51 protein-coding genes and 1 tRNA gene (1 of these 52 running past the window's edge) are annotated in these 57,542 nt (G+C 71.0%); 29 read left to right on the forward strand and 23 right to left on the reverse strand.

Going from position 1 to position 57,542, the window contains the following annotated elements; genetic code table 11:
- The 9 genes from RYN42_RS04390 to RYN42_RS04430 all read left to right on the forward strand — a co-directional run.
- The coding region (locus RYN42_RS04390; RefSeq protein WP_399552389.1) for a pseudouridine synthase at positions 1-924 on the forward strand (924 nt) is incomplete at its 5' end.
- Complete coding sequence (locus RYN42_RS04395; RefSeq protein WP_315094063.1) at positions 921-2,030, forward strand: prephenate dehydrogenase; 1,110 nt, start codon at positions 921-923, stop codon at positions 2,028-2,030. The genes RYN42_RS04390 and RYN42_RS04395, both read left to right, overlap by 4 nt.
- Positions 2,012-2,737, forward strand: coding sequence for a (d)CMP kinase (cmk, locus tag RYN42_RS04400; RefSeq protein WP_315094064.1), 726 nt, complete (start codon positions 2,012-2,014; stop codon positions 2,735-2,737). The genes RYN42_RS04395 and cmk overlap by 19 nt, the downstream gene beginning before the upstream one ends.
- A complete protein-coding gene (locus tag RYN42_RS04405; RefSeq protein WP_315094066.1) occupies positions 2,734-3,417 on the forward strand; it encodes a lysophospholipid acyltransferase family protein in 684 nt (227 codons plus the stop codon). The genes cmk and RYN42_RS04405 overlap by 4 nt, the downstream gene beginning before the upstream one ends.
- Position 3,418: 1 nt before the next feature.
- Positions 3,419-4,225 (forward strand): class I SAM-dependent methyltransferase, encoded by an 807-nt coding sequence (locus RYN42_RS04410; RefSeq protein WP_315094067.1) that lies wholly within the window; start codon positions 3,419-3,421, stop codon positions 4,223-4,225.
- A gap of 56 nt (positions 4,226-4,281) precedes the next feature.
- Entirely contained in the window at positions 4,282-5,757 is a 1,476-nt protein-coding gene (gene der, locus RYN42_RS04415; RefSeq protein WP_315094070.1) for a ribosome biogenesis GTPase Der, read from the forward strand.
- Positions 5,754-6,797 (forward strand): hypothetical protein, encoded by a 1,044-nt coding sequence (locus RYN42_RS04420; protein ID WP_315094072.1) that lies wholly within the window; start codon positions 5,754-5,756, stop codon positions 6,795-6,797. Before der ends, RYN42_RS04420 begins: the two co-directional genes overlap by 4 nt.
- A 27-nt stretch (positions 6,798-6,824) precedes the next feature.
- Positions 6,825-6,898 (forward strand) — tRNA-Pro (locus RYN42_RS04425).
- Between the two features lie 276 nt (positions 6,899-7,174).
- A complete protein-coding gene (locus RYN42_RS04430) occupies positions 7,175-7,534 on the forward strand; it encodes a hypothetical protein (RefSeq protein WP_315094074.1) in 360 nt (119 codons plus the stop codon).
- 223 nt (positions 7,535-7,757) lie between these two features.
- On the opposite strand, the gene RYN42_RS04435 is transcribed toward RYN42_RS04430, so the two are convergent.
- Positions 7,758-9,503, reverse strand: a complete 1,746-nt coding sequence (locus RYN42_RS04435; protein WP_315094076.1) for a hypothetical protein — start codon at positions 9,501-9,503, stop codon at positions 7,758-7,760.
- Positions 9,504-9,793: 290 nt separating this feature from the next.
- Here RYN42_RS04435 and RYN42_RS04440 point away from each other — a divergent pair, with 290 nt between their 5' ends.
- Complete coding sequence (locus RYN42_RS04440) at positions 9,794-10,363, forward strand: hypothetical protein (RefSeq protein ID WP_315094077.1); 570 nt, start codon at positions 9,794-9,796, stop codon at positions 10,361-10,363.
- Between the two features lie 43 nt (positions 10,364-10,406).
- Here RYN42_RS04440 and RYN42_RS04445 read toward each other — a convergent pair whose 3' ends face one another.
- On the reverse strand, positions 10,407-11,276 hold the full coding sequence (locus RYN42_RS04445; protein WP_315094079.1) for a hypothetical protein: 870 nt from the start codon (positions 11,274-11,276) through the stop codon (positions 10,407-10,409).
- A gap of 197 nt (positions 11,277-11,473) precedes the next feature.
- On the opposite strand from RYN42_RS04445, the gene RYN42_RS04450 reads away from it, so the two are divergent.
- Positions 11,474-11,821, forward strand: coding sequence for a hypothetical protein (locus tag RYN42_RS04450; protein WP_315094081.1), 348 nt, complete (start codon positions 11,474-11,476; stop codon positions 11,819-11,821).
- Positions 11,818-13,263: a hypothetical protein gene (locus RYN42_RS04455; RefSeq protein WP_315094082.1), complete on the forward strand. Its 1,446-nt coding sequence runs from the start codon at positions 11,818-11,820 to the stop codon at positions 13,261-13,263. Before RYN42_RS04450 ends, RYN42_RS04455 begins: the two co-directional genes overlap by 4 nt.
- A 637-nt stretch (positions 13,264-13,900) precedes the next feature.
- On the opposite strand, the gene RYN42_RS04460 is transcribed toward RYN42_RS04455, so the two are convergent.
- Together RYN42_RS04460 and RYN42_RS04465 are read right to left on the reverse strand one after the other, a co-directional pair.
- Entirely contained in the window at positions 13,901-16,093 is a 2,193-nt protein-coding gene (locus RYN42_RS04460) for a hypothetical protein (protein ID WP_315094084.1), read from the reverse strand.
- A gap of 13 nt (positions 16,094-16,106) precedes the next feature.
- A complete protein-coding gene (locus RYN42_RS04465) occupies positions 16,107-16,448 on the reverse strand; it encodes a hypothetical protein (RefSeq protein WP_315094085.1) in 342 nt (113 codons plus the stop codon).
- A 222-nt stretch (positions 16,449-16,670) separates the two neighbouring features.
- On the opposite strand from RYN42_RS04465, the gene RYN42_RS04470 reads away from it, so the two are divergent.
- Complete coding sequence (locus RYN42_RS04470) at positions 16,671-16,922, forward strand: hypothetical protein (protein ID WP_315094087.1); 252 nt, start codon at positions 16,671-16,673, stop codon at positions 16,920-16,922.
- Positions 16,923-17,769: 847 nt separating this feature from the next.
- Here RYN42_RS04470 and RYN42_RS04480 read toward each other — a convergent pair.
- Positions 17,770-18,441, reverse strand: a complete 672-nt coding sequence (locus RYN42_RS04480) for a hypothetical protein (RefSeq protein ID WP_315094089.1) — start codon at positions 18,439-18,441, stop codon at positions 17,770-17,772.
- 77 nt (positions 18,442-18,518) lie between these two features.
- Here RYN42_RS04480 and RYN42_RS04485 point away from each other — a divergent pair, with 77 nt between their 5' ends.
- Together RYN42_RS04485 and RYN42_RS04490 are read left to right on the forward strand one after the other, a co-directional pair.
- Positions 18,519-19,181 carry an MBL fold metallo-hydrolase gene (locus RYN42_RS04485; protein ID WP_315094090.1) on the forward strand — a complete coding sequence of 221 codons (663 nt, stop codon included), beginning with the start codon at positions 18,519-18,521 and terminating at the stop codon, positions 19,179-19,181.
- Positions 19,178-19,471 carry a hypothetical protein gene (locus RYN42_RS04490; RefSeq protein WP_315094092.1) on the forward strand — a complete coding sequence of 98 codons (294 nt, stop codon included), beginning with the start codon at positions 19,178-19,180 and terminating at the stop codon, positions 19,469-19,471. Before RYN42_RS04485 ends, RYN42_RS04490 begins: the two co-directional genes overlap by 4 nt.
- Here RYN42_RS04490 and RYN42_RS04495 read toward each other — a convergent pair.
- Positions 19,407-19,823: a GNAT family N-acetyltransferase gene (locus RYN42_RS04495; protein WP_315094161.1), complete on the reverse strand. Its 417-nt coding sequence runs from the start codon at positions 19,821-19,823 to the stop codon at positions 19,407-19,409. The two genes, RYN42_RS04490 and RYN42_RS04495, sit on opposite strands and share 65 nt — an antisense overlap.
- Before the next feature lie 87 nt (positions 19,824-19,910).
- On the opposite strand from RYN42_RS04495, the gene RYN42_RS04500 reads away from it, so the two are divergent.
- Entirely contained in the window at positions 19,911-21,824 is a 1,914-nt protein-coding gene (locus tag RYN42_RS04500) for an ATP-dependent helicase (protein WP_315094094.1), read from the forward strand.
- Between the two features lie 85 nt (positions 21,825-21,909).
- Here the strand turns inward: RYN42_RS04500 and RYN42_RS04505 are convergent, their stop codons facing one another.
- Entirely contained in the window at positions 21,910-23,091 is a 1,182-nt protein-coding gene (locus RYN42_RS04505; RefSeq protein WP_315094095.1) for a competence protein CoiA family protein, read from the reverse strand.
- Positions 23,092-23,316: 225 nt separating this feature from the next.
- Between RYN42_RS04505 and RYN42_RS04510 the strand changes: the two genes are divergently transcribed.
- The 3 genes from RYN42_RS04510 (at position 23,317) to RYN42_RS04520 (ending at position 27,909) form a co-directional block, all read left to right on the forward strand.
- Positions 23,317-24,285, forward strand: coding sequence for an ATP-binding protein (locus RYN42_RS04510; RefSeq protein ID WP_315094096.1), 969 nt, complete (start codon positions 23,317-23,319; stop codon positions 24,283-24,285).
- Positions 24,286-24,298: 13 nt separating this feature from the next.
- Positions 24,299-26,842 (forward strand): S8 family peptidase, encoded by a 2,544-nt coding sequence (locus RYN42_RS04515; RefSeq protein WP_315094097.1) that lies wholly within the window; start codon positions 24,299-24,301, stop codon positions 26,840-26,842.
- 752 nt (positions 26,843-27,594) lie between these two features.
- The gene (locus RYN42_RS04520) at positions 27,595-27,909 is read left to right on the forward strand and encodes a helix-turn-helix domain-containing protein (RefSeq protein WP_315094100.1); all 315 of its coding nucleotides are present in this window, start codon (positions 27,595-27,597) and stop codon (positions 27,907-27,909) included.
- 24 nt (positions 27,910-27,933) lie between these two features.
- Here the strand turns inward: RYN42_RS04520 and RYN42_RS04525 are convergent, their stop codons facing one another.
- From RYN42_RS04525 to RYN42_RS04545, 5 genes are all read right to left on the reverse strand, one after another.
- A complete protein-coding gene (locus tag RYN42_RS04525) occupies positions 27,934-29,112 on the reverse strand; it encodes a tyrosine-type recombinase/integrase (protein WP_315094102.1) in 1,179 nt (392 codons plus the stop codon).
- A 418-nt stretch (positions 29,113-29,530) separates the two neighbouring features.
- Positions 29,531-30,208, reverse strand: coding sequence for a hypothetical protein (locus tag RYN42_RS04530; protein ID WP_315094104.1), 678 nt, complete (start codon positions 30,206-30,208; stop codon positions 29,531-29,533).
- A 635-nt stretch (positions 30,209-30,843) separates the two neighbouring features.
- On the reverse strand, positions 30,844-31,827 hold the full coding sequence (locus RYN42_RS04535) for a zinc-binding dehydrogenase (protein ID WP_315094105.1): 984 nt from the start codon (positions 31,825-31,827) through the stop codon (positions 30,844-30,846).
- Positions 31,824-32,243 carry a MarR family transcriptional regulator gene (locus RYN42_RS04540; protein ID WP_315094107.1) on the reverse strand — a complete coding sequence of 140 codons (420 nt, stop codon included), beginning with the start codon at positions 32,241-32,243 and terminating at the stop codon, positions 31,824-31,826. The genes RYN42_RS04535 and RYN42_RS04540 overlap by 4 nt, the downstream gene beginning before the upstream one ends.
- Positions 32,244-32,302: 59 nt before the next feature.
- The gene (locus RYN42_RS04545; protein ID WP_315094109.1) at positions 32,303-34,753 is read right to left on the reverse strand and encodes a hypothetical protein; all 2,451 of its coding nucleotides are present in this window, start codon (positions 34,751-34,753) and stop codon (positions 32,303-32,305) included.
- Between the two features lie 234 nt (positions 34,754-34,987).
- On the opposite strand from RYN42_RS04545, the gene RYN42_RS04550 reads away from it, so the two are divergent.
- On the forward strand, positions 34,988-37,705 hold the full coding sequence (locus RYN42_RS04550; protein WP_315094111.1) for a glycoside hydrolase family 3 C-terminal domain-containing protein: 2,718 nt from the start codon (positions 34,988-34,990) through the stop codon (positions 37,703-37,705).
- A gap of 46 nt (positions 37,706-37,751) precedes the next feature.
- Here the strand turns inward: RYN42_RS04550 and RYN42_RS04555 are convergent, their stop codons facing one another.
- The 6 genes from RYN42_RS04555 to RYN42_RS04580 form a co-directional block, all read right to left on the reverse strand.
- Positions 37,752-38,951: a zinc-dependent alcohol dehydrogenase gene (locus RYN42_RS04555; protein WP_315094112.1), complete on the reverse strand. Its 1,200-nt coding sequence runs from the start codon at positions 38,949-38,951 to the stop codon at positions 37,752-37,754.
- 99 nt (positions 38,952-39,050) lie between these two features.
- Complete coding sequence (locus tag RYN42_RS04560) at positions 39,051-40,649, reverse strand: NAD(P)/FAD-dependent oxidoreductase (RefSeq protein ID WP_315094113.1); 1,599 nt, start codon at positions 40,647-40,649, stop codon at positions 39,051-39,053.
- A gap of 12 nt (positions 40,650-40,661) precedes the next feature.
- Positions 40,662-41,630 carry an SDR family NAD(P)-dependent oxidoreductase gene (locus RYN42_RS04565; protein WP_315094114.1) on the reverse strand — a complete coding sequence of 323 codons (969 nt, stop codon included), beginning with the start codon at positions 41,628-41,630 and terminating at the stop codon, positions 40,662-40,664.
- Positions 41,631-41,829: 199 nt separating this feature from the next.
- Positions 41,830-41,994 (reverse strand): hypothetical protein, encoded by a 165-nt coding sequence (locus RYN42_RS04570; protein WP_315094116.1) that lies wholly within the window; start codon positions 41,992-41,994, stop codon positions 41,830-41,832.
- Between the two features lie 110 nt (positions 41,995-42,104).
- Positions 42,105-42,761 carry a class F sortase gene (locus RYN42_RS04575; protein ID WP_315094118.1) on the reverse strand — a complete coding sequence of 219 codons (657 nt, stop codon included), beginning with the start codon at positions 42,759-42,761 and terminating at the stop codon, positions 42,105-42,107.
- Complete coding sequence (locus RYN42_RS04580; protein ID WP_315094119.1) at positions 42,754-43,404, reverse strand: DUF4142 domain-containing protein; 651 nt, start codon at positions 43,402-43,404, stop codon at positions 42,754-42,756. Before RYN42_RS04580 ends, RYN42_RS04575 begins: the two co-directional genes overlap by 8 nt.
- Positions 43,405-43,618: 214 nt before the next feature.
- Here RYN42_RS04580 and RYN42_RS04585 point away from each other — a divergent pair, with 214 nt between their 5' ends.
- The 3 genes from RYN42_RS04585 to RYN42_RS04595 all read left to right on the forward strand — a co-directional run bounded on the left by RYN42_RS04585 (position 43,619) and on the right by RYN42_RS04595 (position 46,907).
- Positions 43,619-44,293 carry a GAF domain-containing protein gene (locus RYN42_RS04585; protein ID WP_315094121.1) on the forward strand — a complete coding sequence of 225 codons (675 nt, stop codon included), beginning with the start codon at positions 43,619-43,621 and terminating at the stop codon, positions 44,291-44,293.
- Between the two features lie 263 nt (positions 44,294-44,556).
- On the forward strand, positions 44,557-45,843 hold the full coding sequence (locus tag RYN42_RS04590) for a PP2C family protein-serine/threonine phosphatase (protein WP_315094123.1): 1,287 nt from the start codon (positions 44,557-44,559) through the stop codon (positions 45,841-45,843).
- Between the two features lie 92 nt (positions 45,844-45,935).
- On the forward strand, positions 45,936-46,907 hold the full coding sequence (locus tag RYN42_RS04595) for an aldo/keto reductase (protein WP_315094124.1): 972 nt from the start codon (positions 45,936-45,938) through the stop codon (positions 46,905-46,907).
- On the opposite strand, the gene RYN42_RS04600 is transcribed toward RYN42_RS04595, so the two are convergent.
- Complete coding sequence (locus RYN42_RS04600) at positions 46,855-49,626, reverse strand: HAD-IC family P-type ATPase (RefSeq protein WP_315094125.1); 2,772 nt, start codon at positions 49,624-49,626, stop codon at positions 46,855-46,857. The two genes, RYN42_RS04595 and RYN42_RS04600, sit on opposite strands and share 53 nt — an antisense overlap.
- A gap of 121 nt (positions 49,627-49,747) precedes the next feature.
- Between RYN42_RS04600 and RYN42_RS04605 the strand changes: the two genes are divergently transcribed.
- From RYN42_RS04605 to RYN42_RS04630, 6 genes are all read left to right on the forward strand, one after another.
- Positions 49,748-50,245 carry a flavodoxin domain-containing protein gene (locus tag RYN42_RS04605; RefSeq protein ID WP_315094127.1) on the forward strand — a complete coding sequence of 166 codons (498 nt, stop codon included), beginning with the start codon at positions 49,748-49,750 and terminating at the stop codon, positions 50,243-50,245.
- A gap of 105 nt (positions 50,246-50,350) precedes the next feature.
- Positions 50,351-50,767, forward strand: a complete 417-nt coding sequence (locus tag RYN42_RS04610; protein ID WP_315094128.1) for a CBS domain-containing protein — start codon at positions 50,351-50,353, stop codon at positions 50,765-50,767.
- Positions 50,768-50,860: 93 nt separating this feature from the next.
- Positions 50,861-51,043, forward strand: a complete 183-nt coding sequence (locus tag RYN42_RS04615; protein WP_315094129.1) for an Rv0909 family putative TA system antitoxin — start codon at positions 50,861-50,863, stop codon at positions 51,041-51,043.
- A 111-nt stretch (positions 51,044-51,154) separates the two neighbouring features.
- Positions 51,155-51,361, forward strand: a complete 207-nt coding sequence (locus RYN42_RS04620; RefSeq protein WP_315094131.1) for a hypothetical protein — start codon at positions 51,155-51,157, stop codon at positions 51,359-51,361.
- 130 nt (positions 51,362-51,491) lie between these two features.
- The gene (locus RYN42_RS04625) at positions 51,492-51,770 is read left to right on the forward strand and encodes an STAS domain-containing protein (RefSeq protein WP_315094132.1); all 279 of its coding nucleotides are present in this window, start codon (positions 51,492-51,494) and stop codon (positions 51,768-51,770) included.
- 87 nt (positions 51,771-51,857) lie between these two features.
- Positions 51,858-53,699, forward strand: coding sequence for an MBL fold metallo-hydrolase (locus RYN42_RS04630; protein ID WP_315094133.1), 1,842 nt, complete (start codon positions 51,858-51,860; stop codon positions 53,697-53,699).
- A gap of 31 nt (positions 53,700-53,730) precedes the next feature.
- Here RYN42_RS04630 and RYN42_RS04635 read toward each other — a convergent pair whose 3' ends face one another.
- The 4 genes from RYN42_RS04635 to RYN42_RS04650 form a co-directional block, all read right to left on the reverse strand.
- Positions 53,731-54,663, reverse strand: a complete 933-nt coding sequence (locus RYN42_RS04635) for a carbohydrate ABC transporter permease (RefSeq protein WP_315094134.1) — start codon at positions 54,661-54,663, stop codon at positions 53,731-53,733.
- Positions 54,663-55,625 (reverse strand): sugar ABC transporter permease, encoded by a 963-nt coding sequence (locus RYN42_RS04640; protein ID WP_315094135.1) that lies wholly within the window; start codon positions 55,623-55,625, stop codon positions 54,663-54,665. The genes RYN42_RS04635 and RYN42_RS04640 overlap by 1 nt, the downstream gene beginning before the upstream one ends.
- A 148-nt stretch (positions 55,626-55,773) precedes the next feature.
- Positions 55,774-56,997: a PP2C family protein-serine/threonine phosphatase gene (locus tag RYN42_RS04645; protein WP_315094137.1), complete on the reverse strand. Its 1,224-nt coding sequence runs from the start codon at positions 56,995-56,997 to the stop codon at positions 55,774-55,776.
- A 52-nt stretch (positions 56,998-57,049) separates the two neighbouring features.
- Positions 57,050-57,542, reverse strand: partial view of a DUF2231 domain-containing protein gene (locus tag RYN42_RS04650; RefSeq protein ID WP_315094138.1) — the 3' portion only. 89 nt of this gene lie beyond the right edge of the window; the window shows 493 of its 582 coding nt (coding positions 90-582); the start codon falls outside the window, past its right edge; the stop codon is at positions 57,050-57,052.

The raw sequence follows: 57,542 nt of genomic DNA on the forward strand, positions 1-57,542 counted from the left end.
GCGCCGAGCAGCGGCGGGTCGGCGGGCGGCGGCACACGCGGCCGATCGAGCGCCCCGGCGCGCAGCGGTGCACCGCGACCCAAGAGCGGCAGCGGCTACCCCCGCAGCGGCGGCACGGGTCGCCCGCGCGCGGACGGGGTGTCGAGCCGGCCGCGGAAGCCGACCCGCACGCCCGAGGTGACGATCGACGTCCACGACCCCGACGGTGTGCGCCTGCAGAAGGTGCTCGCGGCGGCCGGCCTCGGCTCCCGGCGCTCGTGCGAGGACCTCATCGCGGCCGGTCGTGTGACGGTGGACGGCAACAAGGTGCTCGAGCTCGGCGTGCGCGTGGATCCCCTCACGGCGGTCATCCACGTGGACGGCATGCGCGTGCAGCTGGACTCGTCGATCATCACGATCGCTCTGAACAAGCCGAAGGGCGTCGTCTCGACGATGCACGACCCCGAGGGACGGCCGTCGATCGGGCAGTTCGTGTCCGACCGCGAGGAGCGGCTGTTCCACGTCGGCCGCCTCGACGCGGAGACCGAGGGCCTGATCCTGCTCACCAACGACGGAGACCTGGCCAACCGGCTGTCCCACCCGTCGCACGGGGTCACCAAGGTCTACCTCGTCCAGCTGGAGGGTCGGGTCACGCCCTCGCTCGGTGCGCGGCTGCTCAAGGGCGTCGAGCTCGAGGACGGGCTGGCCAAGGTCGACAAGTTCCAGGTCGTGCAGACCACCCCGCAGGCGAGCCTGGTGGAGATCGAGCTGCACGAGGGCCGCAACCGCATCGTCCGACGGATCTTCGACGAGGTCGGCTACCCGGTCACCCAGCTGGTCCGCACGCAGATCGGCCCGATCCGCCTGGGCGACCTCAAGCCCGGCCGCACGCGGGTGCTGTCCAAGACCGAGGTGGGCTCCCTGATGACTCGGGTGGGCATGTGACGCTGGCGACGAGAGGGCCGGTGCGCATCGTCGGCACCGGCCTGCTGGGCACGTCGGTGGGGCTGGCGCTCGCCACCCACGGCGTCGACGTCGTCCTGCACGCCCCCTCCCGCACCGCCCTGGCGCTCGCGCGCGACGTCGGGGCGGGTCGCCCGGCCCGCCCGGACGACGCGCCCCCGGTGCTGGTCGTCGTCGCCGCGCCGCCGGACGTGACCGCGGACGTCGTGCGTGCCGAGCTGGAGGCGTACCCCGACGCCGTGGTCACCGACGTCGCCAGCGTCAAGGGGTACGTGCTCGCGGAGCTGCGGGCCGGCGGCGCCGACCTGACCCGCTACGTCGGATCCCACCCGATGGCCGGTCGGGAGCGTTCCGGCCCGTCCGCGGCCGTGCCGGACCTGTTCCTCGGCCGCCCCTGGGTGATCGCCGACTCGGGGTCCTCGCGGCCGGACGCGATCCTGGCCGTCCGAGCCCTCGCCGTCGACCTCGGTGCCCTGCCGGTGACGATGGACGCCGACGCGCACGACGCCGCCGTCGCGGCCGTCTCGCACGTGCCGCAGGTCGCCGCGAGCCTCGTGGCCGCCCGCCTGCGCGGTGCCGACGAGGCTGCGCTCGGGCTGGCGGGCCAGGGGCTGCGGGACGTCACCCGGCTCGCGGCGTCGGACCCGGCCCTGTGGACCTCGATCCTGGCCGCCAACGCCTCCGCGGTCCGCGCCGTCCTGGTGGACCTGCGCACCGATCTCGACGCCGTCATCGGCGCGCTCGGTCAGGCTGCCGCGGCGGACGGCCCCGAGACGGTCGAGCAGGGCGCGCTGGCCACCCTGGCGCAGGCGATCTCGGACGGCAACGCCGGTGTCGCGCGCATCCCGGGCAAGCACGGCGGCGCCCAGCGCCTCTACGGCGTGGTCACGGTGCTGGTCCCGGACGCACCGGGCGAGCTGGCGCGCCTGCTCACCGAGGTGGGGGAGGCGGGGGTCAACCTCGAGGACCTGCACCTCGAGCACGCCGCCGGGCGCCCGGTCGGCATGGCAGCGATCTCGGTGCTGCCCGGCAGCGTGGAGCACCTCGAGGCGGAGCTGACGGCCCGCGGATGGAGACTGGTGAGTTGAGCACGTCGATGGTGGTCGCGATCGACGGCCCGTCGGGATCGGGCAAGTCGAGCGTCTCCCGGGGGGTTGCACGCGCGCTGGGGCTGGCGTACCTCGACACCGGCGCGATGTACCGCGCCGCGACCTGGTGGTGCCTGCACCGGGGGGTGCCGCTCACGGACGTCGCCGCGGTGGCGGAGCAGGTCAGGGGGCTGCCCCTGGAGATGGGGGTCGACCCGGAGCGCCCGACCGTGCACGTCGACGGCGTCGACATCGGCGACGCGATCCGGGAGACGGCGATCTCCGCGGCGGTCAGCGCCGTCGCGACGAACCTCGAGGTGCGTGCGGAGCTGGGCAGGCTGCAGCGGGCGGCCATCGAGGGGTCGCGCGAGCCCGGCTCGTTCTCCGGCGGTCGTGGGATCGTCGCCGAGGGCCGGGACATCACCACTGTCGTCGCACCCGACGCCGACGTCCGGGTGCTGCTCACCGCGAGCGAGGACGCCCGGTTGGCTCGGCGCGCGCTGGACGTGCACGGGAGCGACGACGCGGCGGCGGTGGAGGCCACGCGCGACCAGGTGCTGCGCCGCGACGCCGACGACTCGACCGTCGTGCAGTTCCACGTCGCGGCGGACGGCGTGGCCACCGTCGACTCGTCGCACCTCGACCTCGACCAGACCGTGCAGGCCGTGCTCGACGTCGTCGCGCAGGTCACCGGCTCGCGCGCGTGAGCTCCGACGGTCCGTCGCCGCGCGGTCCGCGCTGGTCGCGCTGGATCGGGCGGTTCCTGGCGCGGGTGGTCTGGCGCACCGACGTCGTCGGCGCCGGCAACGTGCCGGCCGAGGGGCCGGTGCTGTTCGCCGCCAACCACACGGGCGTCATCGACGGCCCGCTCCTGCTGGGGGTCGCGCCCCGGCCGTCGCACATCCTGGTCAAGGAAGAGATGTTCTGGGGTCCGGTCGGGACGGTGCTGCGCGCCGCCGGCCAGATCCCCGTGGACCGCGCGGGAGGGCGGACGGCGCTGACCAGCGCGCTGGCGGTGCTGAAGCGCGGAGGTGTCGTCGGGGTGTTCCCGGAGGGCAACCGGGGACGCGGGGACGCGGCGAACGCCCGTGCAGGGATCGCGTGGCTCGCCCTGAACGGCCACGCGCCCGTGGTGCCCGTCGCGGTGCTGGGCACGCGCCGGACGGGGGAGTCGGTCAACCGGCTGCCCGGGCTGCGGCGTCGGCTCGCGATCGAGTTCGGGCGTCCCCTCGTGCTTGAGCGGTCCGCCGGCACGTCGGGTCGGGTCGCTCTCGAGCAGGCCAACGAGGCGATCCGGGCGGCGCTGGTCGAGCTGGTGGACGAGGCCGTGGCCCGCACCGGCCTGGCGCTGCCCACCGACGACCCCAACCGGGAACGCGCGCTCTGACATGGACTGGCAGTGGGACCCCACGCTGTTCGCCGGCACCGCCGCGCACTACGTGGTGGGCCGCCTGCCCTATCCGCCGGCCCTGGCCGACGCGCTGCGGGACGCGCTGGGTCTGGACGGCACCGGCCGGCTGCTCGACGTGGGCTGCGGTCCGGGGTCGCTGACACTGCTGCTGGCGCCGCTGTTCGCCGAGGCGGTCGGCGTGGACCCGGATCCCGGGATGCTCGACGAGGCGGCCCGCGCGGCGGGCACGGCACCGGTGCGCTGGCGCCGCATGCGCGCCGAGGAGCTGCCGGCCGATCTCGGCTCCTTCCGGACCGTGGTGTTCGCGCAGTCCTTCCACTGGATGGACCAGCCGCTGGTCGCCCACCGCGTGCGCGGCATTCTCGACCCCGGCGGCGCCTGGGTGCACGTCTCGGCGATCACCCACCGCGGCGTGGCCGAGGAACTGCCGCTGCCGCACCCCCGTCCGCCGTGGGACCGTATCGACGCCCTGGTGGCCGACCACCTCGGCCCGGTGCCTCGGGCGGGGCGGGGGACGCGGCCGCAGGGCAGCCGAGGCGGCGAGGAGGACGTGATGCGAGCTGCCGGGTACGCCGGACCGGAGCGCCTCGTCATCCCGCGCGCCGAGCCGGTCGAGCGGTCCACCGACGGCGTGGTCGCGGCCGTCCTGTCGCTCTCGAGCTCCGCGCCGCACCTGTTCGCCGACCGGCTCGACGACTTCGAGCGCGACCTGCGCGAGGTCCTCGGCCCGGGCCCCTTCTCCGAGCTGCTGCCCGACGTCGAGGTCGCCGTCTGGCGCCCGTGACGGGGCTCTCGCACCGGTAGTCGTCGTGCGGTCGGCGCACCTGGGACAATGGGCGCATGACTGAGCCCGATCCGACCCCCGCGCTGCCCGACGAGGCCACCGAAGCCGACCGTGAGCGGGCGCTGCGCGCAGGGCTCACCGAGTACGAGCTCGAGGACGAGGACCTTGCCCTCCTGCACGCCGGTGACGTCGGGGAGATCGGCGAGGAGCCGGTCGTCGTCTACCCGGTGCTCGCCGTCGTCGGCCGCCCGAACGTCGGCAAGTCCACCCTGGTCAACCGCATCCTCGGACGCCGCGAGGCCGTCGTCGAGGACAAGCCGGGCGTCACGCGCGACCGGGTGAGCTACCCCGCGGACTGGTCCGGCAAGCGGTTCACGCTGGTCGACACCGGTGGCTGGGAGGTGGACGTCGCCGGCATCGAGGCGCGCGTCGCCCAGCAGGCCGAGGTCGCGATCTCGCTGGCCGACGCGGTGATCTTCGTCGTCGACGCCACCGTCGGCGTCACCGAGACCGACACCCAGGTGGTCAAGCTGCTCCGCAAGGCCGGCAAGCCGGTCGTGCTCTGCGCCAACAAGGTCGACGGCCCCGCGGGCGAGGCCGACGCCGCGAACCTCTGGTCCCTCGGGCTGGGGGAGCCGTTCCCGGTCTCCGCCCTGCACGGCCGCGGGACCGGCGACCTGCTCGACGCCGCCATCGAGGCGCTCCCCGAGGTCTCCGCGCACGGCACCCCGATCCCCGACGGACCCCGCCGCGTCGCGCTGGTCGGACGCCCGAACGTCGGCAAGTCCTCGCTGCTCAACAAGGTGCTGGGCACCGAGCGCGTCGTCGTCGACTCCGTCGCCGGCACCACGCGGGACCCGGTCGACGAGCTGGTCGCGCTCAAGGGCAAGCCGTGGGTGTTCGTCGACACCGCCGGCATCCGCCGCCGCGTGCACCAGACGTCCGGCGCCGACTTCTACGCCTCGCTGCGCACACAGGCCGCGATCGAGAAGGCCGAGGTCGCCGTCGTGCTCGTCGACGCGTCGGTGAAGCTGACCGAGCAGGACACGCGAGTGATCACGCAGGTCATCGAGGCGGGCCGCGCGCTGGTCATCGCGTACAACAAGTGGGACCTCATGGACGAGGACCGCCGCCCGTTCCTCGAGCGCGAGATCGAGCAGGACCTGGTGCAGGTGCAGTGGGCGCCGCGGGTGAACATCTCCGCGAAGACCGGCTGGCACACCGACCGCATGGTCCCCGCGCTCGAGCGGGCGCTGGAGTCCTGGGACACCCGCATCTCCACCGGCCGCCTCAACGCGTTCCTCGGCGAGCTCGTCGCCGCCCACCCGCACCCGCTGCGCGGCGGCAAGCAGCCCCGCATCCTGTTCGCGACGCAGGCCTCCACCCGGCCGCCCCGCTTCGTCATCTTCGCGACCGGCTTCCTCGACCCGGGCTACCGCCGCTACATCGAGCGCCGCCTGCGGGAGACGTTCGGGTTCGAGGGCACGCCCATCTCGATCTCCGTCCGGGTGCGGGAGAAGCGCAAGCGGTGACGCCCGACGGGCCGGTGCAGCCTCGGCGAGCCCTGCTGAGGCTCGGCCTGCCGCGCGACCCCGCGTCGAGCAGCCACATCACCGGCTTCCTGGTGATCACGCTGGCCACGGTGATCCTCACGCGCCTGCTGCTGAGTCTCACGGGATACCCGCAGCTGGGCGGCGGGGGAGTGCACGTCTCCCACGTCCTGTGGGGCGGTCTGCTCATGGCCCTGGCGTTCATCGTGCTGATGACGTTCCTCGGGCCGGTCGTGCGCCGGTTCGGGGTGCTGCTCGCGGGCATCGGGTTCGGGCTGTTCATCGACGAGGTCGGCAAGTTCGTGACGTCCGACTACGACTACTTCTGGGAGCCGACGGCGGCCCTGATCTACCTCGTCGTCATCGCGCTGGGCCTGTTCGCCGACGTCCTGCAGCGCCGGCACCCGCGCGACCCGGCCGAGTTCCTGGCCGCCGCCACCGACCAGGCCGTCGCAGGCCTCGCCGGTGGCTTCAGCACCCGCGAGCGGACCCGGGCGCGCTGGTACCTGTCCCAGGCCGGTGACGTCCACGGCGCCGACGAGGTCCGTGCGCTGCTCGACGTCGTCGAGCACGACGCGGCCGAGGTCCCCGACCCGATCGGTGTCATGTCGCAGTGGATCGTGCGAGCGTCCCGCTGGCTCGTGCGCGCCCGCTGGGTGCCCTGGGTGACTGTGGCGATCCTCGTCGCCACCTCCGTCGTCACGCTCGGCCGTGGTGTCTACGGCTGGACCGCCTCCGCCGACCAGCCGGCGTGGCTCGTGGTCGGCGTGCTGCTCAGCGGGTTCGCGTCGACGGCTTTCGCGATCGTCGGCCTCGTGCGAGTCCGCCGCGACCGCGAGGCCGGGTACCGCTGGTTCCGACGGGCCGCCCTCGTCGCGCTCCTGATCACGCAGATCTTCCTGTTCCGGCTCTCGCCCTGGGACGCCACGATCGGCCTGGTGATCGACCTGGTGATCCTCGGGGTCGTCGCCGCCGAGCTCGACGTGATCGCCGGTGACCGGAGCACCTCACCCGTGGGGTAGAGTTTCGGAGGCTTCTGCGGGAGCCATCGGGCTGTGGCGCAGCTTGGTAGCGCACTTGACTGGGGGTCAAGGGGTCGCAGGTTCAAATCCTGTCAGCCCGACAGTGAAAGCGCAGGTCAGAGGCTTCTAGGGGTCATCCTAGCAAGCCTCTGACCTTCTCTTTTTGGCCCGGCGGGAAACATCTCGGGAAACATCTCGCCGCGTACGCGGGTGCACAGAGGTGTGTGGGGCAGTGCCTGGGTGGATTTGCGGGGGTCGAGGTGGCGTCGTCGGCGGGTGGGGGGACGACGTCGTCGGTGCGGGTTGCGGTGCGGTGAGCGCGTGCGGGGTCGGGTCGGCCTTCTGAGGTGAGGACGCGACGGGACGGGGGAGTGACGATGGCGGGTCAGACGGCGAGGCAAATGGCGCGTCGGGCGGCGTTGGATGCTCAGGCGCGGATGCGGGCACGTCGACTGGAGCAAGAGCGGCGGCGCGACGCGCTGGGGGTGGTGGTCGTGTCGGCGCTGGCGGAGCGGGACGCGGTGGTCGCGGCGTGTGAAGCGCGGGCCGGGGCGGCGCTGGGGAAGCTGACCGGCGAGGAAGGGCTGAGCCTGGCGCAGGCGGTGCAGTGGTGTGGCGGGACGGATCTGCTGACCGCGCGTGAGGCGGCGCGGTTGCGGCAGGCGTCACGGCCGGCGGCGAGCAGTTCGCACTCGGCAGCCGGGGACGGTGGTCCGGGTGCCCGCGCGGTTGGGTGAGGCGGGGCGTCGGCGCTCGCGGCCGGGTGCGTGGCGACGGAGCTCGTAGAGCGATACCGGGCGAAGGTGGTTGTGGTGACGGCTTGGACCGCCGGTGGCGGACCGGCGCGGTGAGATGGCGTGGACACGGGCGGTTCTGGCTGGCGCCGCGCCGGGTCGTCGTCGCGCACCGGTTTGTGGGGTGGTCTCGCGTCCGTCCTCGCCGAGCTGCGGCCGACGCGGTCTACTCGGCGCTCTCGTCCTCGGAGCTGGCCGGCATCGAGGACGTCGTACCGACGCTTGCGGGTCCTTCAGCGGCCGCGAGCTGAGCGTTAGGCTTTATGAGCGCATCCCGCTCGGACTCGGGAAGCCTCATGGACTCGGCGAGGACGGCAGCGAACGCCAGGATCTGCACGTCGTCGGTGTCAGGGTGAAAGGCCCACCTGAGGTCGACGTCGCGCGCGACGAGGTCGACCTCCGAACGCCCGCCCTCACCTTTGGCGGTCCTCGCCCGGACGTAACGCACGTCGTCGAGCAGGATGCGTCGCCCGATCTTGGCTTCCTGTCGCAGTGTGTTCGCCCTTGCGGTGAGGATGCGGTGGTCAGTGACCGCGACCACGGTCGCCCAGCCCTCGGGGTCGATCCGGCTCAGGACGCTTTGGCCGACAGCTCTGACGACATCGCCCTCGTCGCGTTGGTAGCAGAAGGCGATGCACCGCAGAGTCTCGTCCTGACCGACGAACCACCGCAGGACCCGAAGGTAGGGGGCGAGGTCCAGGCCTTTGAGCGCGCAGACGATCCCCGGAGCTTCGACGGATGGGGCCGGCGGGCGAAGGGCGTCGGCAAGGGGCTCGATCACCTTGAGCAGCTGGGTACTGGTGAGGCGGGCGGAGTTGGAGTCCCTTCTCCTTCGGCCCACGGGAATCGTCCGTCGTCCAGGAACCTCGGCGATGATCTGCAGCTCTCGTGTCAGGTCATCGACGAGGTGGGTTGCCTCGGAGAGCGCCGGCTCGAGCTCGTTGCGGGTGTCGCGGACGATGATGTCGACGAGCCGAGCCTCGTCAGGATCCTCGGCGCCTGCGGTCCGAGCTTTGCCAGCATGAAGGGCCTGGTACCCGGTCCACGCCTGTAGTGAGGACATGAGCGCGTGGGAGTCGAAGAGGATCGCCTCGGCGTTGGTGTCGAGGTACTGACGGCGCGCGCCCGTGTCGAGTCGCTCGATCTTCGTGACGTGGTTGCCGACATTGCGGCGGTACCGGTCGAGTTGCGTGCGCAGCGGCGCCCCGTTCCCGGAGACGGTGTCCCATAGCGAGGGTGGGACCGACTCGAGCTCGCGCGCTTGGTTGAGCGCACGATCGATGGCTGCGACGTGTCCGGTGAGTTCGTCCCACCGTCCTTGGCGTATCTCCGTGAGGACCTGGTTCGTCAGGGCGATGTTCGTTCTGACCAGTCCGGTGATCTGGTTCAGCTGCATCTGCAGAGCGACCATCGCCACCGCCGGCCCGATCGCGACCGCTACCGTGGCTGCACTTGCTGCGGTCAAGGGGATGAAGCGGGCCTGCGCGACCAGCTCGCCGTTCATCCACACGGAGCCGAGGTTCGCGCCATCCTTGACCGCGAGGACGGCGCCGTTGTTGAGCAGCGCTTGTGTGGCGGAGTTGACCCGGTACAGACCCTGTGCGCTGGACATGGCGTTCGCGATGCTGCCGCCGACGGTTGCCGAGTTCCCGACGAGGGAGGCGAGAGTCGTGGTGAGGAGCATGCGGTCCGTGGCGGGCACGAGGCCGAAGTCAACGAGGTCGAGCTGGAGCGCCTCGGGGACCTTACCGAAGACGACGGCGACACCGGGCAGCACCTCGATGAGCGCGGTCGTCGGCTCCTGGTCGGTATTCGCGTCGGGCGCAAGGCCGTCGGTGAGACCCGAGTCGGCCGCGTTCTGAACCCCGCCGTCTGGCTCGTCGCTACTCGTCGAGTCCAGTGCGTCCTGCATGCCTTCTCCTTCGGCGAGAGCGCGCGACGGCCGCCGTCGGCATCGTCGCCGAAGTCTATGGCGCGCCTCGGTGCTGCAGCCCCGGCTATTGGTCTGAGCGAGGGCCTGACCAGGCACGGCGCGACGCTGACCGCCGCGGTGCGGGGGCCCGAGCGCGTCGCCGCCCGAGGTCGACACGCTCGCCATTGTTGGTGCCGAGCACCCGCCGCTTGTCCTCGACCACCATCACGAACCTCGCGGCCTTCGGGAAGAGAGACCGCGAAGGGTCTCCGACAAGGTCGGGAGGAGTCATGGTTGGGCACGAGGAACTGGTCGTCGCGGACGCCCACCTTCACCGCGCCAGGAGGAAGCTCGAGGGATCGATTTCGGAGTGCGGAAAGGGCGGGGCATGGGTCGAGGCGCTCGATCGCGTTCCCTCGTCGCGTCAGCTGCAGCAGGCGTCGGCGGGTCTGAAGCGCGCGCTCGTCTACCTACACGCTGCACATGAGGTGATTGGTGACGTTGCCGACGACGTCGCTCAGGGCGCGACCGCTCAAGTGCTCGGGGACCTGCGCCTGCTCGAAAGGCAGTGCGCGATGGTGGACGAATTGAGCGGCCACGTCGCTCGGCAGTTGGCAATGACGACGCTGGGTGACAGCACTCTGGACGAGCGTGGTCGTGGTCTCGCGATCGTGCAGAACAGGATCGACGAGGCGCGGTCCAGCGCTCAGTCTGCCGGGCGTTTGGCCAGCGCGCTCGCGGCCAGAGCCCACCTGTCCGCCTCGGACCGGGCGGATGCCGTTGTCCAGCGTCTGACGGCGGAACAGCAGAGTTGTCGGCTGGCGCGGCTGTCCGAGGGTGTGCTCGGCGTGCCGCGCTGACCGCACGAGCGGCGCTCGTCCTACTCTGCCCGCGGCCGAAACATCAGAGCGTCACCAGACCGAGCGGCGGCCGCTGCGTTCCAGATGGGGCCAGGGCACGCAGGCGTGTCCTCACGGCATCGCTATCCGGACACGTGCGCAGGAACGCGGCCAGGTGGTCACCGAGCCCAGCATGGGCGACACCCTCGTCGCCGGCGCGAACGAGCAGTTCCCACCACCGGTGCTCCCAGACCGGCAGTGCGTAGTTGAGCGCGCCGATGAAGGCGACGCTCAGGGCGAGCCCGAGGTGCCCACCGGTGATCGTCTGGACGACGGCCACAGCCACGATGATCGCCCGCAGCTTCCAGGCAGCTCGGGCGAACGGCACTCGGACACCCCACCGGCAGAGGGCGCGGACCGTCGCGCGCATCGCTCGCCACGGCGTCGAGACGCTTCGAATCACGAGGTCGCTGCGCGTCAAGCCCGCGCTCACCAGGACCGCCGCGTGCGCAATGACTGCGGCTGCTCTCCGAGTGGGGAGTTCGTCGAGGGCAACAGCCTCGATCAATCCCGTCGAGATGACGACAGTGCGCCGGCCGACGCCGAGGGCGCCGATCACTGGGGATCGCTGCACGCGAAGGTCGACGAGTGGCGGTCCCAGCCCAGCCCGGCACAGTTCGGTCAGCACGGCTGCCAAGTCTTCGCGCTCGGAGGGTCGAAGCCGACGGGCGCTCACAGCCATCGCAGCGGTGCCTCCTTCGCAGGTGCGGTGCCACGCTGCCGCGAGTAGGACGACCAGGGCAAGTGCAGTGGGAGCCGCAGCTTTCGGCGGGATGGCGGCGAGGGCGAGCCCGACCATCACGACGCTGACCACCACCCCGGGGCCGATCGCCAGGGCCTTCACGATCCACGCCGGCATCGTCGTCACCTCCATTCGCACCAGTGCGAGACGACGCCTGGTCGAGTCCGCATGACCGCCGGGGCGTCGTCGGCCGGCCTTCGGCCGCTGAGGGAACTGTCCACCGATCCACCCACACGACACCGCCGTCCACAGCTCGCGCTGCGCACAGCGGGTTCGTAGCCGGGTGTGAACCGATGGGGGTGGTCCGACCCGACGAAGGGAGCAGGTCGGTGAGCGAGCCAGGCATCGTCGATCCGACGACCTCATGGATTGAGGTTGTCGCGCTGTTGTCAGCGGCAGCCGGCACGGCCCTGACCGGGAGCCCAATGGGCCCCGCGCCGCACTCGTTGGCCCTGGGCGCGCACATCGTCGCGGCCGACGCCCTCGAGCTGCTACCGCTCGAGGTCGACAGCGCCCTCGACGACGTCATCGCGCCGATTGGAGCGACGCTGGTCGAGCTCATCCGCGCGGCCCATCTGGCCGCTGGTCGCCACCCGGTCGAGTCGCTGCCCGAGGGCGCCGGCGCGGTGATCGATTCGCTGGACGCCCTCGTCACTGAAGCGAGGGCGGTCTCGTGACCGCGACGGTGAACGCCACGCCCGTCCCAGCCCACGCGCAGCCGGACGACGAGCGGACGGTCGCCGACCTTCTGCTGGACGCCGACATCGCTGCCCGCGAACTGCTGTGGGATGCGCCTCCAGACACCGCGAAGGCCAAGGCGCGCTCGTGGGGCGAGATCATCGAGGCGGCCGCCGAGCTCTGGTCGTCGTTCCCGGACCGGTCCGACAACCCGAGCATGGACCGCATCGACAAGCTCACGGCAGGGATGCACCGCAACCAGCAGCGCACCGGCTGGCCGGGACCCGGCGACGGCGACCCCCACCTGGACCGGGTCGTAGAGAACCTCGCTCGGGCGACCGAGATGATCTCCTCCCGACGACACCCGACCGCACCACTCAGCGAACCCGGGCACCTGGACTCCGAAGCCGCCCGGACCCGAATCATGCACGTGGTCTACGTCGCGTCCCACGGCGTGGGGCAGGCACTGCGGCAGTACAACCGTGACCTTCGCCGCGTCCTCGACGCCAAGCATCGCCTCGCCGAGGGCGAGTCAGCCGACCAGTCGCACAACCTGCTGGTGCGCGTCGGAGCAGCCGAACAGCTCGCGGCGTCCTATCTGCAGGGCCGCTGGCCTGCAGCGCTGACCGGGCAGCACCGCGAACCTGTCGAGCCTGCCCGCCTCGAGTGGGCGGTGGCCCGCTGGGACGTCCAGGCTCGTCGGACCCTGGCCGGGGCGCCGAACGCGGCCGACGTGCTGTTCGCTGTGGTGGTCGAGCGGGACCTGACGCTGAGCGGCGGCCGGATCCTGGCCGGAGCTGCAGATTTCGGCGTTCTTGACGCCGAACAGCACGACCAGCGGCTGCAGCCGGCACTCGGCGCACTCGACGAGGCGTGGACGCGACTGGGCAGCGACCTCGGCCACCTGACGGGGCGAAGCCACCGGGTCGACGTCAACTTGAAGCACGCGGGTGCTGAGCTGCGTGCGTCGCTGCGGGAGATCACCGCTGATCTGGGCGCTAATGCCGAGCCGGCGACCATGGTCGAGCGCGCAGACCTTTGGTCGGCGAGCCTTGAGGTGCATCGGGGGATCGTCGCCGCAGTCGACCTAAGCTATGTCCTGCGCGACGTGGTGACCGATCCCGACCTGACCGCCCCCGCCCGCGGCGTGCAGGCCGCGTGCCTGCGTCTCGTCGACCAGCCCGCCCTGGGCGCATGGATCGACGCGCGCGACGCGTACGCGAACCGGTCCGTGCCCCTTCCCGACGCGCTCCGCCAGTCGTTGGCTGGCCGCTGCGATGGCGTGGTGGATGCCGCGTTACAGGTTGACTCGGCCGGCACGTTCTTGGGTGCCAGCCACCCGAGCAGCGTGGGTACCAGGCCGGTTGATGGTCGTGCCCACGAGGAGCGCTCGATCGGCCTGCCGCCCCGGCCCGGGCCGGGCTACGGCTGCGACCGGTGACAAGAAGCGGGGTGCGTCGACTCGTGCCCGCGAGACGCCGAGAGGACCAGTCATGCCACCCAGGCCCGACCCGAGCGGTGAAGCCATCGCCGCTCTGACAGCCGCAGCACGGGGTACTCGCACCATCGGTGCCGGCACGCAGTAAGAGCACACGGAGCCGGTCGACTCCGGCGAGATCGCCTGCCACGTCCTCACCGCGGTCGCGGCCAACATCGGCAGCGTGGAGAAGCTGCTTGCTGGACCCGGATCCTGGGAGGCCGACTACGTCCGCCAGATTGTCCACGGCACGGCCGGCGACCGCCCAGAGGTTCTTGCAGCATGGCGGACTAAGGCCCTCAAGGCGCTCTTTGAGGCTGACCAGCGGCACCGGCGAGGTGTGCGGCTCGTATCCGGTCGCTACGGGCAGGACGCCGGACGTGCAGCCCACGCGGTGACGACCATCAGAGTCACCGGGGGCCGCGAACTGCCACCCCGCTCGGTTCGACCGGCCATCGGAATGGGTTGCCCGTGGTGCTGGTCCGCTCAGCTCAGCAGTCGCACGGGAGTGTCGTCGACGCCTGAAGACTGATCAGGGATCGACGGGGGCGGTTCCAGTGGACGTCGCAACAGGTCCTGGATCCTGGAGGCCGGTCTGGTGCTACGCCATGAGATCCTCCAGCGCGTCCGCGAGGTCGTCAGTCTTGCGAGTTCGGCGATCCCGAAGGAGAGCGATTACGTCCCCTACCCCGTCGAGCCAACCCCCCGCGATGCCTGCCAGGGCAATATGGCGCGCGAGACGTAGCACATGCTCCTCGCCGCTGAGGATGCACATGGCTGGCAGCATCCCGCACATCTGTCGGAATCCCGCGGCCGCATTTCCGCTTACCTCGCAGAGACGGGCATGTCGGGGCCGCACAAGCACTTCCAAACGAAGGTATGCAGTAACTGTATCCGAACCCACCTCTGTACGGTCATCGGTATAGTTTGACGCAACTTTGCTCGCTCTTGAGTAAAGGTCACGGAATGCGGCCCCGCGATCGACCGAGAAGAACCAGACCGCTTCATCTGCTTCGAGCAGCCACTGTTCAAGTTGATCGGCCGCAGATCCGACAAGATCGCCAGTCATGTTTTTGGCGTACCGTCCTAGTCTGCCGCGCCGGTAGACCCACTCGGGTACAGCTGAGGAGTGGTCTCCGATATCAGCCTCGATCTGGAGCTCGTGCTCCATCCCGGTGAGATCTTCTGCAGCAATTCTCGCAATGATCTTTTCGGCCTGCGGGTCGCGCAGCAGGCGCTGAAGCAGCGCCACGCCAGGCAGCACCGCCTCATCGGGGACGGACATCTGCACCCACCGCGTAAGTTGGAGCGCTGAGACTCCTGAACCCGTGCCAATCGCCGCGCGTACGCTCTTCAGCGCGGGGCGCAGTAGACGAGGCAGAAGTCGCGCACCCCAGGTCGAGTCGAAGCGCAATCGAGCGTAGTGGTGAAGCGATCGATTGAGATCGCTGGGATCACGATCTCCAAATTGACGAATTGTAGCGCGTGCTCCAGGATCCTCAAAAACAGACGCATGGGCCTCAGATGTCGCAGTTACAACGGCGCGCTGTGTGGTCGCGTCCTGGGCATCGAACGTGTTCCCACCCGCGCTCCGATCGAGAGCGGCGAGATGTTGCGGGATAGAAAGCCTGAGCACACGGGCGATCTCCTCGACCTCGTCGACGAACTCCCAGTGGGTTGAGTCGTCATTGTCTGGGAAGTGCGGAAACTGCCGGAGGGCATCCCGCAATGGCTGCTTTGGCCGGGGATAGGGTTCTTGGCTGCGGCAGAGATCAGCGATCTCGACGAGTGTGCCTGTCAAGTCATCGGCCATTGTGAGCAGGCGTTCCGGGATCCAGGTCTCGAGAGCAACCTGCTTTATGGACTGGTAGCGATCGGCTGGCGAAGGGTGAGATATCGGTCGCGCAGGAAAGTAAGTGTTCTCGACGAGACCTTGAGCTTCAAACGCGAGACGTATTCCACACAGCGCCTTGACGAGTTCGAACTGCTCATTCTCTTCAAGGGGGTGACCGATGAATCGGGCGAGCGTGCACGCCGTGGCTCCTGCGTCCGCCTCAATCTCTTGTTCGGCCTGCAGTCTGGAACTCGTATCGGTCGGCGACGGACTATCTGCGTCAAGATGACCCTGGAGGATGTGCTGAACTTCATGGTGGACCATGAAGCGCTCGGCGTGAAGGGTCGCGCCAAGCGCGATATCCAATTGACGTTCGGTGACCCACACGGGCGTTGGAAGTACGAACGAATCGGCGACCTGCCCTGATCCGAAATAGCACCTGGCCAGTCGCGCAAGTATTTCTATCGGGATCTCCCGGCCCGCGCTCTCCAGGTCGGCGTCTTCGTCGTCGCCTTCTTGGCGCACGATCCATCGTACGATCATTAGCTTTGCGAGGAAGTATAGCGTTGCAGGAATACCGTCATCGATTGCGATGAGGAAGGACCCAGGGGTCCGAACAGTCATCGCGCTCCATTTGCCGGAGGGCACGAAAGTCAGCAGAGTGCGGGCGAGATTAGCGCGGTTCGCGGCTAGCGAAGTTGAAGGTGGCAGCATGGCGACATCAGATGTGACGTCATCCAGGAGGGATGCAGCGAGGGATACGAGCCAGCTACCATCGCCTCCGCCTCGGAGAGCGGTAGCAAATTCCGCGTTGGTAGAAGTGAAACCAAGGCTGATCGCTTCTTGAACAAAAGCGAGCGAGCGGTCGCGTTGGGCGGGCGAGATGTAGCTGCTCTCCACTGCAAGCAGAGTGATCGCATCAGCCAGCCTCTTGGCGGGTCCACGCGGATCCTGGTGCACGCACGCCACCTCTTCAGAGATGGGTGCGGCAGTACGCGGCGAGACCCCGCCTGGTAAGAATCACTGCGAAGACTGCCACCACCTCACGATTCATAAGGCCCGCAAGGGTGTCGATCAAGGTAGCCGCCTCCACCGCCGCACTGAGGCTCGACCCTCCCGTTATGAACACGCGAACCGCGTCAGAAGAGCAGATCTGCTCTTGATACTGTCGCGCATGCTCCTCAAACCATGCCTTTCCCAGGCGGATGTATGAGGACGGGTCGCCCGGACCGAACTCCCTTGGGCTCACTGAGCGGCCCAGAGCCTCAAACAGCTCGTCGTCGCTTAGGAGGACTAGCTCTTCGGGTGCTGTCATGCGGAGAGCATACTGGCGCCCTGACGGTCGGCGCAGGCTCCATTGCCCGCCGACTCGGGGGTGGATGTCGGGGTCGTCGGGGCTTGACCCCGAGTCGTGGACACGCGATTAGGGTTATGCGGCTTCCCTCGGAGTAGCGGTGGGGAGCCTGGCCCGTTTCCGGGGGCACTTTCAGTTGGTTGATCGTGCCGCCGCGGTCGGGCGGTGGGAAGGTTCTCGTGCTTGACGCGTGCGGCTCAAGCACTGCGTCAGGATCCGCGGGTCTCGCTGACCGTGCTGGCCACTCACGACTGGTACAGCCGCGTCACTCTCCTCGGGCACGCAATCAACGTTCTGCCTGACCCGGACCTGGTCGGCATCGATCGCCTCTCGCGCCACGACACGGGCCACGAAAACGCAGGCCGGACCGTTGAGAGGCGGAGCTGCTGGCTGGAGAACGACCGATGGACGGGCTGGGGCAAGCTCAAGAGCTGAACCCGACCTCGGCATTCGCTCAGTCCGTGGCAATGCATTTGCGGACGGTGCCCTGCCGGCGGGGCGCGTCAGGAGCGCCACTGTGTCGACAGGTCGATAAGCATGGTGCCCGTCTGCCCCCGCCTCGTGCGGACGACGCCGTGCGCCGCGACGGCCGCGAGCACGGCCCTTTATCGCCGTCCTCCCGGGACGTCGCGGTCGATCTGGCAGCCGGGGACGATGAACTGGGAGATGATCTTGCAACGTGCGTAGCTAGCGTGCCGACAGGGCCATGCTCGCCGGCAGACCGGTCATCGCGGCCCGGGGCGACAAGGGAAGAGTCCGCCGCCAGTCCGCAAGCAATCCGCGAATGGTCCAGTCGCAGCCGAAAAGTGCCACTCGTCACGCGCAGCGCGACGGCGGTATCTGTCCAGATCAGCCGACTGAGCCGTCTCTCCCAAGCAAGGTCCAGCAACGACCCGTGCGCGAGCGAACACAACCCGGCCGTAGGTGCCGGCCGAGTACGCCTCGTCGGCGAGCACTGCATCGGGTGTGGTGCGCGGACGACCAGCGCCCAGGCGGGGGACGCGGATGTCCGCCAGGACTCCGCCGAGCGGGGTGCCGTCGTTGCGGTGTCCGCCAGTGATGACCGCGGTGAGCGGGGACCATGCCCGTCGACGGGCGCCTGAGTCTTCGTGGTCGCCCCGCCCCGCCCCGAGAGCGTTCGATGTCGTGAGCTGCAGGTTCAGGCCCTTCGATCGGTAGATGCCTGTGATTCGACCCTGCCCCCCGGGTATGGGAGACATGCCTTGGTCAACGGAGGCGGCGCCCACAGTGGTGGATTTCATGACGCACTGTCGGGTGCACGTCAGTGGCTGGGTCCCGTTCGCGTGTACATCGGATGCGACGTGGGGTACGGCGACCGGGTCCTCTGAGATCCGAACTGCTCCGCTGGCAGCATCCGCGTCGTCGGCGAAAGGCCAACGTCACGAAGGGACACCCGGTCGGTGACAGCGAGCCTCGCCGCGAGACGCATCCGGACGGGTTCGATGACCTGATCAAGTTCGGCCATCACCGCGTCGACCAGCTCGATGAAGTTCTTCACCTGCTCGGGTGGCATCGTGCTGGAGAGGTTCGGCGCGGAGACGTCGACGACCTCGAGTGTGTCGGCGTCGAGCACACCGACCGCGTAGGTGACCGACAGGTCCGACTGGGAGTGCGCGATCGTGCGGTTGCGGAACATCGCGACAAGGTCGTGCGTCGCGAACACCCGTGCAGGGATCTGGACGAGGCTCGTGATCGGTCGTCGCACCTTCGACGGGAAGAACGTGCGGCAGTATGCCATCGCGGCGTTGGCGATGAGCGAGCGCTCGGCGCCCTGGAGCGGCGATTCAGTAACCGCGGTGCTCTGCAGGGCAAGCGCGAGCGCATCCCGGGCCTCGACAAGGTCGACCGCGTGGCTCGACAGCTCGATGAACAAGCGCGCGTCTTCGGAGTCGTTCACCATCACGAATTCATACCGCCGCTCGTTAGGATCCACCGCTCGAGTATGACGAGCGCTCCTAGGACGACGAGATCGACCCTGCACCTTGGCGGCCAAGTTGTGCCGTCGAACGGGTGAGCGTGTCGGACCCGGCTGCGACCGTGCGATGCATGACATCGACAATGACCCAGATGCGTGTCCGTGTGCACCGCGGCTGTCACGAGGTGGGCGGGACCTGCGTGGAGGTCGAATCGGGCGGCGCCCGGTTGATCCTCGACGTCGGTCGCCCCCTCACCGCGGGTGCCGACGACTACGTCGACCTGCCGAAAGTCCCGGGGCTCGCGGACGGCTCCGATCCAGGACTGCTCGGCGTTCTGATCTCGCACGGGCACCTGGACCACTACGGGCTCATCGACCAGGTACACCCCTCGATCCCGGTGTACGCAGGGCGATCCGCCGCCGCGATCGTCGAGGCTGCCCGCTTCTTCTCGCCGCGCGGACCGGCACTTCTGCCGACCGGCCACCTCGTCGACGGGCAGGTGTTCACGCTCGGACCGTTTGCCGTGACGCCTCACCTTGTGGATCACAGCGCGTTCGATGCCTACGCGTTCGTCGTGGAGGCTGGTGGCCGACGCCTGATGTACACGGGTGACTTGTCGATCCGACGGTCGGGTCACAAGACCTGGCAGTCGCCCGGTCGGCAGTCCGCAACCTCGCGCGCCGGCTCCTCGACCACCCCGACCCAGGCCTCGACTCGCTGGACGGAACCTGGCCGCCGCAGCCGGACGTCGTCGTGAGGATGCACCACGCACTCTTGCACGACGGCTCGCTCACCGTCGACGCAACGCCGGGCACGGTCCTGCGCACGACCGCCGACGCGTTCGACGTGGCGCGCACGCACCCGGGACTGCCCGAGGCGCTGGCAGCCGCTGGAGGGCTGCGCCCAGCCGTCGCGGCGCTCGCGATCGGACTCCTCGGTGCTACCCACGGTGCGATCGCCCTGCCCCACACCGCCTTCGACTTCAGGACGGCGGCGGCGCGCCTTGCACATGACCTCCTTCGCGGCGGCGGTAAAGGCGGCCGCTAGGCGTAGCGAACTGGATGCCCATGACGATGCGGGCAGGGCTGTGGTCGGAGGTGGCATCGCTGACGTGGGTCATTCCGATCTTCTCCGCCACGGGACGCGATGCCGTGTTCAAGGGATGGATGATCGCTACGAGCTCAGTTGCGCCGAGGGCCTCCTGAGCGAGCTCCCGGCACGCGACGGCCGCTTCGGTGGCGTAACCGGGACTGATTGTCAGGAAGAGGACGAGAGGCCGTTTGCCCGAGGCCGCCCACGACGAGGGAAACCTGGTGCAAATCCTGGCGACGGCGTCCCGAAACGTCGCCCCGGGTTGGGGTTCACGGGGGGGAGCATGGTCCGGTTTCGGCAGCGCTATGGCCGGTGGCTTCGTTGTCGGCGCGGGAGGGGACGATGTGTTCTCGAGCGGTCGGCGCTATGGGGTGGGTGAGATGTGGTGGGCAGTGTGGCGGCGGACCGGGTCCTGGCGGGCCTGGACGAGCAGCAGCTCGGTGCCGTCCTGGCGCCGCCGGGTCCGGTCCGGATCATGGCCGGCGCGGGCACGGGCAAGACCCGGACGGTGACGCATCGCGTCGCCTACCAGCACCTGATCGGTGCTGTGCCGGCGAATCTTCTGCTGGCTGTGACGCATTCGAGCAAGGCCGCAGGAGAGATGCGGGACCGGCTGGGCGGACTCGGGGTGGGCAACGTCCAGGCGCGGACGTTCCATTCGGCTGCATTGCGTCAGTTGCGGTACTTCTGGCGTGCGACCGGACTGCCCGGGGACGGGCCTGTTCTGCTGGATGCGGACGGGAAGGGCACCTACTACCGGTATCTGCGAGCAGCGCTGGGTGCGACTCTTCGAGTGGCGGGTAAGGACGTCGACTCGGCTCTGGTGACCGACCTGTCGACTGAGTTGGCATGGGCTGCCGCCCGGGACCTGACAGCCGAGCAGTACCTGCAGCAGGCGAAGGCAGCCGGCCGCCGGCCCGGGATGGACATTGCCGTGGTCGCCGGAGCGATCGGGCGGTACACGAGCGGGAAGCGGGAGGCCGGTGTGCTGGACTTTGCCGACCTGCTGACCTTCTGCGCGCGCCTGCTTGAGCAGGACGCACAGGTTGCTGCCACGATCCGCAATCAGTACACGGCGTTCGTTGTGGACGAGTACCAGGACACTGACCCAGCCCAGCAGCGGCTACTCGACGCGTGGCTCGGCGTACGCGACAACGTCGCCGTCGTCGGTGATGCCCGGCAAGCGATCTACGCCTTCAAGGGCGCGGACACATCGCTGATCCGGAACGTCACCGTGAGGTTCCCGCACGCGGTCACGGTCGACCTGATCCACGACTACCGGTCGACGACTCAGGTCGTCGACGCCGCGAACCGGCTCATGGCTGGCACGCCCGAGGCAGCCGGCCCAAGGCTCGTCGGGATGCTCGGATCCGGCCCGGAGCCGATCGCGATCCGGTGCAGCGACGAGGACGACGAAGACGCCAGGATCGTCGCAACCGTCCACGCCTGGATTCGACAGGGCGTGCCCGCCGAGGAGATCGCGATCCTGCACAGGTTCAACGCGCAGGCCGTGAAAATCACCGCGGCGTTGCGCGACGACGGCATCCCCGTGATCGCCGGTGACGGGTCTGCCTACTTCGATCGCCGCGAGATCAAGCAGGTCCTCGCGCTCTTGCGTGGACGGGCGGCCGAGGCGCCCGACGACGACCCCTTCGATGTGCTCGAACGCAGCCTGATCCAGGTTGGGTACGACTCGCAGAGTCCACCGGATGGCACAGGTGCGGCGCGGGAGCGATGGGACGCACTGGATGCGCTGCGCGCTTTGGTGCCGTCCCTGCCCGTGCACCTGACCGGCACGATCGGGACCTTGTCGGCTGATCTGGACCGGCGCGCCGCGGAGGATCACGTCCCGCCTGGCCGCGGCGCGGTCACGGTCACCACGATCCACAAGGCCAAGGGGCTCGAGTGGGAGGCGTGCATCATCGCTCGCGCGACCGACGGCTCCCTGCCGTCGGTCTACGCCACGACCCCGGCCGAGATCGCCGAAGAACGACGCCTCGCCTATGTCGCGGCGACCCGCGCCAAACGCCATCTCGTGGCGACGTGGGCCGCGGACCGGCCCGGGGGACGCACCAGCCGCGAGTCACCATTCCTGGCCCTGCTCATGCCGGCGTCTCCGGCAGCCGCGCGAGCAACCCGCCGCCCCGCCAGTGCCACCGCATCCAGGTTCGCCGTCGGACAACGCGTCACGCACGACCGCCACGGTCTCGGCAGGGTCGTCGATGTCCGTGCCGGTAACGTCACGATCGACTTCGGCGCCAGCGGCCGACGGACTGTGCGACCTGACAACAAGCTGATCGGACTGTGACAAGGCCGAGATCGCCACGTCGTGCGCGGCCTGATGGTTCCGAAATCCGCCCCGCAGCAGCCGTGTGCAGTACCCGCGCCCCGGCCTAGCGGTACAGCCCTCCGCCGAACATGCGCGAGACCGCCTGCTGCACGGAGATCCCGCCAGCCCCGACCCACTGCGCAGACCCGGACGTGACGCGCTCGTCGTCGGCTTCGGTGCTTGTGCCGTCCTCGCCCCACAGCATCGGCATCTCGCCGCGCTCGAACGGGCTGCGTGTCTGCTCGACCGGGACCGCTGCCACCCGGGTCCAATGCCCGTCCGTACACCGTGAGGCGAACCGGACCTGGTCGCCGGCCAAGACGAGCCCACCGACCCCATACGCGTAGAAGTCGCCGACCTTCGCGTTGCACGTCGGGCAGCGGTGCATCAAGTAGCTGTGCCCCGCCGTCTTGCTGAATGTCTCCGCGAGGGTGACGCCCGCCCCGGCCGCGATGGTGCTGACACCGGTCACCCGCGGGTCGGACGCATTGAACGGTTCCCCGTCGCAGACGCGTGACAACTCCAGAACCGGCACGTCGTTGTGGCACTGCCAGCAGTCCAGACGTTCCCGGACCGTCTCCAGCCGGAAGGCGTCCGCGGGCTGCGCGCACGTCCCGCACGGAACGACCGGTTCGATATGCGCCGGGGAGGTGCACCGGACGGCACCGGTCGTGGTGAACCTCGGAGATCCTTCCTCGAGCAGGAACCCGGACCGCAACGCCGCAAGCGTCTCCCAGGTTGGCCACACTCGGATCACCGCCATGCCCGCTTGGTCGAAGTAGGCAGCGGTCGCGTCATCAACGTCGTGTGTGACGACGACTTCGACTGCGGCGATCGGGCGGCCAGCAGCGAGGACCGCGATGTCGGGCCGGAACAGGACTCCGGGCAAGGCCGTGTCGACCGTGATGGTCCTGCCCTGCCCGCGAGCCAGATTTCCGTCGTTCACTATGGAGCAAGTCCCGCACCACCATTGCACCGGATACGGGTCCCCGGCCATGATCGCGTCAGACAGCGCAGTCGCGATCACCTGGATCGCGGTCGAGTGCAGCACGGTCTCCGGTGCGGTGCAGACTGCACCGGGCCGGTGCCCGAAGTGAGGACGGACCTTCGTGCCGGCGCGCAGCGACACCGCTTGCGCGCATCCGACGCAGGACATCCCCGCGGGGCGTTGCTGATCACGAGCCAGGTCGGTGGCCCAAACCAACTCACCACCCGCGCGAGCGACCGGGTACAGCACGTCCGTCATGGGCGGCACCGTCTCACACGGCGCTGACGCCCTCGCCGTCCGTTCACTCGAACGGCGTGAGGGGTGCGGGCCGCCGCGTCGACTCGGACACCTGCGAGCTTCACGGCTGACATCGCTACGGTCTCGACACGAGCAAGCGATCTGTCGAGCGTCGGCCCGGCGGGCGCCGGGGGTGCTGCTGGCCTCGTACGATGGCCGCGGAGCCAGAGGGTGGGAGGTAGAGCGATGGCCGCATCGGGCGAGCACATCACTGCGCTAGTGCGTTCGCACGCTTCTGGCGACGACCCCGCGTTCTACTCGGTCGCGCTCCAGGTGGCGGCCCGCGAGGCGCGCCTGGGACACCACCGGCTGGCCGACGACATCAAGAAGACCGTCGAGGCTTCGCGTCAAGCTGCTCCCACGGCGAACGTGACGCGTCTGGCCCAACCCCGGGGTGACTTGGGCGAGCTACTCGTGGCGTCACATCCCGATGTGGCCCTGCGTGACCTCGTCGTGCCGGCAGCGATGGCCGCGCAGATCAAGCAGGTGCTCTCAGAGCAGCGCCAACGGCGGGCGCTGCTGGAGCACGGGTTCACGCCGTCTCATCGCCTCCTGCTGGAGGGGCCCCCTGGCACCGGCAAGACGATGACTGCCTCCGTCCTGGCGCACGAGCTGTCCCTGCCGTTGTTCACCGTGCGGATCGACGCCTTAATGAGCAAGTACATGGGGGAGACTGCCTCGAAGCTCCGCATGGTCTTCGACGAGGTCGCGGGCCGGCGTGGGGTGTACCTGTTCGACGAGTTCGACGCACTCGGGGGTGACCGCTCAGGCAACGATGTCGGCGAGGCTCGACGCATCCTCAACTCGTTCCTCGTGTTCCTTGAGCAGGCGAGCCCAGACAGCCTGGTCATCGCGGCCACGAACCACCGGGCGATTCTCGACCGCGCCCTGTTCCGCCGGTTCGACGTGGTGCTGACCTACTCGCTGCCCGACACCCGGCAGGCGGGCGCGGTGATCCGCGCTCGGCTCGGCAGCCTCGCGCGGGGAGTCGCGTGGGTGTCGGTGCGCCCCCACCTCGAAGGCCTGAGCCACGCGGACCTGGTCAAGGCCGCCGAGGGAGCCGCCAAGACGGCGCTTCTTCGAGGTGATACCGCGATCACGACCGAAGACCTCTTGACAGCGATCTCGACCCGCAAGGCGGCGAGCATTGCCTGATCCGGCCGGCGGCTTGCCGCACCTGCTCGTCCTCGGGCGCGTCGACGACGAGCCGCTTCGACGCCGGGGTGGCGGCGGAAACGCGAAGATCAGGCCGGTGGAGCGACGAGCCCACGGCCGCGCCATCCTCAGCGAGACGCATGATGCGTTCGAGCAGGCAGACGACCGGCGCGCGCTGTTCGCGCGCGATGAGCTGGAGGCGCTCGGGTCTTTCATCACGCTGGTCGGCGGTCAGGCCATCTACCCGCTGAAGGTCGAGTCGCTCGAGCAGCGGACCCGCCATCGGACGTCGCCAAAGTTGCCGAAGTGGCTGCTGATGTCGGTTCACCCGGCAACGGGCGGCGAGCCTGAGCGTGCTGTCGTCTGGGTCGCAGACGCGTCCCGCGAGTCATTCCTCAAGCTCTTCCAGGACTACCTCGACGACGCGAAGGTGAGCACCAAGGCCCAGCGTGGACGGTGGGTCACACCGGAAGGCAACCCGAGGAACGTCGAACTGGTGGCCAACATTGCCGTCATCCGTGCGACCGTGCTGCGCGACCTCTGGCAGTCGACCGGCGAACCTCTCCAGTTTGGGACGCAGTGGTGGGAGGTCTGGCTTGAGCCGACCGACGACGGGCTCGCTCTCCTGCGCCGGTTCGCCGCTGCGTACGGGCTGACGTTGCTGGAGCGGACTCTCCGACTGGGCAACCGGGTCGTGGCGTGGATCAACGCGACCTGGGCGGACCTCGAGTTGCTGCCCTTTACCGCAGTACCCCTGGCCGAAGTTCGGCGACCGCAGTTCGTCGACACCATCGAGGATCTCACCGTCCAGGAACAGGACGAGTACGTCGTTGACCTGGCAGGCCGGGTGTACGCCGCGCCCCAAGACGCCCCCGCGGTGTGTCACCTGGACACCGGGGTAGCGAGAACCCACGCGTTGCTGGCCGGCTCCCTCGACCCGGCGGACCTCCACGACGTCATTGGCGGTTCGGGGTTCGACGTCCAAGGCCATGGGACCAAGATGGCCGGCCTGGCGCTCTTCGGCGCGCTGGACGCGACCTTGCTCGCCACCGGACCACTGCAGCTCACGCACCGTCTGGAGTCCGTCCGCATGCTGCCCAACCCGGGGGAACCGCAAACACTGCCCCGTGACTACGGGACCGTGACGGTTCAGGCTGTGGCGTTGCCCGAGGCGACTACTGATCGTCATCGGGTCTTCTGCATGCCGGTCTCAACCGATCCCGACGGCCCCGGGCAGCCGACGCTCTGGTCGGCGACGATCGACGCGCTCGCGGTCGGTACCGATGTCGTGCGAGACGAAGCGCAGCTGCAGTTGCTGAGCGCACCGGACCCACTCGCGGCGCGGCTTTTCGTGGTGTCCGCCGGCAACGTCAAGCATTTCGTGGCGGACCACCTCGCCGAGTCCGACACCGCCGCCATCGACGACCCGGGGCAGGCGTGGAACGCACTGACCGTTGGGGCGCATACCGACCTGACCCATTCGCCCAGCCACCCGGACTACCGCGGCTGGCGCGCCCTTGCACCGACCGGAGAGTTGTCCCCGCACAGCCGCACGTCACTGCTGTACGAGCCCAAGTGGCCGCTCAAGCCCGACATCTGCATGGAGGGCGGCAACGTCCTCACCGATGGCGCATCGATGTTCGAGCCGAACCTGCCGACCTTGTCCTTGCGGACCACGGGGCACGCCAACGACCTGGCTCTCGGCGCTGCCAACGCGACCAGCGCCGCAACCGCCCAGGCGGCCCGATTGGCCGCGCTAGCGATGCACCGCTATCCGGGCTACTGGCCGGAGTCGATCCGTGGCCTGCTTGTCCACGCTGCCGAGTGGACGCCCGCGATGCGCGGGACCTTGGATCATGAACGCCGAGTCGGCAAGCGGCAGCAGTTCCAGATGCTGCGCAGGTACGGCTGGGGTGTCCCCACTGAGGACTCGGTGCTGTCCTCCACGCGGCACGCCGTGACACTGGTGACGCAGGACGAGTTCGTCCCGTTCGAGGGCAAGGCCTATGCGATGCGCAGATTCAGGCTGCACAGTCTGCCGTGGCCGACCGACGCGCTGGCGGCCATCGCCGCTGCCGACGTCAGGCTGCGTGTCACGCTTTCGTACTTCATCGAACCGTCCCCTTCGCGGCGCGGATGGCGACAGAGATACTCCTACGCCTCCCACGGCCTCCGGTTCGAGATCAAGAACCCGACGGAGACGCCCGCCGAGTTCATCAGGCGGGTTGGCAGGGCGGCCGCGGATGACGAGGCAGGGACCACGTCGACATCGAGCGGATCTGAGCGGTGGCTCGTCGGCGTCGGTCAACGAAACGTCGGCTCGCTGCATCAGGACATCTGGGAGGGTTCGGGCCAAGAACTCGCCGCCAGTGGCTACGTTGCTGTCTACCCGGTCGGTGGGTGGTGGAAGCGCAACGGGCGCAAGGACCGCCTGGACCTCCCCGTGCGCTACTCGCTACTGATATCACTCGCGACGCCGAGTCAGGGCGTCGATCTCTACACGCCGATCGCCACGGAGCTCCGCGTGCCCATCGTGAGCGAGATCGTCATCGAGTAGGGGTCCACGTCGCGTGGATGAAGCCGAGGACCAGGCGGGCTGGCTCTGGATCCCGTCCACGGCGAAAGGGCTGGCTTCGAGAGCGACGGCCTGAGCGCGGCGGCGGCGGCGCCAGTCTGAACTGCGGTGATGCTGGCTCCCTCGACATGGCCCAGTAGCCACACGAGCGGCTACAGAACATCCACGGACCTGACCATGAGCCGCAGCGTGTCACGGCGCTACCGACCTCGCCGTCCCTCACGCGAACGGCGTGAGGGATGGGGCGGCTACGTCCAGGAAGTCGCAGGCGAACCTCGCGAGTGACACGGTTCCGCTCCGGACGGCAGCGTGGTCCCTGTCGAGCGTCGCCCTGTCGAGCGGCGCCGGCGGCTGCGGCTCTGTCGTGACCGCCGGGAGACGGCTCGAGACCTTCGGTCTTTACCGGATGCTCGGAGTGCACCTGGGGCGCCGCGAGCGCCCGCCGAGACGCACCGACTCGACGAGGGGTGACGGATGATTGTGGGACCCACGCCCGTCCCGTCTCGTAACCTTCTCTCCGTCGGTGAGGTGCCGACGAGCTTCGCGCGGCAGCGCCCCGACTGGCACGTCCCGTTCGAGGCCGACGATCCGACACCGCGCTCTTCCTGCGTGCCTGTGATGTGTCGGCTTTCGACCACGTGTCCGCGCGCACCCCGCAGCGGGAGCCGGCTATGTAGTCGATCGCTCTATCGATGTTCCACACGATGGCCGCACCTAGAGACGGGAGTACAGCAATGTCGAACGATGTCCACGCCCAACTGATCGCCGTTCCCCGGAGGGTCGCCCGGCGCAAGCCGGCGGGGGAGAGGCGAGTCCTCAACGTCACGGTGCAAGCCGACGAGCGGCTGCTGCTGACAGTTGCCGAAGCGGCGGCACGTCTCGGGATCGGGCGCACGTTCATGTACCAGCTTCTCGCCGCCGGAGAGGTTGCCTCAGTCCACGTGGGCCGACTTCACAAGGTCCCTGTGTCCGCACTCAAGGACTACGTCGAACGGTCGAGTACCCGGAACATCGGGCAGAGCGCACCCCGGAACGAGATCAACTCCTGATCGTCCTCCGCTTGCGGGCCGCACTCAGTCACTTCGCTCTGCCCGTGGCTGCCCTAGGCGCGTCATGGCGGCGACGTGACCGGACCGCACTGGCGCGATCGGGTGGCGATAGATCTCCGCGGTGACGGTCACAGAGCGATGCCCGAGGGTGTCGGAGATGTCCTCGATCGGGACGCCAGCGGCGGAGAGCAGGCTGGCGGCCGCGTGCCTCAACATGTGTGGATGCAGGTGGTCGAGCCCGGCCTCACGGGCGAGTCGGCTGAAGGTGCGACGGACGTTCGAGGGGTCCAGCGGGGTACCCAACTCTGTCGTGAACACCAGGTCATAGCGGTTGCGCCAACTTGAACCGGCAGCCTCGCGATCGGCCTTCTGTGATGCCTTCTGAGCTCTCAGCGCGTTGACGACCGGAACGGGGATCTCGAGCGTGCGATTGCTGGTTCTCGTCTTTGGAGGCACCAGGACCAGGGCACCCATCGGGGTTCGTCGCAGACTCGCCGCAATCGTGATGCTCGGGCGCTTGCCCTTGAGTTTCACCTCGGGCCACGTGAGGCCGGCGGCCTCGCCTGGCCGAAGACCCAGCATCAGGGACACGGTCACCAGGTTGCCGAGACGATCACCGGCAGCGGCGGCGAGCAGCTTCCTCGCCTGCTTGGTGGTCAAGCCGTAGCGCTCCGCCTTCGGGCCCGGTCGGGTGTGGACCGGATCGGCAACGTTGCGTACGACGAGGTCACGCGCCATGCCGAATCTCAGCACTCGCCGGCACAAGTTGAGCGCGTGTCGCATTGTTGAAGCTGCGAGCCCGGCGTGCTGCATCGAGTCGAGTATCGCTTCGACGTGCTCGGATCTGAGGTCGGCCAAGCGGTAGTCACCGACAGCTGGCAGGACGTGCGCTGAGAGCATGTGTTCGTAGTTCGCCAGGGTGTTCTCGGTGATCCCCGGCGGGACACCGCGATCCAGCCACATCAGTGCCAGGTCGGCGAACGTCACCGCGCGCTGGGTCAGGTCGATGCCGAGGGCTCGCTGTGCGACGAGGTCGTCGAGCTTTGCCCGCACGTCCGCTCGCGAGGTCCCGCGCACCTTCGTGCGATGGCGCTTCCCCGCAGGGTCGACGCCCAGGTCGAGGATCCCGATCCAACAGCGTGCGTCCTTGTCGTAGCCGATGCTGCCGCTACCGTTGTCGCGCCTTCGCGCACTCTGAACCACTCGTCCACCCCCAGGTCCGCGCACCCGATTCGGCAGGATGATCCGGGAAACAACTCGGGAAACATCTCTGAGCGTATGCAGCCGTACAGACGCGGTGAAGTACGACCGGAAACCTGGTCTGACCTGCACATCCACGTACACGGGTGAACGCTGGATGTCCCTGGGGGTCAAGGGGTCGCAGGTTCAAATCCTGTCAGCCCGACAGTGAAAGTCCAGGTCAGCGGCTTCTCAGAGTTCGTCTGAGGAGCCGCTTGCTTGTATCTCCGGTCGATCAAGAACCTCGCAGCGAACGAGCCCGGGCACGCCCGGATGTGCGTCTACTCCCGCGGCGTCGTTCAGCACGCAGCGTGGTTGCGGCGGGCGGCGCGTTGGCCCGGCGCGAGCGCACGGACGCCGTGCGCTGACGGCCGAGGTCGTCTCAGGTCCTGGGTCCGCCGCGGGGGACGGTGATGACGTACATGACATTCACCGCGAAGTTGCCAGGTGGACCGGCCGACTCGACCGCGCCCTCGATGTGGATCGTGTGCGTGCCGGGCGGGAACGGGTGCAGGGTCACGTAGTAGCCGGCGTCCACGGTGGGTGAGACGACCGTGCCCGCGGGCACGCCGAAGATGTTGTCAGCCGGAAGCGTCACCGAGAACACCACGGACTCCTCGTACCGGATCTGCGACGAGCGCAGCGGCGTCCCGTTGACGGTGACGCGGAGGTCCGTCGCCCCCGCCTTGAGACCCGCGACCTGGCTCCGGGCGTACGCCTCCGTGCTCTGCTCCGGCGCGTCGCCAGGGGTGGCGCCGTAGAACGCATTGATCACAGGGAAGACCAGCCGCGTGCCGCGCGGAACCTCGCAGGTGCGCGTGATCGGGCCGCCCGTGTAGCCCGCGAGGAACCAGGCGTGGCCGGTTTGTCCGACGTCGCAGAGCCCGCCGGTCGGGTCCAGCAGCGGGTTGCTGGACGCCGGCTGGGCCAGGGCCCACTGCCAGAACTCGGCGCCGGTCGTCCCGCGCGCCGCGCTCTGCCCCTGCCTGTGGTGGTCGTCGCCCGCGACCGACGGCCCGGCGGGAGCGAGAAGGGCGAGCAGCGCGAGTGCGAGGACCACGGGGAGCCGCCACCGTCGAGCCGGAGGCGGGGTTCGGAGCAAAGAACGCATCATGAGGTCCTCCCGGGTGTCGGCTGTCGAGACGGGCGCCTCCGTCCACCGTCCACCCGTGCGGCAGAGCCGTCAAGGACGCCGGCACCCCCGACCGCCCGGCCGACTATCCGCGCATGAGTCGTGGTTGCACGCGTGCGGCAGGGGGCGATCACCCACGAAAGCTCGGGCGCGAGCGTTGCGCCGACCAATGGGGTCGCGACGCACTCGGCGGCCACCCGGTCACCATGCGCTGAGCGCGCAGCTTTCGGGTCACGCTCGGCTCATGACCCGGAGGTCCTAGGTTCAATCCCGCCCTCGCTTCGAGTGTTCGGACGCCCTCTCGTTCAGATGAGCGATGGGGGCACGATGTGGGCAGGAGCCGCTCGGACGGCGACTGGACACCTGCGGCGCACCCGCGCGCCACGGCCGGAGCCGGCAGCGCACACTGGCGATGCCGTGCAGTCCGTCGAGGAGATGCCGACTCGAGGCTGAGCTCGTGGCCGGAGGCCCTTCTCTGCCGGGCGCAGCCCCCTCGGTCGGGACACCGCCGGACGCTTGCTCCCGCTGGGCGAGCGCGCGGGCGGTGCAGAGCTCCGGCGCGATCACAGGAGCACGACGCCCTTGCCGCCCACCGAGCCGGCCTCCATGTCGGCGTGCGCCTGCGCGATCTGGTCCAGGCGGTAGACGCGCCCGGCGGGCACCCGGGCCCGACCGTCGGCGACGGCGTCGAGGAACTCCTGGAGCACCGGTGCGGGGAGGTCGGCGGCCTCGCCGGAGTAGGCGGTGAGCCGCACCCCGTTCGGGAGCCAGTCCATCGGGTAGAACTCGGGGATCGTCCAGTGGTCGGAGAGCATCCCGGTGAAGCAGACGGTGCCGCCGCTGCGGACGGACCGCAGGGTGTCGCGCATGACGTCGACGCCGACGAGCTCGACTGCCCCGTCGACCCCGTGCGGGTGGAGCTCGCGAACCTGGACGGCGACGTGGCCGTCGTCGACGAGCACGTGGTCGACGCCGACGGACTCCAGCAGCGCGGCGCGGGCGGGGGAGCGAGTCGTGGACAGGACGGTCAGTCCCCGCAGCCCGCCGAGCACGGCGAGGGTCAGGCCGATCGAGGAGGTGCCCCCGCGGACGAGCAGGACGTCCCCCGCGGACGGTCGCACCCCGACCGCGAGCGTGCCGTGGGCGGTCTGCAGCATCTCCGGGACGGCCCCGAGCACTTCCCACGGCAGGTCGCTGGTGAACGGGATGGCCTGTGCGGCGGGCACGAGCACGTACTGGGCATAGCCGCCGTCGAACGAGCGGCCCATCCCGCCCATGAGCGTGACCACCGGCGTGCCCGGCACCAGCTCGCCGCCGGGGGCGGACTCGACCACGCCGGTCGCCTCGATTCCGGGGATGCGCGGGAACGACCCGGACGATGCCTGCCCGCGACGGAAGTGCAGCTCGGACCGGTTGAGCCCGAACGCGTGCACCCGGATCAGCACCTGACCGGGCTCCGCGCGCGGCACGGGCACGTCTCGCACCTGCAGGACCTCGGGGCCGCCCGGGTGGTCGACGACGACGGCACGCATCGTCGCCCCGGTCACGGTGCCACCGCCATCGAGACCCGTGCGTGCAGCCGGGCGAGCAGGGCCGTCACCGCGGACACGTCCTCACCCGCCAGGTGTTCGGCGAGCGCCGAGTCCAGCGCGGCGACTCCGTCGTCGTGAGCGGCGTCTCCCGCCGGGGTCAGCGTGACCAGCGAGGAGCGTCTGTCGTGGGGGTGAGCGCTGCGCACGACGAGCCCGTCGCGCTCGAGCCGGTCGACCAGCTTGCTCGCCGCCCCGACCGTGATGCCGAGCTCCGTGCGCAGCTCCTGCACCCGTGCGGTGTCAGCGTGCCGCCGGACGACCCGCAGCGCGCTCAGGTTGGCCAGGGACACCTCGCCGGCGGCGCGCAGCCGGTCGTCGAGGTGGTTCCACAGGGACGTCTCGTACCGGATCACGAGGTCGAAGAAGTCCATGTCCGGCCACAACTCGATGCGTCGGAAGTATATTCCTGGTGATCGAGTCTGCGGACGGGCTATCGCCGCGCCGCAGGTCGCAACCACACCTGCAGGACCAGTCGTTCGGCGCGGCTCGGGGGAGGGATGAAGGTGCCGAGCTCCTCGAGGAGCGCCTCGCGCGCGATCTTGCGCTCCGCAGGAGGCAGTCGTCGGACGTGCTCCGCCGTCTCGAGCCCGCGCGCGAGGAGGATCCTCGCCACCTCGATCCGCCACGTGCGCACGGTGGCGGGCACGGACCGAACGAGATCGGCGGCGACCTGCACGCGCGACAGGGCGGCGTCGAAGGCGCCGAGCATGGCACCGAGCTCCGACCGTGTCGCCGCATCCGTGAGCTGGTCGTGCAGCTGGTCGGCGGTGACGATGCCCCCGGCTCTGAGCTTGGTGGCGAACGGTTCGACCATCGGGAGCGCGAGGACGTCGGTGGACGGCTTCCGAGGATAGGCCGCCGCGTACTGCTCGCAGGTGCGCAAGGTGCGCAGCTGCGGGTCGCGGGTGCGCCACTGCGCCAGCTCGTCGTCGACGTCGGCGAACCGAAGATTGCGGACCGCCCGCGTCACTGCGTCCTGCTCGGCAGGGACGGAAGCCCACAAGCACGCCCACGCGTAGGCCTCCTTGGGGCTCCGGCCCGTCGAGCCGTAGTCCTGCGCGGCTCTGCGGACCGCTTCCCGTCGAGCCTGCGACCCCGGGGGCGTGAGCAGGATCTGGACCGTGACGGACAGGGGCCGGAGCTCCATCAGGGCTCTCGCCGGCAGCAGGTTCGCCGGCGCCTCTGTCGCCAGGGCCCCGGACAGCCCGAGCCCGTCCGCGATGGCCGAGTCCGCCTCGGTCAGCAGCCGGCGACGGTGAGGGGCGCTCGTGTCGGCGAAGTACCGGTTGACCAGGGCGACAGAGAGCGAGATCGCCGCCCGCAGATCCAGCCACCGAGCGGACGGATCGTGGACCCGGTCCTGTGCGAGTCCCTCGCGGAGCGTGCGCAGGAGGCGCTCGTAGACCAGGAGCTCGTCGACGTCCACCGCCTTGCGATACCGGTCCTTGGCGAGGGCGTGGCGGGCCAGCCCGTTCTGCCAGTCGATCTCGACAGCCCTCACCAGCAACGGCCGGGCCTGGGGTCTGCCGGCGTACTGGGTCGTGGCCAGGCAGTGCAGTCCGAGGCTCTCCCACCGCGTCGTTCCGTACAGACCGTCGAAGTGGTATCTCTCCGACATCGCGAGCAGGACCATCGCCGCCGACACCTGGAAGAGATCCGGTGCCGGGACGGCCGTCTCTGCCTTCCTGCCGTCACCGGCCGCAACCGCCGTACCGGTCACCGGGAGCTTGAGGACGTCGGCGTCGACGACTGCCGAGGCGACGGCATGACCGCGCCGCATGACCTGGACGGTCTGGAGCCGCGGCGTGGAGACGTCGATCAGCACGTGCCAGAGGCCCTGACGGCTGGGCAGGAGCGTCTTGACCACCTGGAAGACCAGACCGAGGACAGGGTTGGTGGGTGTGGTCGAGAGCACGGCGTCGCTCAGCTCCGTGACGTCCGTCCCCACGGGGGCGAAGATCCCTCGCGGGGTCTCGCCGCCGAGCTCACGCAGCAGCGCGACGACGCGGACGGCTTCCTCCTTGTTCTGCTTGCCGTCGGCGCTCACCTCGACCTGCACGCTCGGCGTGCGGGCCCGCTGCCACGTGCGGAACGCGAGCGCCGCGAGGCCGAGGACGACTCCGGAGCCCACGACCCACGGTGCTGGTTCGTCCGTACCGAGGGCCGCGCAGATCACGACGACGGCCACCGGGACCAGGACGTTGCCGGTCCGTCGCACGGCCGCGTACCTGTTCCAGGGCATCCGCTCGGGGACCACGGGGGCGAGCAGGCGCGCCAGGATCTCGATGGCGAGCACGACCGCGACCGCGGCGACGAGGGCGAGCCACACGGGCTGCTGGTAGGTGGTTGCGGTGGCAGCGACCGTGTCGCCGAACGCCGTGATCCTGTTCGTCGTCGGGATCGGCACGTCCGCGTCGCACGTCCGTGCAGCCTCTTCGACCGATCGACGGTCCCAGGGCACGGCAGGAGCGGGGCTGCCGACGCGGGATCCGCACCCGGTCGGGAGGTCCCCAGGCGCCGTCGGCGTCTCGCGGACGACCGGCACCAGGCCGGCCAGGTGCTCCGCCCTGGCGATGCGGCCCGCTGCGGCAGCGCGCTCCGTCGAGCACACAGCAGGCGAGGCCGTCGCTCCCGGGTCGGTCGCACGCTCGGCGTAGTCGCCCAGCAGCGCGAGCGCGTCGCGGGGGCGGCCGGCCTCCGTCAACCGGTCCGCCTCGTCGCAGGGGACAGAGGCGACCGATGCCGCCGGGGCGGTGGCGGCAGAGGCGGCGGAGGCAGCACTCAGGAGGGAGATCCCGACAACGAGCGGTGAGAGGGCGACGAGCGCCAGGCGGCCGAGCCGGCGCGGTGGATGCCGGTCTGCTCCGTCACCGTCGCTCATCCGCGGCCCTCCCGTCGGCACGAACATACGTGCGGCCAGCGCCCGGACGCAGGGGCCTATCGAGCAGACCTTTCGTGCATGTGAGGCGCCGCGCTCGCTTGACCCGCTCGAGATGCGATGCGCTACTAGACGGTGGGCGCGGGCAGCGACCCAGGCAATGAGGCCGTGGAACGTCCTGCGTCAGACCCCAGGGGAGGGTCCATGCGTAGTGCAATCCGGAGCAGGTCTGCCCGTGTGTCGCTCGTCGCCGTGGTGTGTGCCGCGGCGATGGCCATGCCGGTCCAGGGGGCGGCAGCCGCAGCAGGTGACGATCCCGACGGCGAGGCCGCCGTCACGGAACGTCTGCAGGAGGGGCAGTCGCTGCCGTCGCAGTGGTGGTGGGACGAGTCCGGGTCGGACACGCGGCGCGCTCGGGCGCTGCTGCGGCAGATGACCCTGGACGAGAAGGTCAACATGCTCCACGGGGAGCTGAACAACTTCTACGGCTTCTACAACGGGCCGATCGAGCGGCTGGGCATCCCTGCGCTCACCATGGCTGACGGGCCGGCGGGGGTCCGCATCGCGAACCCGGACGTGAACGACCAGGAGGCCACGCAGCTGCCGGCCCCGATCGCGCTGGCGGCCACCTGGGACACCGCGCTGGCGGAGCAGTACGGGCAGGTGGCGGGTGACGAGGCGTTCCGGACCGGTCACAACGTGCTGCTCTCGCCCGCGGTCGACATCGCCCGGGTGGCGCAGGCGGGGCGGGCGTTCGAGGCGCTCGGCGAAGACCCGCTGCTGTCCGGGAAGATCGCGGCGGCGGAGATCCGCGGGATCCAGTCCCACCCGGTCGTCGCGGACATCAAGCACTACAACGTGTACACGCAGGAGACCAACCGGCTCAGCGGCGGGAACGCCGTCGTCGACGAGCGGGCGCTCCAGGAGATCTACACACGGCCCTACGCGATCGGCATCGAGGAGGGCCGTCCGGGCTCGGCCATGTGCGCGTTCAACAAGGTCAACGGCGTGTTCGCGTGCGAGAGCGACGAGCTGCTCAACCGGATCCTCAAGGAGCAGCTCGACTTCGAGGGCTGGGTGATGAGCGACTACGGCGCCACGCACAGCACCGTGCAGGCGATCCTCGCGGGCATGGACCAGGAGATGCCCGGCAACACCACCCCGGACGTCGGCCCGGGCACGTGCTTCTTCTGCGGGCCGCTGCTCGACGCCGTCCGCGCGGGCCAGGTGCCCGTCTCTCGGATCGACGACGCCGTCCTGCGCATCCTGCGGCCGATGTTCGCGCTCGGCCTCTTCGACAACCCGCCCGTGATCTCGGCGCTGCCCGAGGCTGAGCACGGAGCGTTCGCGCGGTCCGTGGCCGAGCGGGCGATGGTGCTGCTGAAGAACGAGGCGAACGCCCTGCCGCTGAGCGGCTCCGTGGGCTCGATCGCGGTGATCGGTGCCGATGCCGACACGGTCGTGGCCGGTGGTGGCAGCTCCCTGGTGAAGCCGACGTACACCGTCAGCCCGCTGGAAGGGATCCAGGCACGGGTCGGCCCCGGAGTGCTGGTCCGGCACGTCGCCGGCGCGGACGGCGTCACGTCCGCGTCGCTGATCCCCGGTCCGGATCCGATCCCGTCGGACTTCCTCACCTCGGCGCTCGGTGACGGTGCCGGTCTGCGGGCCGAGTACTTCTCGACGGCGGACTTCGGCGGACCGGTGCTCGCGGACCGCACGGACCCGTACGCCGCGATCAACGCCGGGTTCTTCCTGTTCGAGGGGTTCAACGCCCAGTCGCCGCACTTCCCGGTGCAGACCCGGAGCATGGGCGCGTCCATCCGGTGGACCGGCACGCTGACGGCCCCGGTGGACGGGACGTACGAGCTCGCCGTCACCACTACCGGGACGGCGACGGTGTACCTCGACGATGTGCCGGTGCTGACGTCGACGCCGTCCGAGACGCCGGCGACGACCACCGCGGCCGTCCAGCTCGCGGCCGGCGTCGGGCGTGACCTGCGGGTGGAGTTCGTCAACAACGGACCCGGCGGCACCGACGCCGGGGCAGTGTTCCAGCTCGGCTGGACCACCCCGGAGGGCGTCGTCGCGCCCCAGGCGCTGGCGGCCGCCGACCTGGCGCGCTCGTCGCAGGCGGCGGTCGTCGTGGTCCGCGACTACTCCTCGGAGGGCGGCGACAAGCCCGACCTCGACCTGCCGAACGGTCAGGCCGAGCTCATCCGCCAGGTCGCCGCGGCGAACCCGCGCACCGTCGTCGTGCTCGCCACCGGGGGCGCCGTCCAGACCTCCGACTGGGAGCAGGGCGTGCCCGCCGTCGTGCACTCGTGGTTCGGCGGTCAGGAGCAGGGCGGCGCGCTGGCCCGCATCCTGTTCGGTGACGTCAACCCCTCGGGCAAGCTGCCCATCACGATCCCGGTCGACGAGGACAGCACCCCCGTCAGCTCGCCGGCCCAGTACCCGGGCGACGGGCTGGACCAGCAGTTCTCCGAGGGCATCTACGTCGGCTACCGCGGCTACGAGGAGCTTGACATCACCCCGCAGTACGCGTTCGGGACCGGGCTGTCGTACACCACGTTCGACTACCGCAACCTGCGCACGAACGTGGCCGCCGGGGTCGGTGCCCGACGTGCCGGCGCGCAGCTGCAGGTGAAGGTGGCCGTGCGCAACACCGGCACCGTCGCGGGGACCGAGACCGTGCAGGTGTACGTCGGCAACCTGCCGACCCGGCAGGTGCAGAGCGCCCCCAAGGTGCTCGCCGGGTGGGCGACCGTGACGCTGCAGCCGGGGGAGCGCCAGCAGGTGACGGTCACCCTCAGTCCGGAGTCGGTGTCGTACTGGGACGTGGACCGCGACCGCTGGCGCACGCCACGCGGTGACATCCCCGTCTACGTCGGCTCGTCCTCCGCGGACATCCGGCTCACGGGAACCCTCCGGGTGGGAGGCCGCGCGCTGCCGTGAGAGAGGGGCGACGGGGTGGCCGCCGGTGCGGCGGCCACCCCGTCGCTCAGGCCGAGGCGGACGGGTCGAGAACGACCTTGATGCATCCGTCGTGCTTCTTCTGGAACATCTCGTACGCGGCGGGGGCCTCGTGCAGACCCACCCGGTGCGTGCGCAGGTCGAGGACGCCGAGCGGGTCGGCGTCGTCGCTCACCAGCGGGAGCAGGTCGTCGATCCACCGGCGGACGTTCGCCTGCCCCATGCGCAGCGTGAGGCCCTTGTCGAACATGGTCATCATCGGCATCGGGTCGATCGCCCCGCCGTAGACCCCGGAGATCGACACGGTCCCGCCCCGGCGGGTGATCTCGATGGCCGAGTGCAGGGCGCTGAGCCGGTCCACGGCGGCCTTCTCGATGAGCGGGGCGGCGAGCGCGTCCGGGAGCAGGGTGGCCGCGCGCTGTCCCACCGCTGCGACGGGCGAGCCGTGCGCCTCCATGCCCACCGCGTCGACGGCCGAGTCCACGCCGCGGCCGTCGGTGAGGTCCTGCACGGCGGCCACGAGGTCGTCAGTGCTGGCGAGGTCGATGACGTCGATGCCGTGCCGGCGCGCCATCGCGAGCCGCTCGGGGACCAGGTCGATCCCGACCACCCGCGACGCGCCACGGTGCGCGGCGATGCGCGCAGCCATCTGGCCGATCGGTCCCAGCCCCAGCACGGCGACCGTGCCGCCGGCGGGGACCTCCGCGTACTCGACCGCCTGCCACGCGGTCGGGAGCACGTCGGACAGGAACAGGTACCGCTCGTCCGGGCTCCCGTCGTCCGGGACGACGACCGGCCCGAACTGGGCCTGTGGCACGCGCAGGTACTGCGCCTGACCGCCGGGCACCTGCCCGTAGAGCTTGGTGTACCCGAACAGCGCCGCGCCCTTGCCCTGCGCGGTGACCTGCGTCGTCTCGCACTGGGAGTACAGGCCCCGGCTGCACATCCAGCACGTGCCGCAGGCGATGCCGAACGGCACGACGACGCGGTCGCCCACCCGGAGCGACCCTGCCTCGGCACCCACGGCCTCGACCACGCCCATCGCCTCGTGGCCGAGGATGTCGCCCTTGTCGAGGTAGGCCCCGAGGACGGAGTAGAGGTGCAGGTCCGAGCCGCAGATCGCGGTGGACGTGACCCGGACGATCGCGTCGGTCGGCTGCTCGATGGTCGGATCGGGCACCTGCTCGACGCTGACGTTCTCTCGTCCTTGCCAGGTCAGTGCGTGCATCTGGGACTCCTCAGCAGATCGCGTCGGCGCCGCCGGCTTCGCGCCGTCCCGACGCTAACCCGGCTCTCGAGGGGTCCGCACGTCGAGCGCCCCCGTCCGTCAGGGCTCCCGCAGCACCCGGTCCCAGACGGTCCGGGCGAGGAGGCGACGCAGGGCGCCCGTCCCGCTCGCGGCCCCCAGGGCGGCCCGCGCGGCATTCCAGCCGCAGGCGCCGTGCACCCCGCCGCCGGGGTGCGCCGAGGCGCTGGCCAGGAACAGCCCGTCGATCGGCGTCTCGGGCCGGCCGAGTCCTGGCGTCGGTCGGAAGAACAGCTGCTGGTGGACAGCGGACGTGCCGCCGTTGACGGCTCCGCCGCGCAGGCTGGAGTTGGCCCGCTCCAGGTCGGCGGGACTCTGCACGTGCCGGGAGAGCACGGACGCGGCGAACTCGGGTGCCACCCGGGTGATCGCGGCCTCGACGCGCTCGACCTCGGCGGAGACCTCCGCCGCAGTCCAGTCCACACCGTGCGGGACGTGCGTGTAGGCCCAGGCCGACTCGGTCCCCGCGGGCGAGCGCGTGGCGTCGGCCGTGGTCATCTGACCGAACAGCAGGAACGGACGGTCGGGGATGCGTCCCGTCGACAGGTCGGCGGCCACGTCGGTGAAGCCCAGCCGGTCGACGCCCAGGTGCACGGTGCCCGCGCCGTGCGCCCCCGGGGCGGTCCAGGGCACGGGGCGGTCCAACGCCCAGTTGACCTTGAAGGTGGGGTGGTCCCACTGGAAGCGGTCGAGGTCGCGCAGCACGCGGGCCGGCAGGTGCTCGGGGGCGACGAGCTCGCGGTACAGGGCCGGAGCGGTGACGTCGGCCAGCACCGCGTGCCGCGCGCGGACGTGCTGCCCGGCGGCGGTCCGTACGCCGACGGCCCGTCGGCCGGCGACGAGGACCCGGTCCACGGGCGTGCCCGTCTCCAGGCGCCCTCCGCCCGCTTCGAGCCGGGAGACCAGGGACTGCGCCAGGACGCCCGCGCCGCCCTGCGGGACCGGGAAGCCGACGTCCTGCCCCAGCATCGCGAGCAGCCAGCCGAACACCCCGCTGCCCGCGGCGTCCGGTGGGACGTCCGCGTGCATCGCGTTGCCGGTGAGCAGCAGGCCGCCCCCGTCGCCGCGGAAGTGCTCGTCGGAGAGGCGTCGCACCGGGAGCACAGCGAGCCGCGCGAGGTCCAGGCCTCCGGAGACGCCGAGGCGCCGGAGCAGCCGGGCCGCCGAGACGACCGGCGGCAGCGGGGTGAAGAGCGCGTCGAGCAGGGGGTCGCGGATCCGCTGCCACGCCGCGGCCAGCGCCGTCCAGGCGTCGCCGTCGCCGGGTGCGAACTCCTCCAGGCCGGCGGCGGTGTCCTCCACGCTCCGGTGCAGCACCGCCGCGCGGCCGTCGTCGAGCGCGTGCGCGAGGACCCGGGGGGCGTGCACCCACCGCAGGCCGTGGTCCTCGAGGTGCAGCCCCCGGATGACGGGGGAGGCGGCGGCCAGCGGGTAGAAGGCACTGAAGAGGTCGGTGCGGAAGCCCGGCGCGGTCACCTCGGCGGTCCGGACTGCCCCGCCGGGCGCGTCCTGAGCCTCGAGGACCAGCACCTCCCACCCGGCGTCGACCAGCGCGTTCGCCGCGACGAGGCCGTTGGGGCCGGCACCGATGACCACCGCGTCCACCGTGCGCACACTCATGCGTCCTCCTGCTCAGCTCCGGTGCACGATCCGCCGGACCACCAGGGCGGTCCCCACCAGCCCGCCGGCAGCCACGCCGCGCAGCCAGTGCCGACCCCAGCCGCCGTGCACGGCCTCACCCGACGGCGTCGGCGCCCACAGGTTGCCCGGGTGCGTCGCCACGCGGCGCCGGGAGAGACCGCCGGCAAACATGAGGGGGCGGACCAGACGGTCGTAGATGCCCGGAAGGTAGCGGAAGCCCGCCTCGGCGACGTGGTTCGCCAGGCCGACCGAGACGGTTCGTCGCGGGCGGTCGAGGACCCGCACGATCGCCGCGGCCACGTCCTCGGGCCTGCTCACGGGGGGCGGGGGGCGGCCGTTGCGTCCCCCGTAGGCGGCGGCCTGCGAGTACACCGGGGTGTCGACGCCTCCGGGACTGATGAGCGACACGTGCACGCCTGGCACCTGGCGTGCCTCGATCTGCAGAGTCCGCGCGAGCCCGTGCACCGCCCACTTGCTGGTGACGTACGTGCTCATCCACGGGGTGGCGATCCGGCCGAGCAGCGACCCGACGACCACCAGGTGCCCGCCTCCCTGCTCGGAGAAGGTGGCGAGCGCGCGGCGGGCGACGTTCGCCGTGCCGACCAGGTTGACCTCCATCACCCGGTCGAACGCCTCCGCCGGGACCTCGTCGAACCGCCCGTACGCCACGACGGCGACCGTGTTCACGACCGCGTCGATCCGCCCGTGCACCGAGCGGGCACGGGCGAAGAGGGCGTCGATCGATGCTCGGTCACTGACGTCGGCCGGGACGACGGTGACGCGCAGTCCGGCGACGCCGTGGCGCTCCGCAGCCGAGCGGCACTCGGTGGCGACGGTCTCGAGGACGTCGGCCGACCGCGAGGAGAGGACCAGGGGCCGTCCGCGAGCGGCGAGAGCCTGGGCCGTCGCGCGCCCGATGCCGCTCGACGCGCCCACGACCAGGACGGCGCCGTCAGCCACGGGAGAAGGGACCGAGGAGGACGGTGGGACGGACGCTCACGTGCGCCTCCTTCGTGGGCCACCTCGGAGGTGGTCCGGGTGTCGTCGGTCCAGCGATTCTGCGGCGCCCGAGGCCGATCCGCCTGCCGAGGCGGTGTCGATGCCGGTGTCGATGCCTACGTCGCACGGCGTCCGCATGCGCATGCGCACGGGGATCGTCTCAGGGCACCGCCGGACGCGCCCCGTCGACCGCCAGCACCCGCGCGCTCGCAGCCGCCAGGCGATCACGCTCGTGCCGGCTCTCGCAGGCCCGGGCCAACGACGGGAAGGGATGCTCCTTGCCGCAGTCGGCGCAGACCCACGGGCTGCCGGTGTGCTCGCTCATCCCGGACCTCCCAGGGTCGTGCGTGGGCCCCGGGCTGCTGCACGACCTGCCTCGATCGTGCGCCCCGGTGCGCGGGAGCGCCACTCGTGCCCGACGGGGCGGGCGGCCCCTCACGACGGGCTCGCGAACAGGACGACGTTGTCCCGGTAGTGGCCCGTGGCGCGGTCGAACGGGCCACCGCAGGTGATCAGCACCAACCGGGCCGGGCCCTGGGCAGCGAACAGGTCGGACGGGAGCTCGGACTTGTCGAGGGAGCGGCGCTCGGTCAGCGTGAAGGAGTACGAGGCGCCTGCGGCGTCGGTGACGGTGAGCACGGTGCCCATCGGTGCACGGGCCAGGGCAGCCATCGGGCCCGGACCGTGACTGGGAGCGTCCACGTGCGCGGCGATCAGCGTCGTCCCCGTGGGAGCGCCGGGGGGGGCGCTCATCGCCCACCACCCCAGGACGCCCGGGTCCGCGGGCAGGGCCAGGGCTCCGTCGGGGTCGACGAGGACCGGCTCCACCGAGGCGGCCAGAGCCAGGGCATCCACGCCCAGGGCGACGGGCGGGGCGGGCTCGGCACGCGTCGACGCGGGCGGTGGGGTCGACCTCACCGGAGCCGGCGACGACGCGACGGGCGTCAGCCGGGCCGCGGACGCGTCGGCAACCTCGAACGCGTCCGGTCCGGAGGTCAGGGCAGCGCCCGCCGCGACCAGGAGCAGCCCGGCACCGAGCATCGAGACGCTCAGGTACCGGCGCTGCTCCGGCCGCGCATGGTGGTCAGGCACGTCGACGGACGACCCGGGTCCCGGCCACGACGACGAGCAGCAGCCCGGCGCCCACGAGCGCCACGCCCAGCGAGCTCGTCCCGGTGGCCGCCTGCCCGCCGGAGCCGGCCGGGACCGACGTCGGCACACCGAACTGCGGCGCCGCGGCGAGGGCCTCGTCGAGGTGGTGCTGGACCACCGGTGCCGCCGCGGCAGCGAGGTCCTTGACCTGCTGCTCGGAGCCGCTCGCCAGCTCGGTCTCACCGGCGGCCAACGTGGCGCGGTGTGCGGCGATCTGCAGGGCGATCCAGGCGCTGTCGAACGCCGCGCCGCTCGTGGCCGTCACCGCGCTGAGGTCGGCCTGCTGCTGTGGCGTGGGCGTCGTGGGCAGCGTGACCCCCAGCTGCGTCGCGGCTGCCGTGAGGCTGGCGTCGAGGGTGGTGTGGTCGGTGATGAGCATCTGACCGAGCTGGCGCACGGTGTCCGTGGAGGCCTGCGCGACGGCGGCCTGACCGGCGGCGATCTCAGCAAGGTTCCCCTGGTGTGCGCTTGCCATCCACGCCTGGTCCTGCGCGGACGGTGCAGCCTGTGCGGCGGGAGCGGCGGCCAGGAGGGCGATGCCGGTGACGAGTGCGGTGAGCGCGAGCCGGGGTGACAGGTTCATGAGAGAGCTCCTCGAGGGAGTGGTTCCCGCCGTGGCGGGCCGGCCACCTCCTGGACCCGGTCCTCCGACGGTAGGTCGTTCCCCGTCACCCGCAACTCGCCGGGCCGCCTCCGCACGTGCAGTTCCAGCCGACCGGGACCATGCTGGACGTGTCGCGTCGAGCCGGGGCGTGGCTTCGTCCAAGGCAGCGCTGGGGGCCGCCGAGGTGGGGTTCATGAACGCGCACGGAACGAGCTTCGGTTCTCGCGGGCCGGCCGGGATCCCGCACCCCGACGGCCTGCGCGCCGTGGTGGCGCGATCGTCCGGACAGCTGATGAGCGACAGCACGGTGGACACGCTGCTGGGCTTGCTCACCTCCGCGGCGCAGCGGGTGGTCCCTGCGGCGTCCGGAGCGGGGCTGACCCTGGAGGGACCCGACGCGGAGACCGTCACCCTCGCGGCGACCCATCCCGACGTCGAGCTGCTCGACGCGCTGCAGTACGAGATCGGCGAGGGGCCGTGCCTGACGGCGTGGCGCGACCGCGTGGTGGTCCGCGTCGATGACGTCACCGTCGAACGCCGCTGGCCGCGCTGGTGCGAGGAGGCGGCGAGGACGGAGATGAGGTGCTCACTGAGCGCGCCCATGGTGGTGGGTGACACGGTCCTGGGAGCGGTGAAGGTCTACGGACGGTCGCCCGGCAGCGTCACCGAGGACGACGAGGCGACGATGCGGGTGTTCGCGGCACAGGCGGCGATCCTCGTGGCGCACGCCCAGGACTACCGGCGCGCCGGTGCGCTGAGCGACAACTTGCAGCTGGTGCTGCGCCAGCGCGACGACATCAACCGCGCCTGCGGCGTGCTCATGCAGCGCGAGGGGCGTCGGCCGAGGCGGCCTTCACGTTCCTCGTGAGCCTCGCCGAGCGTGACCAGCGGCCGGTGCACGAGGCCGCCGCGCTCCTCGTCCGGCGCGCGGGCCGGAGGGAGCGATGAGCGGCGCGACCCTGACGACGGAACGCCAGCGCCAGCTGATCCAGGTGGCGCACTCGCGTGGCCAGATGTCGACCGACGCGCTGTGGCAGCGCTGCTTCGCCCTGGGCGCCACGATCGGGCCCCGGGGAGCTGGAGGCGTATCTCGACGGGCGGCTCGACCTGCCTGCCGCGGAGGCGGACCGGGTGGCGCTCGCCGTCAACGAGCGCCTCGACGACCTGCACTGGAGGCACCGGGCGCCGTACTCGCGCGTGGTGCGCCAGCTCGACCGGCCGGGGGGCCCGCTCGCGGCTCTGACGTCCCTGCTGCGCGCCACGCACCTCGTGGCTCCCGACACGCTGGCCCACGCCGTCGACGTCGGCGCGCGCGAGCTCGGTGTGCGCGCCGTCGCCTACCTCGTCGACGACGCGGACGAGGTGCTCGTCGCGGTGGCGGAGCCGCCCGAAGACGCGGTCCTCGACGTGGACGCGACGCTGGCCGGCCGGGCCTACCGACTGCTCGAGACCCAGCGCACGACGACGGGAGCACCGCGGCTGTGGGTCCCCATCCTCGACGGTGCGGAGCGGCTCGGTGTGCTCGAGGTGGTTCTCGACGACCCGCGCGACCTCGACGACCCGACGCTGCGCCGCCAGTGCTGGTGGTTCACGCACTACCTGGGACACCTGGTGACGGCGCTGGACGCGTACGGGGACAGCATCGACGCCCTTCGTCGACGCCGGACCAGGGAGCTCCCGACCGAGCTGGTGCGCGCGCTGCTCCCACCACTGACCGCAGGATCGGACCGGGTGCTCGTCAGCGGCCGCCTCGAACCCGCTGACGCCGTCGGCGGCGACGTCTTCGACTACTCGATCTCCACCGACCGGTTCCAGCTCTTCATCGCCGACGCCACCGGGCACGACCTGCGCGCAGGGCTCGCAGCCTCCGCGGCGGTCGCCGCCTACCGCCACGAGCGCAGGCTGGGGCACGGGCTGCTCCAGCAGGCGCAGGGTATCCAGGACGCGGTCGCCGACCAGTTCGCCGGCGAGACCTACGCCACCGGGGTGCTGCTGGACCTGGACCTGGGCACCGGACACCTGCGCTACCTGAACGCGGGGCACCCGGCGCCGCTGCTGATCCGGGACGGCAGGGTGGTCCGAGAGCTCCACCGTGGCAGGCGTCCGCTGTTCGGGCTCGAGGCGCGCGAGACGACCGTCGCGGAGGAGCACCTGGAGCCGGGTGACTCCGTCCTGCTCTACACCGACGGGATCATCGAGGCCCGGGACGCGTCGGGGACGAGCTTCGGGCTCGACCGGCTGGTGGAGATGCTGGAGCGGTCGGCCCCGGAACAGCTCCCGTTGCCCGAGGTCCTGCGCCGGGTGCGCCGTCGGATCCTCGCGCACCAGGAGGGGGTCCTGCAGGACGACGCGACCCTCGTCCTGATGCAGTGGACCACCGAGGGCCAGGCCGCGCTCGAGCCCGACCCTCCGGTGTGAGCGCGGTCGGCCGGCGGGCGAGGTGACGACTCGCGCTGAGTGCGGACGGGGGACAGGCTGGACGCGGCCGTCCGAGGACCTGAGGAGTGCACATGGAGTACCGCCAGCTGGGGAAGACAGGCCTGACCGTGTCCGAGATCGGCTACGGCGCGTGGGGCATCGGCGCCTCGGCGTGGATCGGTGCCCGTGAGGACGACTCGGTGGCGGCGCTGCACCGGGCGATCGAGCTGGGGGTGACGTTCATCGACACGGCCCGGGGCTACGGGGAGAGCGAGCGCATCGTCGGCGGGGTCCTGCACGACCACCCGGACGTCCTGGTGGCCACGAAGGTCCCGCCGAGGAACGGCACCTGGCCGGCTCCCGGTGGGCTGCACCCGGACGAGACGTTCCCGGGCGCGCACATCCGGCAGAGCCTGGAGACCAGCCTCGCCGCGTCCGGCCTGGAGGCGTTCGACGTGCTGCAGTTCCACGTCTGGAGCGACGAGTGGGTGGGCAGGGGCGACTGGCTGGAGACGATCGCCGACCTGCGCCGGGAGGGCAAGATCCGGTTCTTCGGCGTCTCGATCAACGACTACCAGCCGGAGAACGCCCTTGAGCTGGTCCGCAGCGGCACGGTGGACACCGTCCAGGTCATCTACAACGCGTGGCACCAGCAGCCGGAGGAGCAGCTGCTGCCCGCCTGCGCCGAGCACGGCGTCGGCGTGATCGTGCGCGTGGCGCTCGACGAGGGCGGGCTGACGGGGCGCATCACGGCGGGGTCGACGTTCCCCGAGGGCGACTTCCGGAACACCTACTTCGGCGGTGACCGACCGGCCCAGGTTGAGCAGCACGTCGACGCGCTCGTGGCAGAGCTGGGTGTCACCACGGGGGAGCTGCCCGACCTCGCGCTGCGCTACGTCCTGGACCACCCGGCCGTGTCCACGGTGATCGCCGGCATGCGCACGGTGCGCAACGTCGAGCGCAACGCCGCCACGAGCGACGGCCGGCGGCTGACCGAGGCGCAGCGGGAGGTCATCCGGCGCCACCGGTGGGAGCGGAACTTCTACCGGGCCCCCGGCGCGTAGCGCTCAGGCGCAGGGCGGCCTTGGCGGCCTCGATCACCAGGAACACCAGCACCGCGATCCCGGCCGTCAGTGCCCAGCCGTGCACACCGATCGGGCTCGAGCCGAACCACGCGTGCATGAACGGCGCGTAGGTGAACACCAGTTGGAGCGCGATCAGCGCGCCGGCGGACACCCACAGGCTGCGGTTGCCGGTGAGCACCCGTGTGGTGAGCGCGGACCCGTTGAGCAGGCGGCAGCTCAGCAGGAACGCGAGCTGGCCGAGGGCCAGCATCATCACCGCGGACGTCTGCGCGACGGCGTAGTCACCGGTGCGGTCGCGCTCGAGGACGAAGACGGCCAGCGTCGCGGCGCCGAGGACGACCGAGGCGGTCAGGACGAGCGCGATCGCGTGCGGGGAGAGCACCTGCTCGGTCGTCGACCGGGGCGGCCGCCGCATGATCCCGGGTTCCGCGGGCTCGCCCGCCAGGGTGAGCGACAGGGTGAGCGCGGTGATGAGGTTGATCCACAGGATCTGCACGGGGGACAGCGGCAGGGCCAGCCCGGCCAGGACGGCGACCAGGATCACCAGCGACTGCGCTCCGTTGGTGGGCAGCAGGAAGACGACGGCCTTGCGGATGTTGTCGTAGATCCGCCGGCCTTCCTCGACGGCCCGCTCGATGGTGGCGAAGTTGTCGTCGGCGAGGACGATGTCCGCGGCCTCCTTGGTGGCCTCGGTGCCCTTGATGCCCATGGCGACACCCACGTCCGCGCGGGTGATCGACGGGGCGTCGTTGACGCCGTCGCCGGTCATCGCCACGACCTCGCCGTGGAACTGCAGGGCCTTCACGATCCGGAGCTTGTGCTCCGGGGAGGCGCGGGCGTAGACGTCCACGTCCCGGACCACCTCGCGCAGCTCGTCGTCGTCCATGCCCTGCAGGTCCGCGCCGGTCAGCACCCGGACCCGGCCGTCGACCGGCACGATGCCCAGCTCGCGGGCGATCGCCGTGGCGGTGCCCCGGTGGTCGCCGGTGATCATCTTGACCCGGATGCCTGCGGAGTGCGCCTCCGCGATCGCGGCGGTGGCCTCGGGTCGCGGCGTGTCGACGATGCCGACGACGCCGAGGAACGTGAACCCACCGCCGAGGTCGCCCAGCGCGAAGTCGTCGACCCCGTCGGCCGGCCGGACCGCGGCGGCGAGCACCCGGAGCCCCTGGGCGGACAGTGCGTCGATCCGCTCGTCCCACGCGTCCCGGTCCAGCGCCCGGACGTCGCCGTCCTGACCGCGCTCGGTGCCGGCGCGGTCGAGCAGGCGGTCCGGGGCGCCGACGGCGTGCACCACCCGGGTGGTCCCGTCGGGCAGGTCGTCCAGCGTCGCGGCGAACTTGTGCGCGGAGTCGAACGGCACCTCGCCGACGCGGGCCGCTCCGCGCACGTCCACGCCGGCCTTGGTGGCGAGGACGTCCAGAGCGCCCTCGGTGGGCTGGCCGACGACGCGCCAGCCGTCCTCGGTGGGCTCGACGTGGGCGTCGTTGCACAGGACGACGGCCAGCACCAGGGCGGCCAGGTCGGGGTGGGCGCCCAGGTCCGCCGTCGTGCCGTCCGCAGAGACGACACGTCCCACGGGTGCGTAGCCGGTGCCCTCCACCGTGTAGGCGGCCGCGGCCGTGACCACGGTGCGAGCCGTCATCTCGTTCTGCGTCAGGGTCCCGGTCTTGTCCGAGCAGATGGTCGTCGTGGAGCCGAGCGTCTCGACCGCCTGCATCCTGCGCGTGATCGCGCGCTGCCGGGCCATCTGCTGCACGCCGAGCGCCAGCGTGATGGTGACCAGCGCGGGCAGCCCCTCGGGGACCGCGGCGACCGCGAAGCCGATGGCGGCGGAGATCAGCTCGTCGACGCCCAGCCCGTGGACGAACCGGCCGACCAGCAGCATGACGACGGCGAGGACACCGATGAGGACCGACAGCTGGGTACCCAGGTGCGCGAGCTGACGGGCGAGCGGGGTGTCGATCGCGTGCTGCTCGCTCACCAGCTGGGAGATGCGGCCGATCTCGGTGTCGCGGCCCGTCGTGGTCACCACACCCTCGCCGGTGCCCGCGGTGACGATCGTCCCGGAGAACAGCATCGGGGTCCGGTCGCCGATGCCCGCGTCGGGACCGGTCACCTCGACCGACTTGGTCGCCGGCACAGACTCGCCGGTCAGCGCGGACTCGTCGACCTGCAGCTGGGTCGCCGTGAGCAGCCGGACGTCGGCCGGCACCCGGTCCCCGCCGCGCACCCGGACCACGTCGCCGACGACGAGGGCCGCCGACTCGACCACCCCCCAGTCGCCGTCCCGCAGCACCTGTGCGCTCAGCGACTGCATCCTGCGCAGCCCCGCCAGCGCCGAGGCCGCCCGGCCCTCCTGCACGAACCCGATCAGGCCGGTGGCGACGATGACCGCCACGATGACGGCGAAGTCGACCCAGTCCCGCGTGAGCGCCTTGAGCACGGCCGCCGCGACCAGGATGTAGATCAGCACGTCGGCGTACTGGCTCAGCAGGCGTCGGAGCACGGACGGCTGGGGCGGCTCCGGCAGCTCGTTGCGCCCGTCGCGCGCGAGCCGTTCCTCGACCTCCCGTGCGGTCAGCCCGTCGGCCGAGCCGCCGACGGCCCGCAGAACCTCCTCGCCGGGCAGCGCCCACGGCGCCGGCAGCGGTAGTGCGCGAGGCTGGCCATGAGTGGGAGCGGGCACGACGCCCATCCTTCCAGCGGGGTCCCGCAGCGCCAGCCCCGGGACCTCCGGCCCTTCTCGTGGTCGGGGCGGTGCTCGACCATCAAGAGGTGCCCGCGGTGCGCGGGTCGATCGACGGACGGAGCTCGGGATGTCGCACGTGCTGGTGGCCTACGGGACGTCCCGAGGCGGGACCCAGGGTCTGGCCGATCTGATCGGGAACGACCTGCGCGGCCGTGGCCACGACACGGTCGTCCGCGCGGCGGGCGACGTCGGCGAGCTCCGGGACGTCGACGCGGTCATCGTCGCCGGCAGCCTCTACGCCGGGCGCTGGCACCGGGACGCGCGCCGACTGGTGAAGCGCGAGGCCGTCGCCCTGTCCGCTGTGCCGGTGTGGCTCGTCGCCACCGGGCCGCTCGACGGCACGGCAGCGCAGGGTCAGATCCCACCCGTGAAGCATGTCGCCGACGCCGCCGAACGCATCGGTGCGCGCGGCGTGCAGACCTTCGGCGGCCGCCTCGACCCCGACGCCAAGGGCTTCCCTGCCAGCGCGATGGCCAAGACCAGCGCGGGGGACTGGCGGGACGCCGAGCACGTGGCCCGCTGGGTCGAGCAGGTCGACGGCGAGCTCAGGGCCCTGGTGCCCTGACCCGCGGGGGCTGCCTCGCCGGGATGCGGGCCGACCGGTGGTGGTCGACAGTGGTCGGGCGGTGCAGCAGGCTGCCGCGCGCAGCACTTCCCGGGAGGACGTCCTATGGCACACACCGTGTCCGACTTCATGACCTCGCACCCGACGGTGGTCGAGGTGACCGACACCCTGCGGTCCGTGGCGCAGACGATGGCCACGCAGGACCTGGGTTCCCTGGTGGTGGCGGAGAACGGCTCCGTCGTCGGCATCGTCACCGACCGTGACCTCGTGGTCCGTGGCCTGGCCGAGGGCATCGGGCTGGACGCACCGGTCGGTCAGCTCGCCACCGGCCGGCTGGTCACGGTCCGACCCGGCGACGACGTCGCCGAGGTGGTCCAGCTCATGCGCGACAAGGCGGTCCGGCGGGTGCCCGTGCTGGACGGCGACCAGGCGGTCGGCATCGTGAGCCTCGGTGACCTGGCCGTCGCGCTCGACTCCGACTCGGCGCTGGCCGACATCTCCGCGGCCCCGCCGAACGACTGACCCACCGCGTGCGGCGGCGCCGGAGCCGACGCACGATGAGGTGCGGCCGAAGCAGGCGACCGCGGACGGCAGCGTGACGAATGGGTGGTGCACATGGGTATCGACGACCTGAAGAGCAAGGCCACGGACGCCCTGGACAGCGACAAGGGCGAGAAGGCCAGCGACACCGGGTTCGACAAGGCGCGCGACGCGGCGTCGTCGGCCACCGGCGGGTCGCACGACGAGCAGATCACGAAGGTCCAGACGTCGGCCGACGAGCGCGTCGGCGACGAGTGACCGGTTGACCGCGACCGGCACCCCACGGACGCAGCGGTCCGGGGGTGCCGGTCGTCGTCGTCCGCGCCCACCCCGGATGCGTGCGTCGACCTGCGGTGCGAGCCTGGGCGGATGACCACGACACCCGACTCGACCCCCACCACACCGGACGACGGCACGGCGCCGCCCGACGACTCCACGACGCCCTACGACCCGGCGACGGACCCGGACGCGGATCCCGGGATGCTCAACCCGCGCACCGGGTCGGCGGCCGCCGACGACGGCGACGAGGGCAGCGACCCCGACGCCGACCCGGACCAGCTGAACCCGCGCGACTGACGACCTCGGTCGCAGCCCGGCGGCAGCTCCCGGCGGGGGTGGGCCTCGCGGCGGTCGCACGGCGGACGTATCCTCCGACTGCTGGCACCGTGAGAAGCGACGGTGCGTCGGCGAGTGGTCGGAGAACGACATGGACGTCACGATCCAGCTGGGCGTGCACGGCGCCCCCGCCCTGATCAGCGCGGCCGGGGTGCTCGACGTGCACTCCGCGCCGGGGTTCCGGGAGACGGTCGCGCGGCTGCTCGAGGTCGCGGGGCCTCATCCCCGGCTGGACACCTCCGGGCTCGACGTGCGCGACCACGCCGGAGCCGCCGCACTGCAGTGGCTGCAGCGCCACAGCCGGGAGTTCGGGGGCTCGGTGCGCCCCGCGGGAGACGACGAGGCCGCACTGCGGGTCGGTGGCGGCTGACCCGGAGCCGCCCGCCAGAAGCTGGTTCCGCGTGGTGACGACGCGTGCTGTTGAAGCGGTTCGTGCCGGTTCCTAGCATGGGGACGTATGGCCCGGTCGCAGCTGGCGGAGGTGGCTCTCGGGGTGTTCCGGGTCCGGGACACGTGCCACGTCTACGTGGTCGTCGCGCCGGGATCGCGCAGCGGCATCGCGGTCGACTTCGGCTCCGGGCTGGTCCTCGACCTGCTCGACGAGATCGGGATCGACCGGATCACCGACGTGCTGATGACCCACCACCACCGGGACCAGGGACAGGGGCTGCCCCGTGCGGTCGGCGCGGGCGTCCGCGTGCACGTGCCACCGGTCGAGCGGGACCTGTTCGACGGCGTCGCGGACATGTGGCGGACACGACCGCTGGACAACGACTACAACGTGCGCCAGGACCGGTTCTCCCTTCTCGAGCCGGTGCCGGTGCACGCCGTGGTGCCCGAGTACCGGACCCAGGAGTACGGCGGGGTGCAGATCACCACGCTGCCGACGCCGGGCCACACCACGGGCTCGGTGACGTACGTCCTGGAGCGGGCCTGTGCACGCATCGCCTTCACGGGAGACCTCGTCTACGCCCCCGGCAAGGTCTGGTCGCTCGCCGCGACGCAGTGGAGCTACACCGAGACCGAGGGCGCGGCGATGACCGTGCTCAGCTGCTGGACGCTCGCACGGGAGCACCTGTCCTTGCTGCTGCCCTCCCACGGGGAACCGATGGACGACCCGCCGCACGCGCTCGCCCTGCTCGCGACCCGGATGCAGGCCTACGTCGACTCCCGCCGCCCGTTGCCGTGGGACCTGCGGACGCGTCTCGACGAGCCGTACCTGCGGCTCACCGAACACCTCCTGCTCAACACGTCGAGCACCTCGTGCAGCTACGCGCTGCTGTCGCGCTCGGGCGCCGCGCTGCTCGTGGACTACGGCTACGACATGACCACCGGGCTGCCCTCGGGGCACGACCGGGCATCGCGGCGACCGTGGCTGGCGTCGCTGCCGGCGCTGCGGCGCACCTACGGCGTCGGTGCGGTCGAGGTGGCCCTGGCGACGCACTACCACGACGACCACGTGGCCGGGCTGAACCTGCTGCGGGAGGCCGAGGGCACCGAGGTCTGGGTGCCGGCGAGCGTGGCCCCGATCCTCCAGGACCCGTCGGCCCACGACCTGCCGTGCCTGTGGTTCGACCCCGTAGCGGTGGACCGGGTGCTGCAGCCGGGCACGACCGTGCGGTGGCACGAGTACGACATCACGGTGCACGACCTGCCCGGGCACACCCTCTACGCGGCCGCCTTCGAGGTTGAGGTGGACGGTCTGCGGGTCCTGTTCACGGGCGACCAGCAGGACGGTCAGGGGATCCCCGGGCAGCGACGCGAGTTCCTCAACTACCAGTACCGCAACCGGTTCCGCGCCGAGGACTACCGCCGCAGCGCGGCCCTGTACCGACAGATCGCCCCCGGGGTCATGGTCTCGGGGCACTGGGAGCCGAGGTGGGTGGACGACGAGTACCTCGAGATGCTGGCCGCCCAGGGGGAGGAGGTGGTGGAGCGCCATCGTGAGCTGCTGCCGGTCGACGTCGCGGGTCCGGGCGCCGACGGCATCCTGGCGCGGATCGAGCCCTACCGGTCACGCGTTCCGGTGGGCGGCACCGTCCGCCTCACCGCGACGGTGCACAACCCGCGGCAGGATGCGCAGCAGCTGACCGTCCGGATGGCGCTGCCGGCCGGCTGGGCCAGCGAGCCGACGGACGTCACGGTCACGCTGCCGCCGGCAGGGTCGGTGGCCCTCCCGTTCGAGCTCACCGTGGGTGACAGGCCACGCCGACGGGTGCCTGTCGCCGTCGACGTGCGGATCGGGGAGCTGCACCTCGGCCAGCACGCCGAGGCTCTGGTCGACGTGGTGGGGAGCTGACGTCACGGCGCAGGGGTGCACCCGAGGTGCGCTACCCCTTGCGACCGGTCGTCGCGACGCCCTCGATGAAGTACCGCTGCCCGAACGCGAAGAGCAGCAGCATCGGCAGGGTGACCAGCAGCGACGCCACCATGACGTACTGGTAGTCACCCTGCCCCCCCGCCGTCGGGCTGTACTTCGTCATGGCGTAGGCGATGCCCAGCGGGGCCGTGAAGCCCTCGACGCTGCCGGCGTTGAGGTAGATGAGCGCGGCCTGCAGGTTGTTCCAGCTGGCTTGGAACTCGAACAGCAGCACGATCACGAACGACGGCACCGACAGCGGCATCGCGACCTTCCAGAACATCGTCCAGTAGCTCGCCCCGTCGATCCGGGCCGCCTCGAAGAGCTCGCGAGGCAGGCCGAGGAAGAACTGGCGCTGCAGGAAGATGTAGAACGCCGAGCCGAACAGGTTGGCGCCGAAGAGCGGGATCCACGTGCCGAGGGCGCCCAGGTTCTTCCAGATCAGGTAGATCGGGATCATGGTGACGGCGCCCGGCAGCATCATCGTCGCGAGCACCAGCCCGAACAGGAGCCCGCGCCCGGGGAACCGGAAGTAGGCGAACCCGAACGCCACCACGGAGCTGGACAGCGCCACGGCGACCGCAGCCAGCACGGCGATCGAGACGCTGGTGAAGATCCAGCTCAGCAGCGGCAGCTGGTCCCACACCTCCGCGTAGTTGCTCCAGTGGAACTCGGCCGGCCACAGCGCGTTGTCGAAGACCTGTCCGCGGCCCTTGAGGCTGGCCGAGAGGAGCCACACGAACGGGTACAGGAAGAGCAGGCTGAAGAGGACGAGCAGGACCCAGAGCACGACGCGGCCGACGCGGCGTCCCGGCCCGGGCCGCTCCGGCGTGGCGACCGGGGTCGGCGGCGCGACGACCACCGGGGGGAGCGGCCGGGGGCCCGCCATCGGCACGGTGGCCATCAGCGGTCTCCTTCGTAGTAGACGAGCCTGTTGCCGAACCGCATCTGCACGAACGTGACCAGCAGGATGATCACGAACAGCAACCAGGCCATGGCGGCGGCGAACCCGAAGTTGAACTGCCGGAACGCCTGCTGGAACAGGTAGACCGCGTAGAACAGGGACGCCTCGGGGGAGGCGTTCGACTGGTCGCGCCAGAACAGCAGGTAGGCGGAGTCGAAGATCTGGAACGCGGCGATGGTGAGCACGATGACGTTGAAGAACATGGCGCTGGAGATCATCGGCAGCGTGATGCTGACGAACCGGCGCACCGGACCTGCGCCGTCGAGCGAGGCCACCTCGTACAGCTCGCGCGGCACGTTCTTCAGAGCCGCCAGGAAGATGACCATGGTGCCGCTGACCGCCCACAGCTGCATGAGCACGATCGACGGCTTGATCCAGACCGGGTCGACCAGCCACTGCGGGCCCTCCACCCCGAACACCGCCAGGAGCTGGTTGATGGCGCCGCTGTTCCCGTTGAGCAGGAGGAAGAAGACCGCAGCCGTCGCGACCACCGGCGTCATGCGCGGCAGGTAGTACAGCGTCCGGAAGAACCCGGCGCCGCGGCCGACGCCGTTGAGGAGCCCGGCGAGGAACAGGGCGAAGACGATCTCCAGCGGGACCGCCAGCAGGGCGTAGAACAGGGTGTTGCCGAGGGCGGTGGCGACGCGGGGGTCCTCGAGGAGTGCGGTGTAGTTCGCGGTGCCCGCGGGCCGCGCGGAGTTGGTGGCCAGGTTGTAGTGGCTGAACGAGATGACGAGGCTGTAGATCATGGCGCCCGCCGTGAACACCAGGAACCCGACGATCCAGGGCGAGATGAACAGGTAGCCGGCGATCGCCTCGCGGCGGTCGAACCGTCCCGCACGTCGTCGACGGGCGGTCGGCACCTGGCCGACCGGCGCCGGCTCCACGCTGAGCCGCGCCATGGGGCACCTCCACCCGTCCGTGCGACGGGAGTCCTGTCGCACCAGCTCGGTGGCCGCGTCCTGACCGCCCGCCGTGGCCGCGCCACGTCGGCGCGAACGTAACCCCCGGCACGGTCGGTCGCAACCGCTGGTCGGCCCGACCGGGCCGTCAGCGCAGGGGGTCCAGCAGCGCCTGACCGGTGGTCGTCCACTGCACCAGCAGGACCGTGGCGTCGTCCTGCAGCACCCCGTTCTGGTAGTCGAGGATCCGCCGGCACACGCGGCGCACCGTCTCGGGCAGCGGCGTGCCCTCGGCGGCCTCCCGCTCCACGAAGTCGACGAGGCGGTCGATCCCGAAGAAGCTCCCCTCCTCGTCGCGTGCCTCGGCGATGCCGTCGGTGTAGAGGACCAGCACGTCGTCCGGCTCCAGGGCCTCTTCGGCGATCGTGGCGCTGCGCATGTCCAGACCCAGCAGCGGGCGGTGCCCGTCGGCCAGCATCTTGACCACCCGGCCCCGCCGCAGGAGCAGGGGCGGCGGGTGGCCGGCGGAGAGGTACCGCAGGACCCCCGTGTGCAGGTCGAGCCGGCCGAGCACGCCCGTGGCGTACATGTGCCCGCCGAACTCGTCGCTCACCGCGCGGTGGATCGACTCGGTCTGCTCGAACAGTCCGTGGCCCTGCCGGCGGGCGTTCCGGTACGCCGCGAGGGCGGTCGCGGCGGCCAGGCCGGAGTGCAGGTCGTGCCCGGTGGCGTCGAGGATCGCGAACTGCGCCGTGTCGTCCGAGAGGGCGTAGTCGAAGACGTCCCCGCCCACCGTGCTGGACGGCTCGAGCCGGCCGCTGACCACGATCTTGTCGGTGGCGGCGGTCAGTGGCGGCAGCAGCTGCCAGACCAGCTCCGCGGACAGGCTCCGGGGGAGCTGGCGCCGGACCTCGTCGATCCCGTCGCCGAACTCGTCGAGGACCGCGATCAGGTGGCCCAGGTAGTGCGTGAACCACCAGCACTGGCGCAGGAACGCGGAGTCCCCGAGCCGGCCCGGCTGCCGGACGACGACCTTGAGGACCCCGAGACGCTCCATCCCGTCGATGATCGGGATCCACAGGTGCGGGTCCGGAGGCGCCGGGGAGGCCTGGACGGCCTGCATCCGGTAGGCGCGTCCCGCGAGCGTGGTGTCGACCGCGAGCGCGGGCAGGGCCTCGTCGTGCGCGCCGACCATCGGCACCAGGAGCGTGTGCGAGTAGTCCGCGAGGTAGACGGTCGCCTCCGCGCCCAGGTGGCCGGCGGCGTCCTGCACGGCGGCGGGCAGCAGGTCGGGGGGCGCGAGGTGGGTGCGCCGCAGGAGTGTGGTCAGCGCGGCGAGGGAGCCGGCCGCGCCGGACTGCTCGAGTGCCATGGAGCCACGCCCCTCACGGGCGGTGACCTGCGCACCGCCCCTCTCGCTCACCTTAGGCCGGGGGGACGCGGGGACCGGTCGGGTCGATGCCCGGGCCGGTGGCCTGCTCGTGCGGTGAGCCGAGCACCAGCACCAGGTGGCCGCCGAGGTAGCCGCTGACGGCCGTGACGCCGCCGGCGAGCATGCTGGCAGCGATGCCCGGACCGCGGAGGCCGCGGCGCCGCAGCAGCCACGAGGTCGTGTACAGCGCGAGCGCTCCCGTGTTCAGCATCGCGTGCAGGGCACCCACCGTGCGGACCCGGTCTCCACCTCGTCGCCAGTCGGCGAGACCGGTCAGTGCGGTCGGAACCGCGGCGAGGACCCCGAGCCCGAGCAGCCGGTCCGCGGAGCCTCCGCCGTCCGACCCCACGACGTCGAGCACCGAGCTGCTGACCCACAGCCCGATCGGCAGGTCGGTCATCAGCGGGTGGGCGGCGTGGCCGAGGGGAGCCCCGCGCAGCAGGTCGCGCACGGCCGGGGGGGCGGCGACGGCGTCGGCCACCGGG

It is taken from the genome of uncultured Cellulomonas sp., from assembly GCF_963527515.1.
In the GTDB taxonomy this organism is placed as follows: Bacteria; Actinomycetota; Actinomycetes; order Actinomycetales; family Cellulomonadaceae; genus Cellulomonas.

What these genes read in the sequence shown, in the direction of transcription:
- RYN42_RS04645 (WP_315094137.1), bottom strand. Translation starts at nt 56,997, where the DNA reads ATGGCACTCGAGCAGTCCGGCGCGGCCGGCTCCCTCGCCGCGCTGACC.
- RYN42_RS04630 (WP_315094133.1), top strand. Translation starts at nt 51,858, where the DNA reads ATGGCCCGGTCGCAGCTGGCGGAGGTGGCTCTCGGGGTGTTCCGGGTC.
- RYN42_RS04545 (WP_315094109.1), bottom strand. Translation starts at nt 34,753, where the DNA reads ATGAGCGACGGTGACGGAGCAGACCGGCATCCACCGCGCCGGCTCGGC.
- RYN42_RS04620 (WP_315094131.1), top strand. Translation starts at nt 51,155, where the DNA reads ATGACCACGACACCCGACTCGACCCCCACCACACCGGACGACGGCACG.
- RYN42_RS04435 (WP_315094076.1), bottom strand. Translation starts at nt 9,503, where the DNA reads ATGCAGGACGCACTGGACTCGACGAGTAGCGACGAGCCAGACGGCGGG.
- RYN42_RS04410 (WP_315094067.1), top strand. Translation starts at nt 3,419, where the DNA reads ATGGACTGGCAGTGGGACCCCACGCTGTTCGCCGGCACCGCCGCGCAC.
- RYN42_RS04510 (WP_315094096.1), top strand. Translation starts at nt 23,317, where the DNA reads ATGGCCGCATCGGGCGAGCACATCACTGCGCTAGTGCGTTCGCACGCT.
- RYN42_RS04595 (WP_315094124.1), top strand. Translation starts at nt 45,936, where the DNA reads ATGGAGTACCGCCAGCTGGGGAAGACAGGCCTGACCGTGTCCGAGATC.
- RYN42_RS04555 (WP_315094112.1), bottom strand. Translation starts at nt 38,951, where the DNA reads ATGCACGCACTGACCTGGCAAGGACGAGAGAACGTCAGCGTCGAGCAG.
- RYN42_RS04445 (WP_315094079.1), bottom strand. Translation starts at nt 11,276, where the DNA reads ATGGAGGTGACGACGATGCCGGCGTGGATCGTGAAGGCCCTGGCGATC.
- RYN42_RS04585 (WP_315094121.1), top strand. Translation starts at nt 43,619, where the DNA reads ATGAACGCGCACGGAACGAGCTTCGGTTCTCGCGGGCCGGCCGGGATC.
- der (WP_315094070.1), top strand. Translation starts at nt 4,282, where the DNA reads ATGACTGAGCCCGATCCGACCCCCGCGCTGCCCGACGAGGCCACCGAA.
- RYN42_RS04505 (WP_315094095.1), bottom strand. Translation starts at nt 23,091, where the DNA reads ATGACGGACGTGCTGTACCCGGTCGCTCGCGCGGGTGGTGAGTTGGTT.
- RYN42_RS04600 (WP_315094125.1), bottom strand. Translation starts at nt 49,626, where the DNA reads ATGGGCGTCGTGCCCGCTCCCACTCATGGCCAGCCTCGCGCACTACCG.
- RYN42_RS04440 (WP_315094077.1), top strand. Translation starts at nt 9,794, where the DNA reads ATGGTTGGGCACGAGGAACTGGTCGTCGCGGACGCCCACCTTCACCGC.
- RYN42_RS04610 (WP_315094128.1), top strand. Translation starts at nt 50,351, where the DNA reads ATGGCACACACCGTGTCCGACTTCATGACCTCGCACCCGACGGTGGTC.
- RYN42_RS04625 (WP_315094132.1), top strand. Translation starts at nt 51,492, where the DNA reads ATGGACGTCACGATCCAGCTGGGCGTGCACGGCGCCCCCGCCCTGATC.
- RYN42_RS04580 (WP_315094119.1), bottom strand. Translation starts at nt 43,404, where the DNA reads ATGAACCTGTCACCCCGGCTCGCGCTCACCGCACTCGTCACCGGCATC.
- RYN42_RS04635 (WP_315094134.1), bottom strand. Translation starts at nt 54,663, where the DNA reads ATGGCCACCGTGCCGATGGCGGGCCCCCGGCCGCTCCCCCCGGTGGTC.
- cmk (WP_315094064.1), top strand. Translation starts at nt 2,012, where the DNA reads ATGGAGACTGGTGAGTTGAGCACGTCGATGGTGGTCGCGATCGACGGC.
- RYN42_RS04520 (WP_315094100.1), top strand. Translation starts at nt 27,595, where the DNA reads ATGTCGAACGATGTCCACGCCCAACTGATCGCCGTTCCCCGGAGGGTC.
- RYN42_RS04615 (WP_315094129.1), top strand. Translation starts at nt 50,861, where the DNA reads ATGGGTATCGACGACCTGAAGAGCAAGGCCACGGACGCCCTGGACAGC.
- RYN42_RS04465 (WP_315094085.1), bottom strand. Translation starts at nt 16,448, where the DNA reads ATGACAGCACCCGAAGAGCTAGTCCTCCTAAGCGACGACGAGCTGTTT.
- RYN42_RS04430 (WP_315094074.1), top strand. Translation starts at nt 7,175, where the DNA reads ATGGCGGGTCAGACGGCGAGGCAAATGGCGCGTCGGGCGGCGTTGGAT.
- RYN42_RS04605 (WP_315094127.1), top strand. Translation starts at nt 49,748, where the DNA reads ATGTCGCACGTGCTGGTGGCCTACGGGACGTCCCGAGGCGGGACCCAG.
- RYN42_RS04560 (WP_315094113.1), bottom strand. Translation starts at nt 40,649, where the DNA reads ATGAGTGTGCGCACGGTGGACGCGGTGGTCATCGGTGCCGGCCCCAAC.
- RYN42_RS04540 (WP_315094107.1), bottom strand. Translation starts at nt 32,243, where the DNA reads ATGGACTTCTTCGACCTCGTGATCCGGTACGAGACGTCCCTGTGGAAC.
- RYN42_RS04640 (WP_315094135.1), bottom strand. Translation starts at nt 55,625, where the DNA reads ATGGCGCGGCTCAGCGTGGAGCCGGCGCCGGTCGGCCAGGTGCCGACC.
- RYN42_RS04570 (WP_315094116.1), bottom strand. Translation starts at nt 41,994, where the DNA reads ATGAGCGAGCACACCGGCAGCCCGTGGGTCTGCGCCGACTGCGGCAAG.